The sequence below is a fragment of the Microbulbifer halophilus genome (assembly GCF_026183675.1).
Lineage (GTDB): Bacteria > Pseudomonadota > Gammaproteobacteria > Pseudomonadales > Cellvibrionaceae > Microbulbifer > Microbulbifer halophilus.
Genome location: NZ_JAPIVK010000007.1, coordinates 1 through 57,671, shown reverse-complemented (window position 1 = coordinate 57,671; position 57,671 = coordinate 1). Strand labels below are relative to the sequence as shown.

The following is a 57,671-nucleotide window of genomic DNA, read 5'->3' as shown; positions in this document are numbered from 1 at the left end:
AGTTAACGATCCGCCATCAGGATCACACTCGATGCCTTGAAAAAGGCACAGGCAGTGTCGCCCTCCCGGAGCTCCAGCTCGTCGACACTGCCGCTGGTCACCATGGCGGAAATGGATTTGCCGTCGCCCAGGCCCAGGGTGACATCGCTGTTGACCGCGCCCGGCGCAATGCGAAGCACACGGCCGACCAGTTTGTTGCGGGCGCTGGATTTCAGCTCGATATCCTTGCTCAACAGCACCCAGCTCGCCTTGATCAACGCAATGGCCGAGCCGCCCGCTTCGAATCCCAGTTCGTCCAGGCTGTCGTTGGTGATGATCGCGGTCAGGGTGTGGCTGTCGCCCAGGCGGAGGGAGACTTCGGCGTTGACCGCACCGGGCGTCACTGCGGTGATGCGGCCGCGAAACTGGTTGCGTGCGCTGGTTTTCAAGCTTCCACTTCTCACAAAGTTGGCAATATCGGCAATCGAATGCAGCCGTTTGCCTAGCTGTTCGACAAAGGCCCGGTGCTCCTCCTGCAGGGCCAGGAAGCCCCGGACGATCTGCCGGCCCAGTTCCGTGATCCGGGTACCGCCGCCGCGGGCGCCGCCCGCCGAGCGAACCACCAGCGGTTGCTCGGACAGATTGTTCATGGCGTTGACGCGATCCCAGGCAGTCTTGTAACTGATACCCATCTGCTTCGCTGCGGCGGAGATGGAGCCGCATTCATCGATGGCGAGCAGCAACCGTATCTGCGATGCGGTAAAAGTTTCCCGGTCGTCGAGAAAAAACAGATTGCCCTGCAGGGAGGGTCGGTCGTTGCCCGCCATGTCGTCCGTCAGAGCTTGAAGTCGGCCCACACGGGCGCGTGGTCGGACGGGCGCTCCATACCGCGAATTTCATAGTCTACGCCGGTACCCACGCACTTGTCGGCCAGCGGCTGGCTGGCGAGGATCAGGTCGATGCGCAGGCCGCGTTTGGGATCGCGGGAGAAGCCGCGGCTGCGGTAGTCGAACCAACTGAACACATCGTCGGTGTCCGGGTGCTGGGCGCGGAAGGTATCCACCAGGCCCCAGTCCTGGATTTTTTCCAGCCATTCGCGCTCTTCCGGCAGGAAGCTGCACTTGCCGTCGCGCAGCCAGCGCTTGCGGTTGGTTTCGCCGATACCGATATCCCGGTCGGTGGCGGAGATGTTCATATCGCCGATTACCAGTACCGGCGCATCCGGTTTGCAGGTGGTCTGCAGGTAGTCGTCCAGGTCGGCGTAGTACTTGCGCTTGGCCGGGAATTTGACCGGGTGCTCGCGGTTCTCCCCCTGGGGGAAATAGCCGTTGATCACCGTCAGTGGCTCACTGCCGCCGATATCGAATTTTCCCATCACCATGCGCCGCTGCGCATCCTCGTCCTCCTTGGGAAAACCGTATTCGCGGTCGATGAACGGAAAACGGGAGAGCAGGGCGACGCCGTAGTGGGTTTTCTGGCCGAAATAGATGACTTCGTAGCCCAGGTCGCGCACTGCGTCCACCGGGAAGTCCCGATCGGTGCACTTGGTTTCCTGCAGGCCGATGATGTCCGGTGCGTGGGATTCTGTCAGCGCCTCCAACTGGTGCAGGCGCGCGCGGATACTGTTGACGTTAAAGGAAACGACTTTCATTTTTCCCCCTGAAAAAAAGACGGAGGCCGAGCCTCCGTTGGTGTTTCTTACTTATGGCCGTAGGTAGGGTGCGCACCGCGCACCCTACAGCACTGCTGTTGTGGTTACTCGGAGTCGGCCACCTGGGGCGTCTCGTTGGCCTTGTCGGCCAGCCTGATGAAGTCGGCCATGATATAGCCGGCTTCGTTCAGGATCGGGTCGTCCTCCAACTCAATTTCCACCGGGCCGCCGACCATCGGTGTCTCTTCCGATTCGCTCTCTTCCAGCGCCTCGAAGTTCTCGTAGGTCTCCAGGCCCTTGGACTCGCGGCGGCGGTTCTCCATCACCAGCATCTCCCGGTTGAGCTCCTCGCGCTTCTGCTTGCGGGTGTTTTCATTCAGGGAAACGAACTTCCGGTCGGCGCGTTCACTCTCAAACTCAAACTGATCGCGCAGGTAGATGAAGTCCGGATCCGTGGAAGTGCGCTGTGTGTGCTTGGCTACCAGTTTCGGCAGCAATTCCTCCAGATTGAAGTAGGTGGCGTGCGGTACGGCGTGGATACGATCCCAGGGCAGGGCGGTATCGTAGGCGCTTTCACCCACCTGATCGGCGTCGATCAGCTTCGGCATCGAGATATCCGGGGTTACCCCGGCATGTTGGGTGCTGTCGCCGGACACGCGGTAGAACTTGGACTGGGTGATCTTCAATTGGCCCTCTTTCAGCGGCGCCATGGTCTGTACGGTACCCTTGCCGAAAGACTGGTTGCCCACCACCAGGCCGCGGTTGTAGTCCTGGATGGCGCCGGCAAAAATCTCGGAGGCGGACGCGGACAGGCGGTTGATCAGCACCACCAGCGGGCCGCGGTACATGGCCCGCGAGCGCGAGCGGTTGTGCCGCGAGATCTTCTCGTTGGCGTGACGGATCTGCACCACCGGCCCCTGGTCGATAAACAGATCGGTGAGCATGGTGGCTTCCTGCAGGGAGCCGCCACCATTGTTGCGCAGGTCGAGAATGATTCCGTCAACGTTTTCCTTTTTCAACTCCTCGAGCAGTTTGGCCACGTCGCGGGTGGTGCTCTTGTAGTTCGGGTCGCGGCGGCGATAGGCCTCGAAGTCGATATAAAAGGTGGGCAGGTTGATGACCCCAACCTTGTGAGTCTTCTCGCCGTCGGAGAACTCGAAGATGGCCTTTTTCGCGGCCTGGTCTTCCAGTTTTACCTTGCTGCGCTTGATCAGGATGGTCTTGTGGCTGCCGTCGCCGCCGGTGGGAATCGTCTCCAGGCGCACGAAGGAGCCGGCGGGGCCGCGGATCAGGTCCACCACGTCGTCCAGGCGCCAGCCTACCACGTCGACCATCTCGCCTTCCTTGTCCTGGCCCACTGCAACAATCTTGTCGGCGGGTTTCAGTTTGCCGGTGCGGTCGGCGGGGCCGCCGGCCACCAGGCGCGCGATTTTGGTGTACTCGTCTTCCATCTGCAGCACGGCGCCGATGCCCTCGAGGGACAGCGACATGCTCATATTGAAGTTTTCCAGCGAGCGCGGCGACAGGTAGTTGCTGTGCGGATCGTAGAGGCGCGTCAGGGAGTTCATGTAGAGCTCGAAGACGTCGTCGCTGCTCTGCTGCTTGATACGCTTCAGCTGGCCCTTGTAGCGGCGCTCGAGCAGATCGCGGATCTCCTCGTCTTCCTTGCCGGTGAGGCGCAGGTTCAGCACGCTGCTCTTCAGGCGCTTGCGCCAGAGTTCGTCGGCAGCGCTGATGGAGGCGGGCCACTGGCTCTCCTCGCGGTCCATCTCCAGGCTCTCGTCTTTGTCGAAGTCGAAATCGGGCATGCCCTTGTCGAGTTGCGAGAGGATGTTCTCCAGGCGGTCGGACACGCGCAGGCGGTATCGGTTGTAGATGGCAAAGCCGTGATCCACCTTGCCGCTGCGCAACTCGTCGTCGAGCTGGTCGCGCCACTCGCGGAATTCATTGATATCCGAGGTGAGGAAATAACTGCGTGTGGGATCCAGCGCATCGATGTACTCCTCCCACAGATCTTCCGAGATCTCGTCACCCAGTTCCAGCTTGTTGTAGTGCAGCATCTCCAGCTTGCCGACGATCTCGCGTGCAGTGCTGCCCTGGCCCTCTTCGGGTTGCAGGGCATCCACCTCGGCCAGCGCGGTCGGCGACAGCAGGGTCAGGGTAAGGAAGAAGAAGCCGGTCCGGGTGGCTGTCCTCAGGGCGGCGATCCGATTGGTAAGCATAGGGAGTCTCTTTATACGTCCTACTTCACAGGCCGTCGGCACCTTCGAGGGTGCCGGCGAACTATAGCTTAGGACAAGTATAAAGGCTGAAAGCTCCAAAAGGCATGAATTGCCTCTAATCCGAGGCAGTTGGTGCCCTGAAAGGCTAAATCGAGAGAAATTATTGCGCAATTGGGGCGAATTCGAACCCGATATACTCAACCCACCCGACATTTCCCCGCCCGCGGCGAGAAAATTGATCGCTATATGTACAAATCAGCATTGTGACTGTTTGGTCAACCTACAATCTATCTCTCTCCAGGAGGAGGGCGCCGAAAGCGGGCACACCGTCGGAAATCATCCAGCCGACAACTTTCCCCCAATCCCCTTGTCAGAGCCTGGGCAGGATACCGCGCCTCCCGCCGGAGAAATTGGTAACCTGCACCGAACGGTCACAGCCACGGATATCGACCATGCTGATAAAAACCACAAAGCCCGGTGATCTCCCGGAGAGTGCCGCCACACCGGAAACCGCCTACCTGAAACGCCGCACCCTGCTGAAGGGGCTGGGTCTCGGCGGCCTGCTGATGGCGAATTCCACGCGGGCCGGTGTGCTCGACCTGTTTTCCCCCGGCGAGGAAAAGCAATCGGACAGCGGGCGAAAGCCGCTGCAGTTCGACAGCGACCAGACCACCGCAGGCCTGACGCGGACTCCGGAAAAGAAAATCACCAACCACAACAATTTCTACGAATTCGGCACCGACAAGACCGACCCGGCGCGCAAGAGCCAGTCCCTGAAAACCGAGCCCTGGACCCTGGCCGTAGAGGGCGAGGTGGAAAAGCCGGGCAGGGTGGATGTCTGGCAACTGATGGCGGGCACCGCGCTGGAGGAACGCATCTACCGCATGCGGTGTGTCGAGGCCTGGTCGATGGTGATTCCCTGGGTGGGGTTCGAACTGGGAAAATTCCTGCGGAGGTTCCAACCCACCAGCCGCGCCAAATACGTCGCCTTCGAGACCCTGTACGACCCGGAGCAGATGCCGGGGCAGAAGAATCGCTACCTGGGCGGCGGTATCGATTACCCCTACGTGGAAGGCCTGCGCATGGACGAGGCCATGCACCCACTGACGATCCTGTCGGTGGGGCTCTATGGCAGGACGCTACCCACCCAGAACGGCGCGCCCATCCGGCTGGTGGTGCCGTGGAAATATGGCTTCAAGGGCATCAAGTCCATCGTCAAAATACGCCTGGTGGAGAAAATGCCCCCCACTAGCTGGAACAAACTGGCCCCCGACGAGTACGGCTTTTACGCCAACGTAAACCCGGCGGTGGATCACCCGCGCTGGTCCCAGGCCACCGAGCGTTTTATCGGCCCCGGCGGCCCCTTTTCGGTCAAACGCCAGGAGACGCTGCCGTTCAACGGCTACGGCGAGCGCGTAGCCTCTCTCTATTCCGGTGTGGATCTGAAGAAGTACTACTGATGGCGACGATCGAGAGAACCGGTGGCTCCCGGCCGCTGCAGTGGCGCAAAGGTGTCGCGATAACCCTGCAGATAGCGGTACATCTCGGCGCGCTGGCGCCGCTGCTGTGGCTGTTTCTCGCCATCCGGCAGGGCGCCCTGGGTGGAGACCCGGTAAAGGAACTGATCCATTTTCTGGGCCTGGGCGCGCTGCGGCTGTTGATGCTGACACTGCTGGTCTCACCCCTGGCCCGCGGCCTGTCCCTTGGCCAGCTCAACCGCCTGCGCCGGCCGCTGGGCCTCTGGTGTTTCGCCTGGGCGCTGCTGCACTTCAGTGCCTGGCTGGGGCTGGAACTGGTGTTCGACTGGTCGCTGATTGCCAGCGAACTGGTGGAGCGCACCTATATTCTGGTGGGATTTGCGGCTCTGTTGCTGTTGCTGGCACTGGCCGCCACCTCGCTGCCGGCGCTGATGCGGCGCATGGGGCGCAACTGGAAAAAACTGCACGGCTTTATCTACCCGCTGGCGTTGCTGGCCTGCTGGCATTTCTGGTGGTCGGTGAAAAGTGGCTGGATAGAGCCGGCGGCCTATCTGGCTATTGCTTTGGGATTGCTCGCGTTGAGGCGCAACGGTATTGCGCGCTGGTTACGAAGCGTGACGCCCGCCGTGGCAAAGTAATTCGATAGACTCGTTGAGACGGGATGTCCGCTTTGCTAAAGTCATCAGTGGGCTGGAATGATTTTTTCAGCAGCCTGTTAATCCATTATCACCGAGAGTGATACTTGCCATGAATGCTGTTCGGACTGTCTATCTGCTGATTGCGCTGGTACTGTTCCAGACCGCAATGGCTTTCTACGATAGCCACGAACAGCTGCAGGATATCGCCACCCATGTGCCGCCGCACCACCTGGACGGGGAGCAGACTGTCGAGTTCCCGCCGGAGCCGACCGATTTCGATACCGCCGGTTCGGACCATCCGGGCGGCCCGGATTTCTGCCACCACTGCTGCCACTGCCACGGCACCGGTGTTGTCGGCATAACCGGCCAGCTATCCGGCTTTTTCGATCCGGGTGCCCGCGTTTTGCGGGATATCGGCGATCTTTCGTTTACCTCCGATTATTTCTCCGCGCTTTTCCGCCCGCCCATAGCCTGAGTTACGTCCGCAATCCCTGAATGGCGCGCCCGCAACCTGCGCGCGCTTCTGACGACGTAACCCGGGAGTAAACCATGTTGTCTTGTTTTGCACGCACTGTTGGCGTGCTGTACTGGTGTGCCCGCTTTCTGCTGGTAGCGCCGTTGATGTTCGGGGGCGCCCAGGTACCGGCGCAGCCGCCGGACGCCGGTAACCCCCTCACCCTGACGGAAGCCATCGACCGGACCCTGGCGCAGAATCCGGAACTGGCGGTGTTCCGCTTCCGCGATGCGGCCCTGGCGGGCAGGGCGCAGACCGCCGACCTGCGCCCGCCGCTGATCCTCGGTGGCGAACTGGAAAATGTCGGCGGCGACGGTGGCAGCGACGCCGCCGAGCTGACCGTGTCCCTGTCCTCGGTAATCGAACTGGGCGGCCAGCGTGCCGCTCGGGTGGATGTCGTCTCCGCCCGGCGCAGCCTGCTGGCGGCGGAGGAGCAGGCGGCGGCCCTGGATCTGTTGGGCGAGGTGATCCGGCGCTACGTGGATGTACTGGCGGCGCGGGAGCGGCTCGCGCTGGCAAGCGATTCGGCCGCACTCGCGGACGATACCCTGCTCGCGGTGGAACAGCGGGTGCAGGCCGCGGCTTCGCCGCGGTCGGAAGCGCTGCGTGCCCGCGCGGCCAGGAGCCGGGCGAGCCTGGCGGTGCAGTCGCGGCAGCGGCAATTGGCTGCCCGCAAGCTGGCGCTGGTCTCCCTGTGGGCCGGCGATAGTACCGCTTTCAGCGTGGATCCCGCCGGGCTTTACCGACTCCCCCCATCCGCCGGCTTCGCCGAACTCTATGCCCGCGCGCAGCGGAATCCCGCCATTGCCCGCTTCGCCTCCGAAGAGCGGCTGCGGGCAGCGGAACTGCGCTTGGCGGAGACGGAATCCAGCCTGGACATCGGTTGGTCCGCCGGCATCCGCCATTCCCGCGAAATTGACGAAACCACGCTGGTGGCCGGTGTTGAGTTGCCGCTTTTTCCCGGGCGCCGCAATGCCGGCGCCGTCGCCTCCGCACTGGCGGAGCGACAACAGGTGGCCGCCGAGCGCGAGGCCGCACTGCTGCGCCTGAAGAGCCGCCTGTACCGCGCCGTCAGCGGTCGGGAGCAGGCATTGGCGGCGGTGGAAATGCTGCGCAACGACGTGGTGCCGATCCTGAGCGAGGCATTGGCGGAAGTGGAGCGCGCCTATCGCCGCGGCCGCTACTCCTATCTGGAATGGGTGGCCGCCCGGGAAGAATTGATCGGCGCCCGCCGCGCAAAAATCGAAGCCGCTGCCGCAGCACTGCGCTACGGCGCCGAGATAGAACAGATGACGGCCGCACCGCTGTTGCCAGCGGGTGCGGAGCCGAAGAAATGAAAAGAGATACCGATTTGATGATGAATACAGAAAAACAGCCTGGGTTTCGTGGGGTGCGCCTGTCGGCGCGGCTCATGGCTGCCCGCAGTAGTCTCGCACTGTTGCTTGTGTGCTTTATCGCCGCCTTGTCGAACCCGGCATTCGCCTCCGGCGATCACGCCGGCCGCGGCGAGAACCACGTCAATATCGATAGCGCCATGGCCGACAGGGCCGGCATCGAAACCGCCGTCGCCGGCCCGGGGGAAATACGCCGCACGATCACCCTGTACGGCAAGACTGCGCTGGCCCACGGCAATCTCAGCCATGTGCACGCGCGTTTTCCCGGCTCCATCGTGTCCGTCGCGGTGGAAATCGGCGATCGGGTGCGCAAGGGACAGACGCTGGCGAAGATCGAATCCAACGACAGCCTGCAGGTCTACGCGATCACCGCGCCCATCGCCGGCCAGGTGATCGACAAGCGGGCCAGTCGCGGCGAATACAGTGGCGAGCGTGAACTTTTCACCATTGCCAACTACGACCGCCTCTGGGTGGAATTGCGGGTCTTTCCCGGCCAGCAGCCGCAGATAGAGCGCGGCCAGCAGGTGACGCTGAGCAATGGCGACCGGCAGTTGCAAGCGGAAATCGGCAACCTGGTACCGGCCTCCGGCGGGCAGCCGTTCAAGCTGGCGCGCGCATCCATCGACAACCGCGAGCTGGGCTGGCCCGCGGACCTGATGCTGGAGGGCCGGGTACTGGTGGAGCGGGTGAAAGTACCGCTGGTAGTGGAGAACCGCGCGCTGCAGCCGCGGGGCGGGCGACAGGTGGTGTTTGTGCAGAAGGACGACAGCTACCAGGCGCGCCCGCTGAAACTGGGCCGCTCGGATGGCCGCGTCACCGAAGTGCTCGGCGGCCTCAAGGCCGGCGAGCGCTATGTCACCGCCAACAGCTACCTGATCAAGGCCCATCTCGAAAAATCCGGCGCATCCCACGCTCACTGATGGAGACTGGCAATGATTGAAGCGATTCTGCGCCTCTCCATAGAGCGGCGCACCCTGATGCTGTCCCTGGTGCTGGTGCTGATCGGCGCGGGGCTCTGGAGTTACCAGCGGCTGCCCATCGACGCGGTGCCGGATATCACCAATGTACAGGTGCAGATCAATACCGAAGCCCCGGGCTACTCGCCGCTGGAGGCCGAGCAGCGCATCACCTATCCCGTGGAGACGGCGCTCGCGGGCCTGCCCGATCTCGCCTACACGCGCTCGCTGTCCCGCTACGGCCTGTCTCAGGTGACGGCGGTCTTCGAGGAGGGCACCGATATCTATTTCGCCCGCAACCTGATCGACGCGCGGCTGGGCGCCATCAAGAGTGCACTGCCACCGGGCTTGCAGCCGGAAATGGGGCCCATCGCCACCGGTCTGGGCGAAATCTACATGTATACGGTGGAGGCCTTGCCGGATGCGACGCAGCCGGACGGTAGCCCCTTTGATGCCACCGCGCTGCGGGAAATCCAGGACTGGATCATCAAACCGCAGTTGGCGCTGGTGCCGGGCGTGATCGAGGTCAACACCATCGGCGGCTACGACAAGCAGTACCACGTGACGCCGGACCCGCGCCAAATGCTGGCCTTCGGTCTTTCCATGAAAGACGTGAGCGAGGCCCTGCGGCGCAACAACGACAATCGGGGTGCCGGTTTTGTCGAGACCAACGGCCGCCGCCTGCTGGTGCGTTCGCCCGGCCAACTGCAGGGCATTGCCGATATCGAAAATGTGGTGGTGGCCAACCGCGACGGCGCGCCGGTAAAAATTGCCGATATCGCCGGTGTCGCCATCGGAAAACAACTGCGCACCGGCGCCGCCACCCGCGACGGCCGCGAAACCGTGCTCGGCACCGCGATGATGCTGGTGGGGGAAAATTCCCGCGCGGTGGCCCGGGATGTGGCCGCCGCGCTGGAAAAAATAAAACCCTCACTGCCGGAAGGCGTGCGCCTGGAAGCGGTCTACGACCGCACAACGCTGGTGGACAAGGCGATAGTCACGGTGCAGAAAAACCTGGTAGAGGGCGCGCTGCTGGTGATCGCCGTGCTCTTCCTGCTGCTGGGCAACTTCCGCGCGGCGCTGATCACCGCGGCAGTGATTCCTCTATCGATGCTGGCGACCATTACCGGCATGGTGCAGACCGGCGTGTCCGCCAACCTGATGAGTCTCGGCGCGCTGGATTTCGGCCTGATCGTAGACGGTGCGGTGATTATCGTCGAGAACGCCATCCGGCGCCTGGCGGAGGCCCAGCGTCGCGCCGGCGGCACATTGCCGTTGCGGGAGCGACTGGAGCTGGTGTTCCATGCCACCAACGAAGTGATTCGCCCCAGCCTGTTCGGGGTGCTGATCATTACCGTGGTCTATATCCCGCTGTTTTCGCTCACCGGCGTGGAGGGGCGGATGTTCCACCCCATGGCGGCGACGGTGGTGATGGCGCTGCTGTCGGCGCTGGTCATGTCGCTGACGCTGGTACCGGCGGCGGTGGCGGTATTCCTCACCGGCAGAATCAGCGAGCGGGAAAACCGGCTGATAGTCGCGGTGAAATCCGTCTACCGGCCGCTGCTGCTGGCGGCGATGAAGGTGCGCTGGCTGGTACTGTCGGCGGCGCTGGCGCTGGTGCTGGTCTGCGGTTGGCTGGCCAGCACCCTGGGTTCCGAATTTATTCCGCAACTGAACGAGGGGGATATCGCCCTGCACGCGCTGCGGATTCCCGGTACCGGGCTGGATCAGTCGGTGGCAATGCAGGAAACCCTGGAAAAGCGGATAAAAGAGTTTCCCCAGGTGGACAAGGTGTTCGCCAAAATCGGCACCCCGGAAGTGGCCACCGATCCGATGCCGCCGAACGTGGCCGACAATTTCGTGATCCTGAAACCGCGCGACCAGTGGCCGGACCCGGACCTGTCGCGGCAGGAGTTGATCGACGAAATCGAGTCGGCGGTGCGCGAACTGCCCGGCAACAACTACGAATTTACCCAGCCGATCGAGATGCGCTTCAACGAATTGATTTCCGGCGTGCGCGCGGATCTGGGGATCAAGGTGTTCGGCGACGACCTGGACCAGTTGGTGATCTCGGCGAAAGAGATTCTCGCTGAGATCCGGCAGATCGACGGCGCCGCGGATGCGCGCATCGAACAGGTTGAAGGCCTGCCGGTACTCTCGGTGGTACCCAAGCGGATCCAGCTCGCCCGCTACGGCCTGGATCTGCGGACGCTGCAGGACCTGGTGGCCACCGCCATCGGCGGTGAGCGCGCCGGGCTGATCTACGAGGGCGATCGGCGTTTCCAGTTGGTGGTGCGTCTGCCGGAAAATATCCGCCGCGACCGGGACCGGCTCGGCGACCTGCCGGTGCCCCTGCCCGATGGCGGCTTCGTGCCGCTGTCGGAAGTGGCCAGCCTGGAAATGGCGCCGTCGCCGAACCGGGTCAGCCGCGAAAACGGCAAGCGGCGGGTGGTGGTGACCGCCAATGTGCGCGAGCGGGACCTGGGTTCCTTCGTCGACGAAGCCAGGGCGCGCATCGCCGAGAAAGTGACCCTGCCGCCGGGCTACTGGCTGGACTACGGCGGCACTTTCGAGCAGCTGGAATCCGCCAGCCGGCGCCTGTCGCTGGTGGTGCCGGTGACCCTCGGTGTGATCCTGATGTTGCTGGTCACCGCCTTCGGTTCACTGCGCGATGCCCTGATCATTTTCACCGGCGTGCCGCTGGCGCTCACCGGCGGCGTGCTGGCGCTGTGGCTGCGCGGCATGCCGCTGTCGATCTCCGCCGGCGTGGGCTTTATCGCCCTGTCCGGCGTGGCGGTGCTGAACGGCCTGGTGATGCTGTCGTTTATCCGCGAACTGCGCCGCGAGCGCGGGGACCTGCTCTCCGCGATCGTCGACGGCGCGCTGATCCGCGTGCGTCCGGTCCTGATGACCGCACTGGTGGCCAGCCTCGGCTTCGTGCCTATGGCTCTGAATACCGGCACCGGCGCCGAGGTGCAGCGGCCGCTGGCCACGGTGGTGATCGGCGGGATCATCTCCTCGACGCTGCTGACGCTACTGGTGTTGCCGCTGTTGTACCGGATTGTGCACGGCGACAGGGTAGGGCGTGAGGCCAATGATGTCGGCAATCCATAGAGTCCAGCAGTTCCCGTTTCCTTACTGCGATTCACCGTTTTTGTAAGATGGGCAAAACCGGAGCCTGCCCATCAAAGGGCCGAAAGATGGGGGCGTCGCTTCGCCCCTTGGCCGAGTCTAGTGGTTCATGCGGTAAGTTCGGTGACTCTAGCTCACAGCCACAGGTTCCAGGGCAAGGCGAAAAAGCGCAGGACTAGCAGCGCTGATTCAAGCTTTTTTAACGCAGCACTGGGGCCTGTGGCGAAGAGATAGTGTTACAGAATTTACCGCATGGACCACTAGTGTGCCGTGCGGGAAGTTCGCGAACAAAGGAGCACAGCCAAAGCGCTCAGATCAAGGCGAGAAAGCGCTGGAATAGCAGCGTTATTTCAAGCTTTCTCAACGCAGAGCTGGGCGTTTTGGCGCAGCGAACTGTTTGCGAACTTCCCGTACGGCACACTAGGGGCTACCTCTTTGCCAGGTTCAGGCATCCTTCTCTTCGAACGCTTCGAGCTGCCCCTTGCCGCTGGGCGAAGTGGGGGACGGCGTCTCCTCACAAGTGCCTTCAGGCACGTATTTCCAGGCATCGCCCTGGTAATCCCTGGTGGAGGTACCCGCGCAACTGGTGCCGGGGCCGGCCGCGCAGTCGTTCTGTCCCTTCAGGGCAATGCCGTAGCATTTTTCCATGTTCTCCTTGTCTTTCATGTCTTTTGCCATCTCTTTCTCGCCCTCGTCGCGGGCGCAGGACGATACGGCGGCAATCGCTACCGCGCTGCTCAGGGCGAGGGCCAGAGAGGTGGATGTCGTGTTTCTGTTCATGATGGCATTCCTATTCAGTTTGACGGGAAATCATTGGGGACCACTCAGTCGAGCTGCTCAGATTACTTCGCTGCAGCTGGGGCCCGGATACATCTAATAGTGTAGATACTGAGGCGGCTCTGTAGATTCATCGCCGCTATCGAGCGGAAAGCCGATTGACGCGCCGCGGGTCGGGAACATTCAGCTTTTTCCCGACGCCTCGTGCCACTCAATCCGGTGAAAATCGAAACCACTCTCCAGGGTGGGCTTGATCACCGCGAAGTACGGCGAAACATCGAAGTCCCGCGGCGTGAACAGGCTGTGGTGGCGGATATGGAACAGCTCGCGGATGTTTTCATCTTGTGTCGGCAACTGTTCCACTTCCGGAAGAATGGGGTAGCGAATCGACTGGAACGCCTGGGCGATCAGCGTGGAGCAGATGGCCCGCGACGGATCGCCGCTGCCGAGCGCGATCATGCGCCGCCGGTAGCGCGAGGGCACCGGCGGTGTCGGCAGCAGGTAGCGCGCCAGGTCGAAAATATTGCGCATATCGTACTGGTGGCTGATGCGTTTTCTAGCGTAATCGATCACCTGCCGCCGCTCCTCCGCGCTGAGGCGGAAGGGCCGACAGATACGCGTGTGCATGTCGGCAAAGTTCTGCAGGCCGACACTGCGTACGCCGTCCACGGTATCCACCTCCACAAAACACGCCCGCTCGTCGCCGCCCACATAGAGGGCGGCGTGGGACCAGGTGGACTGGGTCAGGTACTTGATCGCGGTGCTGAAGCGGGTGTTGCCCTCTACCAGCAGCACATCAGCCGGCTGCAGGCAGGCGCGCAATTGTTCGATGGGCGTGGCCGTTGCGGCGGTGGGGGCGCGGTGGGGCTTTTCGAGATAGCGCGCCAGCCATTTGCCGAGAACACTTAGAACGCGATTCAACAGTTACCTTCCCGCGCCTTCGCTCGAGCGCCGCTTGAACCAGGCATCCAGGGAAATGCGCCCCGGCCCCATGGCCATCAACATCAGAAGTACCGCCGCCCAGGTGCCGTGGGTGGGCCAGGCGCCGGGGTAGACGAAGATCTGGATCACGGCCGTCATCACCAGCAGCGCCAGTGCCGCAAAGCGCGTGCCCAGGCCGAACAGCAGCATCAGCGGGAACAGGTGTTCGGCGGTGGCGGCCAGTATTGCGCCCAGTTCCGGAGAGATCAGCGGCAACTGGTACTCCTCCTCAAACAGCATCACCGCCGAGCCGGACAGTTGCGGCCAGCCCAACTGGAAAGTGCCCTCGAAAAGGTCGACAGCCAGGCCCTCCACCTTTGTCTGCCCGGATTTCCAGAAAACGCCGGCAATGGCGAGGCGGCCCAGCAGGGCAGTCAGACTGTAGGGGATGCGGCTCAGCCGGCCGTTGACGCCTTCGGCGAATCGACACAGGGATTGGAAAACGGTCATGGATCGGGTTCCTCGGGTTATTGTTCGACGGCGGTGATCATCTGCTCGCGCAGCAGCACGGCCAGGCAGGCGGAGAGATCGAATTCCGGGTCCGATTGCAGGGCCCGCTCCGCGGCTTCGGCAAAGGTGGCACGGCGCTGCAGGGCATCGGCGAAGTGGCAGTCGCCGGCGCGCATTCTGAGCACCGCCACCTGCAGGCCGCTGCGGAGTATCCAGGTGTTTTCCGCGCGGGCCACGTCCACGCCATCCAGATCGCCGGCGTTCTGATAGGTCGCCCATAGGGAGGCGACGGCCCAGGGAGATTGCAGTGTATGCAGTGACGGGTGCAGAGAGAAGCGGCTGGCCGGCAGGGCATCGGTGTCCTCCAGCAATGCCTGTATTTTCTCCGGGGCCACCGGTTCCGCGTCTGTCGCGTGGTAGGCGCGGGTACAGGCCAGCTCCAGCCGCGCGGTATCCGCCAGCCACGGTTGTGCCTCCGCCGGAGGGAAATCTGCCAGGAACGCCGGAAAATCAGCGCCGTATTCCGCCAGCAGCGGGCTGCGCGGCGGTGCGGCGCGGACAAATTCGCGCGCCATGCCGCGAAAGAGCGCCTCGCCCGCCAGTTGCTGTGTGACCGGGAATGCGGACGCGAGTGCCTCTATCAGCGACACGGTGACGTTGTTGCGGTAGACCGCGAAGCGATGCGCCGGATCGGAGCCGTTCCAGGCTCTCAGCCCGGCGGGAGTGGGCTGGTCCGGGTCCAGCAGCGCGGTGGTCCATTCGGCCCACCCGGTTTCAGCTTTCATTGGATGGCTCCGGCAGTGATTGAAGCAGCGCTTCCGCGCGCTGCGCCTCGGCGAGCAGGGTGTCCAGCCCGGGCACGTCGTTGTCCCACTCGATCAGCGTGGGCAGGCGGCCGGTCCGTTCCAGCAACTCGGCATAAAGCTGCCATACCGCCCGGTCCACCCGGCTGCCGTGGTTGTCGATCAGCAATGGTGCGCCGGCGGCGTCGCGGTCGCGGGAAAAGCCGGCCAGGTGGATTTCACCCACCGAATCCAGCGGCAGGGCCGCCATGTAGGAGCGGGCATCCCGGTGGTGGTTGATACAGGAGACGTAGACATTGTTCACGTCCAGCAGCAGGCCGCAGCCGCTGCGCCGCACCAGCTCGCCGATAAAGTCCGTCTCGCAGTAGTCGGACTGCTCGAACTCCACATAGGTGGCGGGGTTTTCCAGCAGCATGCGGCGGCCGAGGAAGTCCTGCACCTGTTCGATATGTTCACACACGCGGGTGAGCGCGGCTCCGGTGTACACCAGTGGCAGCAGATCGTTGACAAAGGTGCCGCCGTGGCCGGACCAGGCCAGGTGTTCGGAAAAGGAATGCGGCTGGTAGCGATCCAGCAGTGTGCGCAGTGCCTTCAGGTGCGCCGGGTCCGGCGGTTCCTTGCCACCGAGGGACAGGCCCACACCGTGAACGGACAGCGGATAGTCTTCCCGGATACGGCCCAGATAGTGGTGAAAGGGGCCGCCGGCGACGAAATAGTTCTCCGCGTGTATCTCGAAGAAACCGATATCCGGCGCCGATTCCACGATACCGGTGAAGTGTTGTGGCTTCAGCCCCACGCCGGCGCGGGACGGCAACCGAGTGCCGGCCGCGCCGGGGGGAGCGCCACGGGAATCATCCGCTGTCATTGTATGGCGCTCCCGCCCGACTCAGGCGCTTTTTTCCTTGAAGGGTTTCAGTTGGCCCTTGCCGGTGGGGGAGGTGAGTTTGCGATTCATGATGGAACTCCTGTTCAATGTAGGAGGGATGGATCGCTAACCGATCCGGTTGGCGTATCGGCCGCTTACGGTGGTTTCGTTGCCGCAAAGGTGCGATCTGTTACACCCCAAGTGTAGATAGTGAGATCGCCTTACCTCCCGGCGCTGAACCGATCAATCCAACTGACAGGCTATTGCCGCCGGAATCAAAAGCTCTATTGGCATTCGCACCCCGGCAACGGTGACTGATCCGTGCGCCTGGCGGGTATTCCCATCTTCAGGCGAAGGAGTCTCTCTCGCCCCGGTTAGTGGTAGTGGCATCGAAAAGCATTCCGGGTTCGGAAACTTGAGTCACGAATATTTCCAGCCGGAAACCATGATCGCCATTCCGCATAGCGCCACGGCCGCACCGACCCAGTCGTGCGTGGACAGCTCCACACCTTCCACATAGCGCAGCCAGAAAAGCGCGGTTGCCACATAGACACCGCCATAGGCCGCGTAGACCCGCCCGCTGGCGGCGGGGTGCAGGCTCAGCAGCCACACGAATGCGACCAGGCTCAGGGCGCCCGGCAGCAGCAGCCAGGCGGAGCCGTTCTTGCGCAGCCACAGGTAGGGCAGGAAACAGCCGAGGATTTCCGCTACGGCGGTAATGATAAAAAGCGCGGTGGTTTTGATGATCAGCATGTTTACCTATTTACCTGTCCGGTTTGAATTTGCGGTGGCGGAGCGGTCGGTATTTTCCCAGCAATTTCCCCGTGGCGCACACCCGTTGACCGGCGGCTGGTGCGGGATGGGCGGTGCCAAACCCGCCCATCGGCTGTGCGCGAGAATTCAGCGACGCTCTTTCCAGAGCACATAGAGTGCCGGCATCGCCAGCAACACAAATACCAGTGCACTCAGGGTGCCGCCGACCATGGGCGCGGCGATGCGTTTCATCACATCGCTGCCGGTACCGCCGCCCAGCATCACCGGCACCAGCGAAATCAGCAGCGTGAGGCTGGTCATCAGCATCGGGCGGATACGGCCCGCCGCTGCCTGTGCCACGGCTTGCGGAAAATCCTTCCGCCGCGGGTCTGATGCCGACAGGTAGTGCAGCATCAACAGTCCCATCTCCGCTGCCAGCCCGGCCATGGCGATCATCCCCACCCATACGGCAACACTGAGCTTGTAGTCCAGCAGGTACAGCAGCCAGAAGGCGCCGATCAGCGCCATGGGTATGGCGGAGAGTACGAACAGGGTGTCCGCCAGCCGTCCCCGGTGCAGGTAGAGCAGCAGGCATACGGCCAGTAAGGTCAGCGGCACCAGCCACTGCAGGCGCGCCTTGGCGCGCTCCAGGTACTGGTACTGGCCGGCCCAGGCGATGCGCTGGCCGGGCACCAGTTCCACCTGCTCGGCCACCACCTCTTTGGCGCGCGCCACGTAATCGGCCACCCCCAGTTCGCCCTTCAGGTCCACAAACACCAGCCCGACAAGTTGCCCGCCCTCGTTGCGGATCATGGGCGCGCCGGTGCGGTATTCCAGTGTCGCCAACTGGCTCAGGGGCACCTGGGTGCCGTCGGCGGCGGGAACCAGAATCTGTCGCAACTGTTCCGAGGTATCGCGGTAGTCGCGGGCGTAACGCAACAGCACATCGTAGCGCTCGCGGCCCTCTACCGTCTGCGTGGCGGCCAGGCCGCCGGCGGCGGCCGCGATCACATCCTCGACATCCTGGATATTGAGGCCGTAGCGGGCGGCGCGCGCGCGATCGATATCGAAATCCAGGAAATAGCCGCCGGTCAGGCGCTCGGCGAAGGCGCTGCGGGTTTCCCCGGCGGTGCGCCGATCGGCCTGCAGCGCCTGTTCGATGGCCACGGCGGTCTGCTCGATATCATCCAGGCTGTCGCCGAATACTTTGATACCCAACTGGCTGCGGATACCGGTGGCGAGCATTTCCGTGCGTGTCTGGATCGGCATCCACCAGATATTGGGCATACCGGGATAGCGCAGTTTTTCATCCATCTCCGCCAGCAGGTCGTCCCAGCTCACCCCCGGGCGCCATTCGCTTTCCGGCTTCAGGGTGACCACGGTTTCCACCATGGACAGCGGCGCCGGGTCGGTGGCGCTGGTGGAGCGGCCGATCTTGCCGAACACGCGCTCCACCTCGGGGAAGCTTTTCAGCTCTGCGTCCATCTGTTGCAGCACCTTGCCGGCCTCGGTGATGGACATACCGGGTGGCGCCGTGGGCATGTAGAGGATGCTGCCCTCATTCAGCGGCGGCATAAATTCCGAGCCCAACTGCCGCGTCGGGAAGACGACAAGGATCAGGAACAACAGCGATGTTGCCGCGACTGCCTTGCGGTAATGGATGCAGAAGCGGATGGCCGGTAGCAGTACGCCTGTCAGCGCGCGCACAAACGGGTTTTCCCCGGCGCGGATGCGGCCGCGGATCAACAGCACCGCCAGCGCCGGAATCAGCGTGATGGCCAACAGCGCTGCGAAGGCCATGCTGTAGGTCTTGGTCCACGCCAGCGGTTTGAACAGCCGGCCCTCGGTGGCTTCCAGGGCGAACACTGGCAGGAAGGAGACGGTGATGATCACCAGCGAGAAGAAAATACTGGGGCCGACTTCCTGCATCGCCTCCACGATCAGTTGCCGCCGCTCGCGCCCGCCCGCGGCCGGTTTTTTGTGAGCGCCTGCGGCGAGCTTTTTATGAATGTTGTCCACCATCACCACCGCCGCGTCCACCATGGCCCCGATCGCCACTGCGATACCGCCGAGGGACATGATGTTCGCGGTCAGCCCCTGCAGTGACAGCGGGATAAAGGCCAGCAGTACCGCGACCGGCAGGGTGATCACCGCCACCAGCGCCGAGCGCGCGTGCAACAGGAAGAGCGCGATCACCGCCGCCACCACGAGCATCTCCTCGATCAGCGTTTGCCTGAGATTGTCGATGGCGCGGCCGATCAGGTCGGAGCGGTCGTAGGTCGTCACCAGTTCCACACCTTCCGGCAGGCCGGCCTTCACTTCGTCGATACGCCGCTTGACCCGCTCGATCACCTTGAGGGCATTTTCGCCGTAGCGCATCACCACGATGCCGCCCACTGTCTGCCCCTCGCCATCCAGTTCCGCGAGGCCGCGCTGCATGGCCGGGCCCAACTGGATCTCCGCCACCTGCGACAGGGTCACCGGCACCCGCTCCGCGTCGGTGCCGATCACCACCTGCTCCAGGTCGGCGGTGCTCTGGATATAACCGCGGCCGCGCACCATGTGTTCGTGGCCGGCAATTTCCAGCAGCCGCCCGCCGGTGTCGTCATTGCTGCGGCGGATGGCCTCGACCACTTTGGCGAGGGGAATATCGAAAGCGGCCAGCCGGTGCGGGTCTATCTGCACCTGGTATTCCTTCTCGAAGCCGCCGATGGAAGCCACTTCGGCGACGCCTTCCACCGCAGTCAGCCAGTAGCGCAGCTTGAAGTCCTGCAGCGCGCGCAGTTCCGCCAGGTCGTGCTCGCCGCTGCGGTCCACCAGCGCGTACTGGAAAACCCAGCCGACCCCGGTGGCGTCCGGACCCAGGGTCGGCTGTACGCCTTCGGGCAACTGCGAGGCCGCCTGATTCAGGTATTCCAGTACGCGGGACCTGGCCCAGTAGAGATCGGTGCCGTCTTCAAAAATGGCGTAGACAAAACTGAGGCCGAAGAAACTCTGCCCGCGCACCGACTTGACCTTCGGCAGGCCCAGCAGGGCGGTGCTGAGTGGATAGGTGATCTGGTCTTCCACCAGGTCCGGGCTGCGCCCGGGCCAGTCGGTCAGTACGATCACCTGGGCGTCGGACAGATCGGGAATCGCGTCCAGCGGCACACTGAGCAGCGCGCGGTAACCGGCCAGCGCGGCAATGGCCACCAGCAGCAGGGTGAGCCCGGGCTTGCCCGCACAGAGGCCGATAAGGCGGGCGATGACGCCTTTGGGGGGAGTCTCTACCATTGTTGTACCCCCGACTTCAGGCGGCTCTCGGCGGCGATCAGGAAAACGCCGGAAGCGATAATGCGATCGCCTTCGGCGAGGCCGGCGCGGATCACGATGTTGTCGTTGTCGCCATAGCCGGTGCGCACCTCGATCGGTTGCAGGCGGCCGCGGCCCAGGTCGCGGAAGACGATGCGTTTGTCGCCGGAGAAGAGCACCGCATCCCGCGGTACCAGCAACTGTTTGCCCAGTGGTGCGCGCAGTTGGATATCCGCAAACAGGCCCGGGCGCAGGCGGCCGTCGGGGTTGGGCAGTGCCAGGCGCAGGCGGGCGCTGCGGCTGTCCCGGTTCAGGAAAGGATCTATCTGTGCGAGTGTCGCCAGCATGGGGCGGCCGGACAGGTTGGTCAGGCGCACCTGTGCAGACATGCCTTGTTCCAGCAGCGGCAACTGGTTTTCATAGGCGTAGGCCTCGACCCACACCCGGCTCAGGTCGGCGAGACGCAGCAGCTTCTGGCCCTTCTCGAAGGCGGAGCCGGCGACGATATTTTTCTCGATAACGGTGCCGGACGCGGGCGCGAAGATGGGCATGTAGTCCCGCGCTTTTTCCTGTTCGCCCAGCCACTCGACCTGGCGCTGCGACAGGCCCCACCGGCGCAGCCGCCGGCGCGCCGCTTTCTCCGTTGCGCCGCCGCGCCGGCGGGACTGCAGGTATTCATCCTGCAGCGCCAGTAACTCGGGGCTGTAGACGGTAAACAGGACATCGCCGCGTGCAATGCGCTTGCCCTCGAAGTCCGCTTCCAGGTCGCCGATCCAGCCGCTGAAGCGCAGGCTGATATCCCGCAGGCGGGTTTCGTCGTAGGTGACCTGGCCCTGCAGGCGCAGCGGCAGCGAGAAGTTTTCCTTTTTCACCCTGCCGGTGTCGATACCGATCGCCTGGCGCCGGCCCGCGTCCACGACGATGGTGCCGCTCTCCAGTTCCTCGCGGCTGACCGCTTGCAGGTCCATGCCGCAGATGGGACAGGTGCCCGGCTCGGCGGATTCCACCGAGGGGTGCATGGAGCAGGTGTAGTAGGCGGTGTCGCCGGCTCCCGGTGCGGACTTCAGGCGCAGGCCGGCGCGGCTGGTGGTCATATCGAATACCAGGTCTACGTGCTTGTCGGGGGCGGTGGATACATCCACCGCCAGCGGCCAGGCGCCGTCCATGGACAGTTCGAATTCCCCCTCGTAGACACCGGGCGCCGTTTCCGCGATTTCCGCCGGCGCCCGCATCGCGGGCATGGCGCCCATGGCCGGCATCTCGGCGACGGCGCGGACCTGGGCGTTTTCAATTGGCCTGTCTTCGCGATCGCGGACTTCTATGCGGATACTGTTGTCGCCGGCCCGCGGTTTTCGCGGGTCTATGGAGACGGCGATGCGGAAGGGGCCGGCCTCTATAAATTCCGCGGCGGTTTCCGTTGCCTGTTCGCTTTTCAAGGTCCACCAGGAGATGAGCAGGGCGGCGAGCAACAGCAGGCCGCCGAGCAGATATTTGTTAGCAGTTGTCGATTTCACAATTGTTTTCCCGTTTTTGCAGGGATTGCCCGGTGTGATTGGCGGGGCTTCGGCCCGCTGGCGGAGCTGGAGCTCCGCGCACCCAGGGAATTCCAGTCCTCCAGCAATACCAGTCCCGCGGCGGCGGTGATCCGGGCGGTGGCAGTGAAGCGGTCGCGCTTGGCGGTTTCAAAATCCTGTTGCACCTTGAGCAGGTTGCGCTCCGCCACCAGCAGGTCGAGAAAATTGCCACTGCCCGCGGCGAAGTCGTCGCGCGCGGTGGCCAGGCTCTCCTCCGCCAGCGGCAGCATTTCGTCGCGGTAGAGCTGCAGGGTTTCGCGGGCCTGGCGCAGGCGGCTGTCGGCTCGGCGCAATGTGTCCCGCAGGGCCAGGGCGGCGTCTTCGCGCTGCCATTCGAGGGCCAGTTTCTCCGCCGCCAGGCTGCGCTCGCGGGCGCTGCGCTTGCCGCCGATATCCAGCGGCAGATTGAATCCCACGCCCACAAACAGGCGCTGGTCCGGGTTCATCCAGATATTGTTGTGGCGGGCCAGCAACTGGAATTCCGGGTAGCGGTCTTTTTCCGACAGTGCCAGTTCGCGGGATTTGCGCGTTTCCTCCGCGGCCAGGCGCTGTAGCCGCGGCTGCTTGCCGAGGCTGTCGAGCGCCAGGGCCAGCGCCTGCGGCGCCGGTTCGCGGCGGGGCAGCGGGGCGCTGGCCGGCAGTTGGCCGGGATCCAGGTCCAGCAGGCGCGCCAGCCGGCTCCTGTCGCGCTCCAGCGCGCGCGACAGGGCGATCTCTTCGATCTGCAACTGGTGCCTCTCGTGTTGTGCCTTGAGCAGGGCGGATTTGCCGCCGCTGCCGGCGGCGTAGCGGGCCCGGCTGCTGGCTACGAAGGATTGCCACAGCTTCTGGTGGCGCCGGTTGATCGCCAGCAGTTGTTCGCGATAGCGCCAGTCTGCGTAGGCGGTCCTGAGGGCGTGGGCCAACTCCACCGCGCGCTGGTCGTACTCGAAGGCGCGGGCGCGGGTGCCGGCCTCCTCCAGGGCGCGTCGCAGCGCCAGCACACCCGGCCAGGGCACGGACTGGCTGATTTCCGCCAGGGTGCCGTCGGGCAGTTGTTCATTGCCGAAGGTTTCGGGGGCGGCGCCCAGCATCAGCCTCGGGTCGTCGATATGGCCGCTGGCGGTGGCGCTGGCCGCCTGGGCCTCGACCCGCGCACCCAGTGACCGCTGCGCGGGGTTGCAGCGCAGGGCCAGCTTCACCAGGGATTCGCTGTCCGCGGCGGCGGGCGGCTCGCAGTTGGCCCGCGCCAGGGGGGCGAGCAGCAGGGCAGCCGCCGCCAGTACCGCCGGTAGTCTGTTGAAAAGCAAGGTTCACTCCTCGAACGCTCGCGGCGCACAGGGGCGCCGGAAACACGGATAGTCGGTGTTGTGGAATCAGTGTGCGGTTCGGGGAATCAGATGCGCAGGCGCAGCGTGGACAGCCAGGTGAGCCTGCCCGGGCGGGCGGCTGCAGGGGAGGGGATTGCGGGATGGGCGCCCGATGGCGGCCCCAGTATGCGGGGCCAGCGGTAGTCCGGCGATCCGTGCAGGTGCGGCTGCTCGAGGGAATAGCGATCGGTGGGCAGTGGCACTCCGCCGCCGCTGTCGGGATCCGCTTTCAGCGACAGCTCGGTCTCGACTGTGCAGCAGTCGCAGTCCGGCACCTGGCCATCGAGCATCTCTCCGCAACAGCACTCGGAGACGGGGCCCGAGTGCTCCATCATTTCGCAGGCAAAAACCGACTGGACCTGCAGCAACAACAGCAGGATGGCAGCCAGCGAGATCGGCCTTGCGAATTGTGGAAGCGGGGATCGGTTCATCGGGGAAATAGTATCAGAATCTGCCGGCTTGTCAGCTCGATTTGCGGGAGCGGTGGGCGTTCCCGAGCTCCGCGATCCCGGGTGACTCTTTCAGCGCCGCGGCAGCGCAACCTCCACGCGCAGGCCGCTTCCGGAATTTTCCAGCAACAGTTCGCCGCCGTGGGCCTGTACCGTATTGGTGGCGATGGACAGGCCGAGACCTATGCCGCCGGTTCCGCTGTTGCGGGATTTTTCCAGGCGGTAGAAGGGGCGCAGCACCGCCGCCAGTTCCGCCGCGGGAATACCGGGGCCTCGGTCCTCCGCCGCGATGCGGATACTGTCACTGTCACCGGCGATCGAAACCCGCACTTCGCCGCCGTACTTGACACCGTTGTCGATAATGTTCTGCAGGGCGCGGCGCAGGGCCACCGGGCGGCAGTCGAGTACAAGGTTATCACCGCCGGCAAATGTTACCGGGTAGCCTTCCTCGCCCAGGTCTTCGCAGAGACTTTCCACCAGTGCCTTGAGGTCGGTCTTTTGCGGCATTTCGCCGGGCTTCACACCCCTGACAAAATCCAGCACCGACTGGATCATGGTCTTCATGTCCCCGACCACTCGCAGCAGCCCCTCGCGCTCGCGCCGGTCCCGCAACAGCTCCGCCCGCAACTGCAGGCGCGTGGCGGCGGTGCGCAGGTCGTGGGAGACGGCGGCGAGCATTTCCGTCTGGCCGTGTACCAGCCGCGCCAGGCGACCCTGCATGCGGTTAAAGGCGCGGGCGGCGGTGGCGACTTCGGCGGGGCCGCTTTCCGGCAGCGGCGGCGCATCGATATTGGTGCCGATACTGTCGGCGGCCCCGGCCAGCCGCTCCAGGGGTGCGACGATCTTGCGGATCAGGTAGCCCGCCAGCAGCAGGCCCACCAGCCCCGAGAACAGCAGGTAAACCAGCATGGCGTCGTGAATCAGGGATTTTCCCTCCGGCAGTACCGCGTGGAAGACGGCGCGCTCGTCGTCGGGAAAGCTCACCGCGACGAGTACATCGAAGCCGTGCAGCGGTTCGCGCCGGGGCAGCAGCGGCGCGGATTTCAGGGGCCGCAGGCAGACGCGGGCAGTGAGGCCGGGCACGCCGGCGAATGCACTGTCCAGGGAACGGCGCAGGCGATGGGAAAAATCGTTGTCCCGGCAGCGTTCGTTATCCAGGTTGCCGGGCTCGGGAAACATGGTGACAAACTGGGTCTCCGCAGCGGCGAGAATCCGCTGCCGGTCCCGGGTGGGAAAGCCGCGCGCCAGCTCGACCACGCCGGTGATACGGTCCGCCAGGTCCCGGGCCTCTGTGAGCAGGATGGTCTTGTCGCGGTTGATTTCGTAGATTGCCAGGCTGATGGCGTGCGACAACACAAACGAGCAGAAGAGGACCAGGGTGGTCTGCGAGCGGAGGGTGCTCGGCAGCCAGTGTTTCACTCTGCCTCAACCGGGTAGGTAAAGATGTAGCCGGTGCCCCAGGCGGTCTTGATGATCTCCGGTTTCCTGGCGTTGTCGCCCAGCTTGCGCCGCAGTCGGCTGACATGGGAATCGATGCTGCGGTCGAAGGGAAAGCTCTCGCGGCCCTTGGTCAGGTCCAGCAGCCGGTCGCGGGACAGGGGGATCTGGGGGTGCTGCACAAAGGCCAGGAGTAGTTCTGTCTCGCTGGTGGAGAGGGGGATCGCGGTAGCGTTGGTATCCAGCAGTTCCATCTGCGCCGGGTAGAAGCGCCAGCCGGAAAAGCGGAACAGGTCGCGCCTGCCTCCGGTGGCGGGCTGGCGGGCGCGGCGCAATACCGCCTTGAGTCGCGCCAGCAGCTCGCGACCACTGAAGGGCTTGACGATATAGTCGTCGGCGCCGAGCTCCAGGCCCACCACCCGATCTATCTCGTCGTCCTTGGCGGTAACCATGATCACCGGGGGCATTCCGGCGTCGCTGCGCAACTGGCGGCAGAGCTCGAAGCCGTCGGCGCCCGGCAGCATCACGTCGAGCAGGATCAGGTCCGGGGAGCGCTGGTCCATCAGCGCGAACATCTCCTCGCCGTCCCGTGCAGTTTCGACCGTATAGCCTTCCCTGGTCAGAAGTTGCGACAGCAGCTCGCGGATGTCGTTGTCGTCATCGACTACCAGTACACACCCTTTGGACATGGCCATTGCGTTCATTTCTATTTGTTATCAACTGTTGCAAAACATGGAAAAGTGCGCGGTGCGGCTTCCAGTGCCACGCTGGCGCGCTGAGCCTCGACTTTAGCAGAGCCCCCGTATGGCGCCAAATCGCAGCTTTCTCGGTACACCGGGGATGGCATCGTCCACCGTGTCACACATACTTAGACATACTTTTTCACAAAATAGACAATATTCAGCACATCAAAAGTGCCAAAGTGGCCGCCTGCCAGAGCACAGAATTGCATAAATATAAGGCAACTATGGCGAGAATAACGCGACTACTGATCCGTGCCGGCGCGCCGCTTGCGCTGGCGTTCAGCCAGCCGCTCGCCGCGTTGGAATCGATGAGTGCGGCGGAGCTGGTGTCTGCCTGTAAAGCCCACCTGGAGGACCGCCAGTCCGCGGCTGCCTCCGGTTGCCGGGCCTTTATCCAGGGTTATCTGGCGGCGAGCCCCGAGATTGTCGCCGTGGAGGATCGCCCGTCCGGATTTGTCGCCCGCGCCATGCGTACCCGCGGCAGCCGCTTCTCCGATGCCGCGGAACAGCGCCTGAACAGCCGTTTCTGCCTGCCGGAAGGGGAAAGCCTGGAGCAACTGGTGGCCAGGGTCGCCGCGCAAACTGACGGGTTTGAAGCGGACGCAGGGGCATCGGCAGTGATGCGCCGGGTATTCGAAAAGCACTATCTGTGTGACGCGGTGGACTGATGTCGCCGCAGCATCTGTTTTGACGGTTTAGTTCACGAGTTGACCATGCGTTACACCCTCTCTCTTGTCGCCGTGCTGGCCTTTATCTGGCTGGCCAATTCCGGGCACTATACGCCGCTGTTGCTGACGTTCGGGCTGTTGTCGATCGCCCTGGTGGTTTTTCTGGCCCGGCGGATGGGTTTGGTCGACCGGGAATCCCAGCCCCTGCATCTGTCGATGTCGCTGCCCGGTTACTACTGGTGGTTGTTTTGCAAGATCGTACAGAGCAACCTCGAGGTGGCGAGCTGTGTCTGGCGGGGCAGGCAGTCGATCCATCCCGCCAGTGCGCGCCTAGAAACGAAGCTGCAGACGGACCTGGGCAGAGTCCTCTACGCCAATTCGATCACCCTGACACCGGGTACCGTGGCGGTGGAGCTCGAGGGTGATGAAATCCTGGTGCACGCATTGAATGCAGGCGGGTTGGAAGAGCTGCGCCGGGGCGAGATGGAAAATCGGGTGAGGGCACTGGAAGAGTGATGCTGACTGCGACGATGATTGCGCTGCTGGTGGTGATGGCACTGGCGCTGGTACGGGCACTGCTGGGCCCGAGTGTTTACGATCGCGTTCTCGCCGCGAATGTCTTTGGCACCAAGACGGTGCTGTTGATCGCGGTGATCTGTTTCACCCTGGGCAGGCCGGAATATCTCGATATCGCGCTGGTGTACGCGCTGATCAATTTTGTCAGCGTGATCGGCGTGCTGCGCTATTTCGAGTTTCGTTCCGCACAGGGCGGGGAGGCGCTCAATGATTGACCCGGTTCTGGCGGTACTGAGCGGACTCGCGTTGGCGCTGGGCTGCTTCTTCATGCTTTCCGGCGCCGTGGGCCTGTTGCGCTTTCCCGATTTCTACACGCGCATGCACGCCGCCGGCGTGACCGATACCCTGGCGACCTTCCTGATTGTCGGCGGCCTGATGCTGCTCGCCGGCTGGAGCCTGGCGCTGCTCAAGCTGGGCCTGATCCTGCTGTTCATTTTCTTCACCAGCCCCACTGCGAGCCACGCGCTGGCCCGGGCTGCCCAGCACAGCGAGCTGCGCCTGCCGGAAGCGGACAGGCAGCGCGAACGCGAGGCGGAACCTGTGGTTGAATCGGAACCCGAGAGGATAGCGGAAGCCGACGCCCTCAATGCGGACCGGGTCTGAGCAGTGGAGAGGCAATACTGATGGAACTGTTACTGGATATTTCACTGCTCGCGCTGTTGCTGGTAACAGCGGTGGCGATTGCCTGGACGCGGGACCTGTTTGCGGCGGCGATGTTCGCCGGCATCTACGGCCTCCTGTCGGCGAGCTTCTTCATGACCATGGGCGCGGTGGATGTGGCCTTTACCGAGGCCGCGGTGGGCGCCGGTATATCGCCGCTGCTGATTATCCTGACCCTGGCCCTGTGCGGCCGCCGACAGCGTCCGGACCCATCCCACGCGGTGCTGGCACTGGGCCTGGTGGCGAGCGTGGGTGCACTGCTGATCGCCGCCACCCTGGATATGCCCGCCTTCGGCGCCGTGGATGCGCCGGCGCAACTGCATGTGGCGCCGCGCTATATCAACGATTCCATGGCGGAGATCGGTATTCCCAATATCGTTACTTCCGTGCTGGCCAGCTACCGCGCCTTCGATACGTTCGGGGAGGTGGTGGTGATCTTTACCGCCGGGCTCGGTGTGCTGGCGTTGCTGATGGGCGGCGATGAACAGCGAATTGAAAACCGGCTGCCGGCGTCGCCCGGCGGCGGGTCGCGGGACCTGATTCTGCGGGTCATCGCCAAGATCCTGATTGCGCCGATCATGCTGTATGCACTCTATGTACAGTTCCACGGCGAGTATGGCCCCGGCGGCGGTTTCCAGGCCGGGGTGATCTTTGCGGTGGGCTTTATTCTCTATGGACTGGTGTTTGGGCTGGACGCGGTGCGCCGCGTCGCCGGTACGGCAGTGGTGCAGTTGCTGGCGGCAGTGGGGGTGCTGGTCTATGGCTGCGTCGGTCTATTGAGTCTGCTGGCCGGTAAAAATTATCTCGATTACAGCGCACTGGCCGGGGACCCGGTCAGCGGTCAGCATATCGGCATTATCGCCATAGAGCTGGGGGTCGGTATTACCGTGGCCTCGGTGATGATTCTGGTTTTCTATCTCTTTTCCGGGCGGTTGCTGGAACGCCGCTCTGTAACGGGGAATGAGTCGATTGCAGGGAGGGCCGGTTAAGATGTTGCTGGCATCGCTTTACAACTACTGGATCGTGATTGCGCTGATGATGATCGGCCTGTATATGGTTATCGTCCAGGGAAACCTGATCAAGAAAATCATCGGCCTGAATATTTTCCAGACGTCTGTATTTATTTTTTATATCAGCGTGGGCAAGGTGGACGGCGGCAGTGCGCCGATTCTGAGTGCAGGGGAAAGCCTCTACTCGAACCCGCTGCCCCATGTACTGATCCTGACGGCGATTGTGGTGGGGATCGCCACTACGTCGCTGGCGCTGGCACTGGTGATCCGTATTGAGCGCGCCTACGGCTCGGTGGAAGAGCGCGATATCCAGGCGGCGGAGGGCGAGCAGTCGTGTTGACGCATCTCCCGATACTGCAGGTGATCCTGCCGCTGGTGGCGGCGCCTTCCTGCCTGATCATTCGCCGCGCCAGCCTGGTATGGCTGTTTACGCTGGCGGTCAGTGTCGCGGCACTGGCGGTCAGTGTGTTAATGCTGCAGCAGGTTTATACGGCCGGTCCCATCAGCTATACGCTCGGCGGCTGGCAGGCGCCCTGGGGCATCGAGTACCGCATCGACCTGCTCAACGCCTGGGTGCTGCTGATCGTCTCCGGTCTCAGCAGTGTGGTGCTGGCGGCGGCGCACACCAGCGTGGCGCGGGAAGTCGATAGCAATCGGCAGACCCTTTTTTACACCCTCTACCTGCTGTGCCTCGCCGGCCTGCTGGGTATTGTGGCCACCGGCGACGTATTCAATGTTTTCGTGTTCCTGGAGATCTCGTCGCTGTCCACCTATGCGCTGATTGCGCTGGGGCGGGACCGCCGCGCGCTCTGGGCGGCATTCCAGTACCTGATCATGGGGACCATCGGCGCCACCTTTATCCTGATCGGCATCGGCTTCCTGTATATGATGACCGGCACCCTGAACATGGCGGATCTGGCCGTGCGGTTGCCGGCGCTGGGGAATTCGGCCACGGTGCTCGCGGCCTTTGCGTTTATCTTCGTCGGCATCTGCCTGAAGCTGGCGCTCTTCCCACTGCACCAGTGGCTGCCCAACGCCTACAGTTATGCGCCGTCGATCGTCACTGCATTCCTCGCCGCCACCGCCACCAAGGTGGCTCTCTACCTGCTGCTGCGCTTCACCGTTACCGTGTTCGGGGTGGAACTCTCCCTGGCCAGCCTGCCGCTGGAAAGCCTGTTGATCGGGCTGGGGCTGGTAGGTGTATTCGCGGCCTCCGCGGTGGCCATCTACCAGGTGGATATCAAGCGCATGTTCGCCTATTCGAGCGTGGCGCAGATCGGTTACATGGTGGTCGGTATCGGCATCGGCACCGCCACCGCCCTGCAGGCGACGCTGCTGCATCTTTTCAATCACGCGCTGATGAAGGGCGGTCTCTTCCTGGCACTGGCGGGGCTGGTCTACCGGGTCGGCGCCTGCCGTATCGAGCATTTCCGCGGCCTCGGCGGCGCCATGCCCTGGACCATGGCGGCGATCGTCGTCGGCGGTATCAGCCTGATCGGCGTGCCGCTGACGGTCGGTTTTGTCAGCAAGTGGTACCTGATCGCCGCGGCCGTCGACAGTGGGCTCTGGTGGGTCGCGGTGCTGGTGGTGCTGGGGTCGCTGCTGGCGGTGGCCTATATCTGGCGGCTCGTGGAGGCGGCCTATTTCCAGCCTCCGGCGGACGCTACACGCGGCGAGGCGCCCATTGGACTGCTGGCACCTACCTGGCTGCTGATCGGCGCCAACCTGTATTTCGGCATTGATACCCGCCTGCCGGTGGAGGTGACGGCCGCCGCAGCGCAGTTCCTGTTGGGAGGCGCACAATGACCGAATCGACCCTGCTGCAACTGGCGCTGCTGATTGCACCGCTGGCGCTGGTCGGCATTCAATTGACCGGCCGCTGGCAGAACCTGCGCGAGGTGGTGTCGCTGGTGGCGGCGACGACCCTGTTCGCCGTGGTGGTCTCGCTCTACCAGCCGGTGCTGGACGGGCGGGAAATCGCCGCCCACTGGCTGGATATCCTGCCGGGCCTGGCGCTGGCCTTCCGCATCGAGCCGCTGGGGCTGCTGTTTGCACTGGTGGCGAGCTTTCTCTGGATTGTGACCACCGTCTACGCGATCGGCTACATGCGCGGCCACGGCGAGGAAAACCAGACACGTTTTTTCGGCCTGTTCGCACTGTCCATCGGCGCGGTGATGGGTATCGCCTTCGCGGAAAACCTGTTTACGCTGTTCATCTTCTACGAGGTGCTGACGCTGTGCACCTACCCGCTGGTCACCCACGCCGGCACCGACAAGGCGCGACAGGGGGGCAGGGTCTACCTGAGTGTATTGATTGGCACTTCGGTGGGTTTCTTCCTGCTGGCGATTGTCGCCACCTGGTTGCTGACCGGCACCCTGACATTCCGGGCCGGCGGTATCTTCGCCGCGGATACGGATCCGGCGCTGCTGTCGATCCTGCTGGTACTGTTTGTGTTCGGGGTTGGCAAGGCGGCCATCATGCCGTTCCATCGCTGGCTGCCGGCGGCGATGGTGGCGCCGACACCGGTCAGTGCGCTGCTGCACGCGGTGGCGGTGGTCAAGGCCGGGGTCTTTGTGCTACTGAAAGTCTGCCTGCTGATTTTCGGGCTGGAGACGCTGAAAAGCATTCCCGCCACCGAGTGGCTGTTGTACCTGGCCGGCGCATCGATCCTGCTCGCGTCCATCGTCGCGCTGCGCCAGCAGAACCTGAAAAAACGCCTCGCGTACTCCACCGTCAGCCAGCTCGGCTATATCACCCTGGGCGCGCTGCTGGCCACCAGTGCCGGCATGACCGGCAGCGCGCTGCATATCGTCATGCACGCGTTTGGCAAGATCACGCTGTTTTTCTGTGCGGGCGCGATTCTGGTGGCCGCGCATAAAACCGAAATCGACGAGCTGCGCGGTATCGGCCGGCAGATGCCGGTCACCATGACGGCCTTCCTGGTGGCCAGCCTGTGCATTATTGGTATCCCGCCCACCGGCGGTACCTGGAGCAAGTGGTACCTGATGCTGGGCACCTTCGAGACGCAGCAGTGGCTGCTGATGGGGCTGCTGATGCTCAGTTCCCTGCTCAGTATTGCCTATCTGCTGCCGATTCCGCTGCGGGCATTCCTGAGCGGGGAGGGCGGCGAAAAGCCGCTGGTGGATGGCGCCGGGGAGGCGTCCGCTATCCGGGAGGCGCCCCTGCCGTCGGTGATTGCATTGACGGTTACTGCGGTGGGCTGTGTCTGCCTGTTGCTGTTTCCCGATACGTTTTATCAGCTGATCAAGTCCGGAATCTAGAGCGCATATGAGTGGCGAAAAACAATATTTCTTCGACAAGCCGGACAATATCCGCCTACTGCTGCGCATTTTCTACGCTATCTGCGCGCTGCTGGTGGCGCTGGATTTTGTTGTGCACCGCCATACCGAATTCCGCTGGGAGGGACTGCCGGCCTTCTACCCGATCTACGGCTTTGTCGGCTGCGTGATGCTGGTGTTTGTCGCCAGGTGGATGCGCAGTTTCCTGATGCGCCCGGAGGACTACTACGACCGGGTGGAGCTCAAAGACAGAGAGGACAGAAAGGGCGGCGAGGCTCAGGGAGGCCACGGCGATGTTTGAGGTGGCGCCCTTTGTTCCGTTCTTTGTCGTCGCCGCGCTGGCACTGTTTCTGCGCGGCTGGCCCCGCGCCCTGGTGATGATTGCGCTTCCCCTGCTGGGGCTGGCCAACCTGTGGATGCTGGGGGAGGGCCAGTTCGGCACCTGGTCGGTGCTGGATTTCCAATTGCAACTATTTCGCGCCGACAAGCTGAGCCTGCTGTTCGGTTACCTGTTTCATATCGCCGCGCTGATTGCCATCATCTATTCGCTACATGTGCGCGATACACTACAGCAGGTGGCGAGCCTGCTGTACGCCGGCAGCGCACTGGGGGTGGTTTTTGCCGGCGACCTGTTGACGCTGTTCATTTTCTGGGAATTGCTGGCGCTGACTTCCGTCTTCCTGATCTGGGCGCGGCGCAGTGGTCCTGCCTACCTCGCCGGGCTGCGCTACTTTATCCTACATATTCTCTCCGGGATGCTGTTGCTGGGCGGCATTATTTTTTATGGGCAGGCACAGGGGTCACTGGAATTCGGCTATATCGGGTTGGAGCAGGCCGGCGGCTGGATGATATTTCTGGCCTTCGGTATCAAGTGCGCCTTCCCGTTTTTCCACAACTGGCTGACCGACGCCTATCCGCAAGCAACGCCCACGGGCACGGTATTCCTGAGTGCCTTTACCACCAAGGTCGCCGTCTATGCGCTGGCGCGGGGCTATCCCGGCACCGAGCTGCTGATCTACATCGGCGCGGTCATGGCCTGTTTTCCGATCTTCTACGCGGTGATCGAGAACGATCTGCGCCGGGTGCTGGCCTACAGCCTGATCAACCAACTGGGCTATATGGTGGTGGGTATCGGTATCGGCACGGCACTGGCACTCAATGGCACCGTTTCCCACGCCTTCGCCCATGTGATTTACAAGGGGCTGCTGTTCATGTCCATGGGCGCGGTATTGCAGATGACCGGGCGTATCAATGGCTCGGAGCTAGGCGGCCTCTACAAGACCATGCCCAAAACCACTGTGCTGTGCATTATTGGCGCGGCGTCGATTTCCGCCTTCCCGTTGTTCAGCGGCTTTGTCAGCAAGTCCATGGTCATGAGTGCGGCGATCAAGAATGGCTACGACTGGGTGTGGCTGGTCCTGTTGTTCGCCGCAGCCGGGGTCTTCCACCACGCCGGTATCAAGATTCCCTACTTCGCGTTTTTCGCCCACGATTCCGGCCTGCGTGCCAAGGAGGCACCGGTCAACATGCTGGTGGCCATGAGTATCGCCGCGGCCCTGTGCCTGGGTGTGGGGATCTACCCGCAGGCGCTCTACAGCCTGCTGCCCCACGAGATAGCCTATACGCCCTACGACATGAGCCATGTGTTGACACAACTGCAACTGCTGTTCTTCTCCGCACTGGCATTCGTGTGGCTGAACCTGCGCCGGCTTTACCCGCCGGAGCTGCCGTCGGTCAACCTGGATGTAGAGTGGCTCTACCGGCGCCTGTTGCCGGATGCCGCGCGGGGTTTCGCGAATGGCGTTTTCCGCCTGGATCAGCGGCTGCGTAATGCGGCGCTCGCAGCCGTCGGGGGAGTGATGGCATTTGTCACCAGTTACCACGGACCGGATGGCGCCCTGGCGCGGAGCTGGTTGACGGGAAGTATGGTGGCTGGGGTGGTGCTTTTGCTGGGGATCTATTTGGCGTTCGGCCTGGTCAACTGAATTGTCGGACAGCAATTCCGGGCTGGCGCGGTACAGCTGAAACCGGCATAATTTCAGATCTGGTCTCCAGGGAATGAGCCTGGGGGTTATAGGGGAAGTATGTATTCAAGGAACGAACATGCCCGACGATCTTCCCAGAGTCATTCAGATCGGCTTCCACAAATGCGGCACACGCAGCCTGGAAGCGCTTTTCCGGCAGGCCGGGCATCGCGTACTGAAATACAAGCTCAGAAGACCCCTGCGTCGCAGTCGCAATGCCGGATACCTGATGCGTGAAAACCTCAACGCCGGTCGCAAGATCTTTGCCGGCCTGGAAAACTACACCCTCTATGCCGACCTGATCTATCAAACCGAGAGTGACAGTTTCGAGCCCATACGTCACTTTCGGGAGATGATGCGCGATTATCCGGATAGCTTCCTGTTGCTCAACCTGCGCCACCGGGAGGACTGGATCCGCTCGCGACTGGCGCATGGTCACGGCGAGTTTGTACAAAGAGTCATGCGCCAGCGGGGGATCGACTCGAAGGATGAGATCGCTGAAATCTGGCGCGGCGAGTGGGACACGCACCTGGCTGAGGTGCGCGCCTTTATGACCGACAGGCCGGAACAATTGGTCGAGTTCAATATCGACACCGATCCCGTGACCGGGCTGGTGGAACGTTTCAGTGACTATGGCCTGGATGCAGGGGCCTGGAGGGATATCGGCCGCACTCGCGGCATCCGTCGCCATCCACTGGTCGCGACCCTCAAACGGCGCTGGGCGCACATACGATGGCGGTTACCGGGCTGATGGCCCGGTCCGCACACTTCCCCCGGCAACGACGGCGCCCATGAAAATCTCACTGGTCATGATCTCGACTGGTCTCGGCGGGGTGCAGCAGTCCCTGGTGCCCTATGCGCTGGCCCTGAAGAAGCGGGGCCACCAACTCCAGATCCTGGTTTCCGGGCGGGCCCGGTCGATGGTTGATTTGCTCGTTGAACGCGGTTTGGGCGGCCAGGTGGAGAAGCTCGAAGGAATCTGGAAGCTGCACCGCTATCTCCCGCACGCCGGTTTGCGTGAGCGCGTTCGGGGTTTTGCGCCGGACCTGGTACTGGGCTTTGCGCAGATGGGTTTTATCGAAGCGCATCGCGCCCTGCGCGGCAGTGGCATTCCCGTGCTCACCCGCGTTGGCACCATGAAGAGCAAGCGCATGGGGCGTTTCCGCAACGCGGACGGCTGGCTGGCAACGACCGCGGAAATGAAAACCGCGCTGAAGGCGCGGGGCTTCGATGAGGAGCGTATTTTCATCGTGCCGAACTTCCTGGCTGAAAACAGCCCTGAGCCGGAGGAAAATAGCTCTCAGCCCGGGGAGCGGGACTTGCGGCATCCGCCGCGGGTTGGCTCCCTGGGGCGGTTTGTCGCCCGCAAGGGGTTTGGTGTCCTGATCGACGCGGTGGATCTGTTGCGCGAGCGGGGTGTCGAGCTCGAGTGCACAATCGCCGGTGACGGCAAGGATCTCGACACCATGAAAGCCCGTATCGATGAGCGCGGGCTGTCGCGGATTGTTCACCTGCCGGGTTGGCTTGGACACGGCGATAAAGCGGAGTTCCTGCAGGGCCTGGACCTGTTCGTATGCTCTTCGCTCGACGAACCCTTCGGTTTTGTCTATCTGGACGCCATGCGCTTTGGCCTGCCCGTGGTGACCACACCCACGGTGGGAGCGCGCTTTATTTTCTCCGACACTGATACCGCGTGCTGGACACCGTTCGAAGATCCGGCCTCGCTGGCGGACGCGATTCAACGGCTGCTGTCGGATGAAAGCCGCCGCGCCGCTCTCGGGCGCCAGTCCCGCCAACTTTACGCCACCGCTTTCAGCCTGGAAGCGGGCTCGCGCAATCTGGATCTGGCGCTGGGGCAAATGCGCGGGCTGGGAAAACGCTGACAAAGTCGGGACGCCCGATAGCGCCCCCCCTGGAGGAACTTAAAAAGAATAGCCAAACAGTTCAATTTCTTTTTCGAAAATCCGGGCAATCTCGTCTCTTTGCGCTTCCGTTAGTATTTCCTGGTAATGGCGTTTGTCCTTTCTTGTGTCGCCCTTCGCCTTGGGGAGGGGTAGGGGCTCGGGGATTCCCAGGTGAAGGCGGACTTCTTCAAGTTCCTGATCGAGTTGCTCGAAACGACATACCCGGTCTACAGCAATTCCATCATTGATGAGGTAGATGCTGCTGTTGTCATGCTTCTTGCGTAAATAACTGCTGGCGATGAAGGCGTCGAGGTCCTGTTGTGATTTGCTCCTTCTGTTGCGCCAGAAGTAGCTGGAAATTGCGCGATCCCAGGGATTCCTCACGACGCAGAACTTGTAGTAGCTGTTCCATGTTTCGTCGCCTACAAGCTCCTTCACCTGCGCTGCCGGCTGATGCTTGCTAAAGCGCTTCTTGCGTTTCCCGCAGGTTAGCTTGAGAAAGTCTATCGGCCCATATTCGGATAGATGCGCGTGATAGTTTCGGGGCGTGAAATAACCGAGTGAGCGCCTGAGATCTTCATCTTCCTTTCTCATCGGTGTGATGACGTCGTTGGGGCCGCAGAACCTGGAGAGGGCTATCTCGATGCTTGTTCCAGCTGTTTTCCTGGTCTTGATGAAGATGAATTTATACTTGTGAGAAATGATCATGGTTTAGTTATGCTACTTGCAAGGTGTCTTCCAGATGCCGGGGCGGTCGTGCGTGAGCCGGGTCACTGCGAGAATAGCGGCGCATCCCTCCGCGCTGCAACCGGGCCGGCTGCGCGACTCTGCCAGTGTCGGTACCCGGAGCGGTGACGCAGTTACCGCCCATAAGTATACTATGGCCTTTTCCCTGCTCCCGGCACCCGAGGAATCGAAGCGATGAGAGCGAATATCTGGCTCGGCGCGGCCCTGCGCTACGGCGGCCTGGGGCGGCATCCCCTGCTGCGTGATACGGCCAGCCCCGCGGTGCGCCGGATGATTGTGAGCCACATCGCCTGGTCCCGGGCGCACAATTTCTGCTATTTCCGCATTCCCAAAGCGGCCAACTCCACCGCGATGCGGACACTGGCGCACCACTGCGGCTACGATATCCGCAATGATCCCGGTGGCAACGCGGCCAAGGGCCGCTTCAAGGCCCTGCCGACTCCGGGGTCGCTCGCGGGGGCATGTACATTTACCGTTGTACGCAACCCCTATAGCCGCATTGTTTCCGCCTGGCGCAGCAAGACAGCGGTTCCCCGGATGGTGAGAAAATACCGCCTGCACCCGGCGGGCAAACCGCAACGCGTGTACACATTGCTCGAGTTCCTGCAGCGCCTGGAGGACGACCTGCTTATGGCCAATGCCCATTGGGTGCCGCAGCACGAACTGATCCCGCTACCGGTCGAATCCCTGAGCCATGTCGGCAAAGTCGAGACGCTGGAGGCCGATCTGGGCCGCATCGTGAACGATATTTTCGGCTGTCCGCTCGAGCTGCATACGCGGCAATCGGATCGCCAGCGAGCGGACGACTATGTGCGCAGCCAACTCGCGCCGGCCGAGCGTCAGCTGATCCAGCGGCTATACGCCCGCGACTTCGAACTCTTTTATCCGGACGCCGGCTGATCCGGCCCGGCGGAATTTCATATCGGGGTACGCAGATGATGCCGAAGACCTTCTGTATCGGTCTGAGCAGAACGGGCACTACCACATTCAATGCCGTAATGACCGGGCTGGGCTTTCTGAGCCGCCAGGGGCCGGGGAGTCTGGGGCTCAAGTTGTATGAGCTCGGCCGCTTTGACGACATCTGTGCCATCGTCGACCACTATGATTGCCTTTGCGACCTGCCTTACCCGCTATTGTACGAGCGCCTGGCCGAGCGCTATCCCGACAGCCGCTTCGTTCTCACGACCCGCCGTTCCGAAGATCAATGGCTGCAGAGTCTGCGCAAGCTCAATTTGCGCAATGGCCCGACCGAGGCGTTCCGGATCGCCTATGGCTGCTACGACGTAGATGGGAACGAAAACCGTCTGCGCGATTTCTACCTCCGGCACAACGAGGCTGCGCGGGAGTTTTTCCGCGACTCCGGACGTTTTGCCGAAGTGTGCTGGGAGCAGGGCGATGGACTGAACGAGCTCGGCGAACTGCTGGGCGTGAACATCTCCGGGGCCAGTGTGCCGGTGGCCAACGCCTCGGCCGACAAGGACTCGCGCAAGATCCTTGAGCGGCACTGCCGCAAGGGCCGGCTGGGCGCGGCCGTGCGCTACGCCCGCAGCGTAGAGGGTACGGACGAGCTGCTGGCGCTGGTCAACCGACGGCTGGACCGGGAACTGGGACGGTTTCTCGCAGTGGCCAGGCCCAAGGCCGCTTTGCGGCGCCTCAGGCTGCGTGGCAGGCAGTTGCGATAATTCGGAGTGCGGTGCGGGGATTTGCTGGCCCGCTGAGCCGTTCAGTGCAGGGCAACCTCGCTTCCCTGCCGGCGCAGGGTGGGGGAGAAGCGCACCATATCGATCATGGCATCGATATAGCGCTCACCCAGTTCACCGAGATCGCCAATTTCAGGCTGTAACAGCCAGTCTTCCAGCACGCCGATCAACGATCCGTGCAGCATCGGTACCGCAACGTCGATATCCAGGTCTGCGGGTAACTGTCCCTGTGCGACTGCGGCGGTGACCAGCTTGTGAATGATCGTCGTGCCCTCGGTGTGTCCCTGAATCAGGCGCTGGTGGATTTCGCCACTCTCGGTAACCAGCTCACAGCGGTGGAACACAATCTCCAGGATCAACTGCCACTGCCGGTTGCAGGCAATCTCCTGGAACAGCCACAGCCAGCGGGTGCGGAGTACGCCCAGCGGGTCCCGGTTGATTTCTTCACCGCCCGCCTCACACAGTTTTTCTCCCGGAAACTGCACCCGTTCTGTGAGTGCGGCGAAGAGGTCGCTCTTGTTGCGAAAATGGCCGTAGACGGCGCCGCGGGTGACCCCCGCCAGCTCGGCAATTTCGGTAAGGGAGGGGCGCGCCACACCGCGTTTGTGGAATACGGTGATCGCGGCATCCAGGATCTTCTCCCGCGTTTCCAGGGCATCTTCTTTTCTGCGTTTGGCCATCTAGTCTGTTCTCTGGCTGCTGCATCGGACTGCAGCACGTCATTCGTTCGGGCCCGGATACTGCGCGTCTGATCGCACGGTGATTGAAGTCGGTCGAATCAGCGGCGTAAATAGCGACTACTCGAATCATGGCCATTTATCGCCGTCTAGTGGGCAAAGCCCTAACAGTAGGCAGGGATATTTACCAGGCTGTGTGCATTCTAATTCATATTCATGCATGAATGAACACTTGATATTTATTCGTGCATGAATATAAAATGCAAACATTCTATACGATCGTTTGTGACTGTCCTGACCGACAGTTTCCTATAGTGCGACACTGTGCGATCCACCCGGATGGTGGGTCACTATCGAGGTTTTCAATGTTTAAGAAGAAGTTGCTCGTCGGTCTGCTCGCCACCTCCGCGCTGTTGAGCGCCTGTGGGGAGGAGCAGGCCGCCCCGCCATCGATGGCCCCGGAAGTCACCGCGGTAACCCTCAAGGCCGAGCCGGTTACCCTGACCCGCGAGCTGCCCGGACGGACCAATCCCTTCAAGGTGGCCGAGGTGCGCCCGCAGGTGAACGGTATCGTCGAAGAGCAGCTGTTCCAGGAGGGCGGGCTGGTCGAGGCCGGCCAGTCGCTGTACCAGCTGGACGACGCCACCTACGAGGCCGACTACGAAAGCGCCCGCGCCAACCTGCTGAGCGCAAAAGCGGAGCTGAATGTGGCGCGGCTGAACGCCGAGCGCATGGCCGAACTGGCGGGCACTGGGGCTGTCAGCAAGCAGGAGAACGACAACGCCCAGGCCCAACTGCAGCAGGCGGAAGCGGCGGTGGCCTCTGCCGAGGCCGCGGTCCAGCAGGCGCAGATCCAGATCAGGTTTGCCCGTATCAGTTCGCCGATTTCCGGCCGTATCGGCAAGTCCACCGTGACCCAGGGTGCACTGGTGACGGCGAACCAGACGGCGGCGCTGGCGACCGTGCAGCAACTGGACCCTATCTATGTGGATATCAACCAGTCCACCAGCGAGCTGCTGAGTTTGCGCCGCGCGCTGGCCGCCGGCAAGGTGGAAGAGGCCAATGACCTGCCGGTGAAAATCGTGTTGGAAGACGGTACTGCCTACCCCCACCCGGGCAAGTTGCAGTTCGCCGAGGCGAGCGTGGATCCGTCCACTGGCAGCGTGCTGATGCGCGTGGTGGTGCCGAATCCGGATCATATGCTGCTGCCGGGCATGTACGTACGTGCGGAGATCGGCCGCGGTATGCGCCAGCACGGGATACTGGTACCGCAACAGGGCATCGCCCGCGATCCGAAGGGCAATACCTCGGCGATGATCGTCAACGGCGAGGGCATGGTCGAGCAGCGCGCTGTAGAGGTGAGCCAGACCATCGGCAATCGCTGGCTGGTCGAGGGCGGCCTGATGGCGGGCGACCGGGTTATTGTCTCCGGCTTGCAGAAGATCCGCCCGGGCGTTCCGGTGGAGGTCACCGAGGCGGAATCCGAGTCCGCGCCGGCCGGTAATGAGGTGACTGCTGCCGGCGGCGATAAAAGCGAATCCGTTGCAGCACCGACCGCCGACGAGTCGTAAGGAGTAGTCCGGTAATGGCCAGTTTCTTTATCAATCGCCCGATCTTTGCCTGGGTGATTGCGATCATCGTGATGCTCGGTGGCGGCCTGTCTATCGCCCAGTTGGCGGTCGAGCGCTACCCGAGCGTGGCGCCGCCGGCGGTGACCATCGGTGCCAACTATCCGGGCGCCTCGGCGCAGGTGGTGGAGGGCTCGGTGACCCAGGTCATCGAGGAAAACATGAAGGGGCTCGACGGCCTCATCTATATGTCCGCCACCAGCCAGTCCAATGGCTCCGCGTCCATCACCCTGAATTTTGCCAATGGCACGGACCCGGATACCGCCCAGGTACAGGTGCAGAACAAACTGCAACTGGCAATGCCGCTGTTGCCGCAGGAAGTGCAGCGCCAGGGGGTCAACGTCAGCAAATCCAGCAGCGGTTTTCTGATGGTGGCCGGTTTTGTGTCGGAGGACGGCAACATGTCCAAGGCGGACATTGCCGACTATGTGTCCTCCAGTCTGGTGGACCCGATCGGCCGCGTGCAGGGCGTGGGCACCACCCAGGTGTTCGGCTCCAAGTACGCCATGCGCATCTGGCTGGACCCGAACAAGCTGAAGACCTACAACCTGACCCCGGCGGACATCTCCACGGCGGTGCAGGCACAGAACGCGCAGGTGGCCGTGGGCAGCCTCGGCGGTACGCCGGCGGTGGAAGGGCAGCAGCTGACCGCCACGGTCAACTCCCAGGGACGCCTGAACACGCCGGAGCAGTTCCGAGATATCGTGGTGCGCTCCAACAGCGACGGCTCGGTGCTGCGCCTGGGCGATGTGGCCCGCGTGGAGCTGGGTGCCGAGAGCTATACCAACCTGACCCGCTACAACCGCCAGCCAGCCACAGGGATGGCTATTTCCCTGGCCACCGGCGCCAACGCGCTGGCGACCGCGGAAGCGGTCAAGGCGAAATTGGACGAGTTGGAGCCGAATTTCCCGCAGGGCCTCACCTATGTAGTGCCCTTCGATACCACGCCGTTCGTCAAGGTCTCCATTGAAGGGGTGATCCACACCCTGATCGAGGCGGTGGTGCTGGTGTTCCTGGTGATGTTCCTGTTCCTGCAGAACTTCCGCGCCACACTGATCCCGACCATCGCCGTGCCGGTGGTACTGCTGGGCACCTTCGGCATACTCGCGGCGCTGGGTTTCTCCATCAATATGCTGACCATGTTCGCCATGGTGTTGGCCATCGGCCTGCTGGTGGACGACGCCATCGTGGTGGTGGAGAACGTCGAGCGGCTGATGTCGGAAGAGGGCTTGTCGCCGAAAGAGGCCACGAAAAAGTCGATGAAGCAGATCACCGGCGCGCTGGTGGGCATCGGTGTGGTGCTGTCGGCGGTGTTCGTGCCCATGGCCTTTATGAGCGGTGCCACCGGGGTTATCTACCGGCAGTTCTCGGCCACCATCGTATCGGCGATGGCGCTGTCGGTGCTGGTGGCCATCGTGCTGACGCCGGCGCTCTGCGCCACCATGCTGAAGCCGCTGAAAAAGGGCGAGCAGCACGGCAGCAAAGGTTTCTTCGGCTGGTTCAACCGCAAATTCGATGCGGGCAGTGCCCGCTATCGGCGCGGCGTCCGCGGAATCCTGGCGCGCAGCGGCCGTTTTATGGCGATCTTTGCCGGCCTTGTGGTGATCATGGGGCTGCTGTTCCTGCGCACACCCAGTTCCTTCCTGCCGCAGGAGGACCAGGGGGTACTCTTCTCCATGGTGCAGGCGCCGGTGGGGTCGACCCAGGAGCGCACCATGGAGTCGATCTACAAGATCGAGGACCACTTCCTGGACAATGAGCCGGAACTGGTGGAGTCCGTGTTCGCGGTACAGGGCTTCAGTTTTGCCGGCAACGGCCAGAACACCGGTATGGCATTCGTGAAACTGAAGGACTGGGACCAGCGCGAGGAGGAATCCGAGAGCGCGGCCGCCGTGGCCATGCGCGGTATGGGTGCGCTGAGCCAGATCAAGGACGCCATCGCCTACGCCTTTTCGCCGCCGGCGATGCCGGATCTGGGGACGTCCAACGGCTTCAACTTCTACCTGAAGGACAACGCCGCCCTGGGGCACGAGGCGCTGCTGGCGGCGCGCAACCAGTTGCTCGGCGCCGCCGGGCAGAGCGAATTGCTGACCAATGTGCGCCCGAACGGCCAGGAGGACACGCCGCAGTTCAAGGTGGATATCGACGTGGCCAAGGCGACCTCGCTGGGTGTGCCGGTCGGCTCCATCAACAATACCCTGGGCGCCGCCTGGGGCAGCCAGTATATCGATGATTTTATCGACCGCGGCCGCGTCAAGCGCGTCTATATGCAGGCGGAGGCCGATTACCGCATGGATCCGGAGGACTTCAACCTCTGGTATGTACGCAACAACGCCGGCGAGATGGTGCCGCTGTCGAGCTTCGCCAGCTACCACTGGGAGTACGGCTCGCCGCGCCTGGAGCGCTACAACGGCGTTCCGGCGATGCAGATCAACGGCGAGGCGGCCCCGGGCGTGAGTTCCGGCGAGGCCATGGCCGAGATCGAGCGGTTGGTGGAGACCCTGCCGCAGGGCATCGGCATCGAGTGGACCGGTCTTTCCTTCCAGGAGCGCGAGGCCGGCGCGCAGACGCCGCTGCTGTACGCATTGTCATTGCTGATGGTGTTCCTGTGTCTGGCGGCACTCTACGAGAGCTGGACCGTACCCACCGCAGTGCTGCTGGTGGCGCCGCTGGGGATTCTCGGCGCGGTGCTGGCGAGCAACCTGCGCGGCATGGAGCGGGATATCTACTTCCAGGTGGCCATGCTCACCACCGTGGGCCTGACCAGCAAGAATGCGATCCTGATCGTGGAGTTCGCCAAGCAGAACCTGGAGAGCGGCATGGAGCTGGTACAGGCCACCATGCAGGCGGTACGCGACCGCCTGCGGCCGATCGTCATGACGTCGCTGGCCTTCGGTCTCGGCGTGCTGCCGCTGGCCATCGCCTCCGGCGCCGGTTCCGGTGCCCAGCAGGCGATCGGCACCGGCGTGCTCGGCGGCATGATCGTGGGCACGTTGCTGGGGATCTTCTTTATCCCGCTGTTCTTCGTCGTGGTACAGCGCCTGCTTGGCGGGCGCAGCCAGGCCGCGGAGGAGGATGCCGACAGGGCACAGGAGGTGCGCAGGCCCGTCGGTGAGGAAGAGGCGGAGATCGTCTGAGAGTGAAAAACGCCGGCAATTTTGCCGGCTTTTTTTTGAGGGGCAGGTACTGCTTTACTCACTGCTTCACTTCCTCCGCAATTTGCCTGTAAACAGGCTCCTTCCGAGCGTTGAATCTTTCCCGAGCGCCGATACCTCACGCGATGATAGCGATATCTTGCACTGAGTGGTCGCCACTTTGTGATATGTGTCTCAATATTTTTGAGGCCTGGAAAGATAAAATGCGCGCCATCTCAGGTGATGGTCCGTTGTTTTTTCGGACAGGGAAGTGGCGTAGTCGATTGATGCGGAAATATTTCAGAGTAGTACCTGTTGTTCTGTTGGCAGGGTTGTCGGTAATCGCAGGGGCCCAGTCCCCGGCCCCCGGGGAGTCTCACGCCCGGGAGTTACAGCGACAGCAGCAGCGCGAGCGCGCCCTGCGCGGACAAAACGAGCCCGAAGCCGACGTCCGCCTTAATCAGCCGGATTCCGTTGCGAAGGCGGAATCCATTCCCACCGAAGAGACGCCCTGTTTCCCCATCCGGGAAATCCTCCTCGAAGGCGAGGAGGCACACCGGTTTCGCTGGGCCCTGAAAGCCGCCGATCCCGCCGAAGACCCGGCCACCGGGCACTGTCTGGGCACTGCCGGAATCAATATCGTCATGGAGCGCGTGCAGAACGCGATTATCGCCAGGGGGTATGTCACCACCCGGGTGCTGGCCGCGCCGCAGGATCTGAACAGCGGCACTCTCACCCTGACTCTGGTGCCCGGCCGCATCAGTGAAATCCGTTTTGCCGACGGAACCGACCCCCGCGCCAATTTCCGGAATGCCCTGCCGGCGGAAACGGGCGAGCTGCTGAACCTGCGCGATATCGAGCAGGGGCTGGAGAATTTCCAGCGGGTTCCCACTGTGGCTGCCGATATTCGCATTGCGCCGGCCGACCGTGCAGCGGGGCCCGGCAAAAGTAATCTGCTGATCGCCTGGGAGCAGCCCTCCCTGGTGCGAACCAGTGTTTCCCTGGATGATTCCGGCAGCGAGTCCACGGGGAAACTACAGGCCGGTGCCACTCTGTCTGTCGACAACGGCTGGATGCTGAACGATCTTTTCTATATCAACCTCGGGCACAGTGTTTTCAACGGCGGGGGGAAAAGTACGGACAACTGGACCGCGCACTACGAGGTTCCGTATGGCTACTGGCTCTGGGGCACCACCGTCAGCAGCTACGACTACCGCCAGACAGTGGTCGGCCCCTACGCTTCCTATACCTACAGCGGTACCAGCCGCAACGCCGAGTTGCGCGCATCGCGGCTGCTGTTTCGAGATGCCGACTCCAAAACCGGCGCTTACGCCCGGGGCTGGTGGCGGAAATCGCACAGCTTTATCGACGATACCAGAATCCTGGCCCAGAGCCGGCGCACCGCTGGCTGGGAGGCGGGCTTTACCCACAAGCAATTTTGGGGCGCGGCGACCCTGAATGCCAGCCTGGCCTATCGGCGCGGCACCGGCGCCCTGGGTGCGCAGCCGGCGCCGGAGGAAAATTTCGGGGAGGGCACATCGCGCATGAAAATGATCACCGCCAGTGCGCGGCTTGATTTGCCCTTCCGGATCGGCCGCCGCCAATTGCGTTACAACGGCTCCTGGCGTGCCCAGTGGAACCGAACGCGCCTGGTTCCCCAGGATCGCTTCGCCATCGGCGGTCGCTATACGGTGCGGGGTTTCGACGGTGAAACCACCCTTACCGCCGAGCGCGGCTGGCTGCTGCGCAACGAACTGAGCCTGGTGCTCGGGGGAGGGCAGCAGGTGTACCTGGGCCTGGATTACGGGCGCATCGCCGGTCCCGCCGCCGATTGGCAACTTGGCAATGAACTGGCCGGCGCTGCCCTCGGCCTGCGGGGCGGTTGGGGCAGGTTTCGCTGGGATACCTTTGCCGGAACCCCGATTGAAAAGCCGCGGGGTTTTCCCGCTTCCGGCATCAGTGCCGGCTTCAGTATGAATGCGTCGTTTTGACACACATATTGTGGCCCTAGTGTGCCGTACGGGAAGTTCGCAAACAGTTCGCTGCGCCAAAGCGCCCAGCTCTGCGTTGAGAAAGCTTGAAATAACGCTGCTATTCCAGCGCTTTCTCGCCTTGATCTGAGCGCTTTAGCTGTGCTCCTTTGTTCGCGAACTTCCCGCACGACGCACTAGGGTGCGCCACGCGCACCAGACTGAGAATCAAAGGAATAATAAGGAAGTCCCATGAACCACGTTTTCCGCACCGTCTACAACTGCGCCCTGGGGGGGATGGCAGGTTGCTTCGGAGCTTGTGACCGTGCCCGGGGGACACAGTGCGGGAGGAGTGGGTTCGGAGAGCGGAGGCGACATTACTGCCACTGTGCGTCCACTAAACTTTGCCCTGTGGCTGGCACTGGGCTGGGTGGGGCTGGCGGTGCCTGCACTGGCGGAGCAGGAACAGCAGGTGGTGGGATTGGCGCAGCAGGGCCGCATCCTGTCGGACCCGGAGGCGCCGGAGGATCAGCGCCCGACGGTGATATCCGCTCCCAACGGCGTGCCCCTGGTCAACATCACCACGCCCAGCGAGGCCGGCGTTTCGCGCAACCTCTACAGCCAGTTCGATGTGGGCGGTGACGGTGCCGTCCTCAACAATTCGCGCGGCGAGACCCGGACCCAGCTCGGTGGTTGGGTACAGGGCAATCCCTGGCTGGCCACCGGCACGGCGAAGGTGATTCTCAACGAAGTCAATTCCGCCGACCCCAGCCGCCTGAACGGTTATATCGAAGTGGCCGGTGATCGCGCCGAAGTGGTAATCGCCAATCCGTCGGGTATTCAGGTGAACGGCGCTGGATTTATCAACACGCCCCGCGTCACCCTCACCACCGGCCGCCCGGTGCTCAGGGGCGGCGCCCTGGACCACTACCGGGTGGAGCGGGGGACCATTCGGGTGGAGGGCGCCGGCCTCGACACCAGCCGGGTGAACTACACCGATATCATGGCCCGTGCCCTGGAAGTCCACGGTGGTATCTGGGCCAATGAACTGCGGACCACCCTGGGTACCAACCACATCGGTGCCGACCATGCCGGGGTGACCGCCACCGACGCGTCCACAGCCAGTGGTGCGGGGCCCGAGTTCGCCCTGGACGTGGGCGCCCTGGGCGGTATGTACGCGAACAAAATCTGGCTGGTGGGTAACGAACAGGGCCTGGGCGCGCGCAACGCCGGCAATATCGGCGCCGGAGCCGGCGGGCTGGTGGTGACAGTGGATGGCCGCCTGGAAAACACCGGCACGCTACAGTCCAAAAGTGACTCGGAGATCCGTGCCGGCGGCGAACTGTCAAACGCCGGCACCCTCAGCGCCGCGCGCGAACTGAACCTCTCCACTGCGGCGGATATCGACAACAGCGGCGGGACCCTCAATGGCCGGCGCCTCGACCTCAGTGCGGAAGCTCTGCGTAACCGTGACGGCGCCATCGAACAGACGGGAACACAGGACCTGGTTCTGGACAGCGGCGCCCTCAGCAACCGGGATGGCGGACGCATCGGCCTGTCGCAACCCTTGACCGGTGATGGCGATGGGGAAGCCGGCGGCGGTACACCGCCGGGAAACGGGCCGGCCCCGGAAGACGGCGCCAACCCCGACAGTGGTGATACCGGTGGCGATACCGCCCCGCCAACGGAGAGCACGCCGCTGGCAGACGGCCTTGTCGAGATCGCCGGCACTCTCGACAACGACGGCGGCCGGATCAGCGCCGGTGGTGCCACGGACGTGAAAGTGGTCGACGGCCTCGACAACAGCGGCGGCCACTTGGGCGCACGCCACCTGGCCCAGGAAGGTGGCGACCTGAGCAACCGCGATGGGGAACTGGTCGTCACCGATAGCGTTCAGATAGAAGCCGCCGAGATTGCCAACGACGGTGGCCGCGTGTCTTTCCAGAGCAGCCTCACCTTCGAGGCCGAATACTTCTCCAACCGCGGCGGCACCCTGGCACACAGCGATGCCGGCGATATTGCCCTGCATATCACCGGCACCTTCGACAACAGCGGCGGCGCCCTGGAGACTAACGCTGCCACCCTGGCCATCGACAGCCAGACCCTGGTCAACGAACAGGGTCGCATCACCCACGCCGGCACAGATGGCCTCACTCTGCAGGCGGACACGTTCAACGGCGCCGACGGCAGAATCGCCACTGCCGGTGAAGTGCAGCTCACCATCGGTGATGCCGACCATCGCGGCGCCGCCCTCGAGGCCTCCGGCATTGCGCTCGACGCCGCCGATTTTGACAACCGGGGCGGCACCCTGATCGCCAGTGGTGAACAGGGCAATACACTTGCGGTTACCGGTACCCTCGACAACGGCACCCACAATGAGCAGGGCGGCCGCATCGTCAGCAACGGCGACCTGCAAATCCGGGCCGGTGCTTTCGGCAATGTGGAGCAGGCCGGCACCGGCAGCCTGAAAATCGATGCCGCCAGTCTCGAAGGTTCCGGCGGCACTATCGTCAGCAACGGCAGCCTTACTGTCACTGGCGATACGATCGACCTCAGCGGTGGAACCACCAGCGCCGAACGTATCGCCATTGATACCGGCAACCTAAGTACCGCCGAAGGCAGCCTGATTGCGACCAGCGAAGAAACCCTGCAATTACAGGTTGTCGGCACGCTGAACAATGACGGTGGCACCATCGCCGGCAACGGCGCCTTCGATCTCAGCGCCGGCGAACTCGGCAACCGGATGGGTACCCTGCAGGCCGCGGGCCCCGAGTCCGGCGAGATTAAGGTCAGGGGCAACTTCGACAACAGCGATGGCATCCTGGCCGCTGCGGGCGATACCTCAATCAGTGCCCGGAACTTCGTCAACACCGGCGGCACCCTGCAAACCGCGGATGAATCCAGCCTCCAGCTCACCGTCGAAGACCTGCTGGACAACAGCGGCGCCGGGCTGATTGCCGCCGGCGGCGAACTGCAACTCGCCGCCGCCACCCTCGACAATCGCGAAGGCACCATCAACATCGGCGATAACCTCGATATCGTCGTGCAGAGCCTGCAGAACAATTCCGGTGCGCTGGTCGGAAAAGGCGACCTTACCCTGCGCGCCCACACCCTCAGCAACCGGGAAGACGGCATCCTGGTCTCTGTCGACAACAGCATCGACCTGAGTATCGCCGGCTATACCGATAATCGCGGTGGCCGCATCCAGGCGACTGAAGGCCTGACCCTTGCCAGCGCCGGCCTCGACAATACGGGCGGCGGCATCCTGGGCGGCAACATTGCCATCGACACCCGGGGCCAAAACCTCGAAAACAGCGGCGGCACCATTGCTACCGACAGCGGTGGCCTGAATATCCATAGCGGTGCCCTGACCAACGACGGCGGCCTGCTGCAATCCGCCGATGATCTGCAACTGGACACCGCCGGGGAGACACTGGTGAACACCAACGCCGGCGATAGCGGCGGCCTGCTAAGCGGCGGCCGCCAGACTCTGGCCATTGGTAACTTGGACAACCGCGCCGGCCTCGTCCATGCCGGCGGCGCCCTCACCGCGCGCAGCGGTGACCTCGACAACCGCAACGGCGGCCAATTCGGCGGCAGTGACAATGTCACCCTGCAAGGGGCGGAACTGCACAACCGCGGCGGTGTACTCCATGCCGGCGGCGACCTGGATGCGCAGCTCACCGGCACCGCCCGCAACAACGCCGGCCTGATCAGCGCCGGCAACACCCTCGATCTCACCGCCGCGGTGATCGACAATCGCAATACCCGGGGGGAAACCCCGCTGGGACTGCAGGGCGACAGCATCGATCTCAGCGCCGGCCGCTCCGAAAACCGCAACGGCCTGATCGCCGCCGACACCCGCATCGATATCACCGGCAGCCAGCTCGACAACAGCAGCGGCGAAGTGTCCTCCGCCGGCATACTTGGTGTCGTCATTGACGCTGTCACCAATACCGGCGGTACCCTGTACTCCGGTGAAGCGCAAACCATCAATACGGACAGTCTCAGCGGCGACGGAAGCCTTCTCTCCCAGGGCGACCTCACTCTCACCCTGGCACAGGGCTTCACCCTCACCGGTGAAATCACCGCCAACCAGACGGCTGATATCACCATCAATGGCTGGTTCACCAACGAAAGCAAAGGCCTCCAGGCTGGCGATCTGACCCTCAATGCCACGTCGATCGACAACACCGCCGGGGCTGAAATCAGCGGCGGCCAGGTCCGGCTCAACGCGGACGACACCCTTACCAATCGCGGCTTGATCGATGGCGGCAACACCCGCATTGATGCCGATACTCTCGAAAACCTTGGCAGTGGCCGCATTTACGGCGACCATATCGCCATCGAAGCCGATACATTGCAGAACCTCGAGGAAACCCTCGACGGAGAAACCAAAGCCGCCGTAATCGCCGCCCGCCAGCGGCTGGATATCGCCGCCGGCACCCTGCTCAATCGGGAAGACGCCCTGATCTTCAGCGCCGGGCAGGGCGCCTATGCCCTCAATATCGGCGGTCGCCTGGACGAAAATGGCTACGCCAACGGCAGCGCAGCTTCTGTGCACAACGCCAGCGCCACCATCGAATCCCAGGGCGGTCTCACCATCGATGCCGCGAGCCTGCTCAACAGCAACGAACATTTCGCCACGCGAGAAGCACAGATCGGCGGCCCCACCGACATCATCTATACCCAGATCAAGGGCTACCCCAACAAATACACCGACACCGAACTCTTCGAGCAGGGTTGGACCTTTGAATACTGGAAGGACGGCGTCAGCACCTGGTTCCGCCCGGATGGCGATCGGAGAGAGGACTGGACCGAATACAACGTCACCCGCACCGAATACCGGACCCAGGTGACCGAAAGCGCCCCCGCCGTTATCAGTTCCGGTGGCGATATGACCCTGCGCGGCGGCGAGCTGGTCAACGACAAGAGCCATATCCTCGCCGGCGGCGCCATCCGGGGCGACCTGCAAAACCTGGATAACATTGATGCCAAGGGTGAACACCGGGTGCACGAGGAGGGCACCAGCCGCGAGACCTGGGTCAAGCTTACCGGCTGGGATGACGACCCCAAACGCAAGTGGGGTGACCCGATCCTTTACCTCCCTGGCGATGAAGTCGAAACCATCGACCTGGATGTCGTCAAGAAGGAAGAGAACCAGAATGGCGGTGGCAGCGGCTACGAAATTGAAAGCCGCAACACCGACACCGCCGGCCGCGGCACTCGCCGCGATACCGCAGACAACAGCGCCGAGTCCCGCGAGGTGGAGAGTAAAGTGGTCCGGGTTGCCGAAACCACCGCCCCGCAAGATGAGCAGGGCTTGGACGCCGCGGCTTCTACCGGTCCGGCCCCGGAGGAAGTCCACACTGTCGGCGCCGACACGGCCATCCCCCGGAACAGCCTCTTCCGAGTGCAACCGGAAAATGGCGACTACCTGATCGAAACCGATCCCCGCTTCGCCAACTACCGCGACTGGCTCTCATCGGACTACCTGCTGGATGCGCTGGATCATGACCAGGACCTGATACACAAACGCCTGGGCGACGGCTTCTATGAACAGACACTGGTGCGTGAACAGATAGCCCAGCTCACCGGCCGCCGCTTCCTCGCAGACTACACCAGCGACGAGGACCAGTACCGGGCCCTGCTCGAAGCCGGCGCCACCGTCGCCGAAGCCTGGGACCTGCGCCCCGGCGTGGCGCTCACCGCCGAACAGATGGCGCAACTCACCAGCGATATCGTCTGGCTGGTGGAGGAGACCGTCACTCTCCCGGACGGCAACACCACCACCGCCCTGGTGCCCCAGGTCTATGTCCGCGCCCGCCCCGGCGACCTGGACGGCGAGGGCACCCTGATTTCCGGCGAAAACGTCCACTTCAACCTCGAGCAGGATCTCGCCAACACCGGCGACATCGCCGGTCGCAACGCCGTCCAGATCACCGCAGAAAATCTCCGCAACCTGGACGGCCGCATCACCGGTGATCGTGTATCGCTACACGCCCGCACGGACCTGGACAATATCGGCGGCACCATTGATGCCGAAAACGGCCTCGCCGTCAGTGCCGGCCGCGATATCACCATCGCCACCACTACCCGCAGCGACAACAACCGTGCCGGCCTCAGCGACTACAGCCGCACCAATATCGACCGCGTCGCCGGCCTCTACGTCAGCAAGGGCAACCTGGTGGCCACTGCCGGCCGCGACTTTGTTATCCGGGGTGCCGAAATCGCCAACAGCGGCGACGGCATCACCCAGGTCAGCGCCGAGCGCGACCTCACCCTCGCCACCGTGGAAACCCACAATCAGGAAAATATGGTCGGCGGCGACAACTTCCACCTCAAACAGGGCCACACCGAGGAAGTCGGCAGTAGTATCCAGGGCGGCGGCCAAGTGGTTCTGAACAGCGGCGGGGACACCAGCCTGCGCGGTGCCGAAGTGAACGCCGGTGGCGACATGGGCCTGATCTCCGGCGGCGACCTGCTAATCGAATCCGCCACCAACACCCGCAACTACGATTACTACCACAAAGAGGAAGCCGGCAGCTCCCTCAGCTCGGACAAAACCACTGCCATACAGCACAATACCGAAGACGTAGTCGGCAGCCACATCAGCGCCGGTGGCGACGTCGCCATGGTTGCCGAGGGCGATCTCGCCATCCTCGGCAGCCAGGTCGAAGCCGAACAGGACATCGCCCTCGACGGCCGCGACATCACCATCGCCGCGAGCGAGCAGAAAGAAAGCCATTACCAGACCAGCAGCAAATCCGGGCCCCTCGGCAGCGAGAGTGCCGGCCAGGCCAGCGAACAACTGAGCCTCGCCACCGCGGAACTCAAGAGCGCAGGTGGCGATATAAGCCTCGACGCCGCCCGCAATATCACCATCGCGGCCAGCAACCTGGAAACCGCCAGCGGCGACATCAACCTCACCGCCGTCGACGACTTGCTGATCGCCGCTGGCGAAGTTATGGAGACCACCAGCAACTGGTCCGAAGACAGCGGCTACTTCACCGGTGGCGACTTCTACGCCGCCGAACAGCGCGCCGGCACCACCGAGACCACCCGCGCCCAGGGCAGCAACATCAGCGCCGGTGGCAACCTCAATATCGACAGCGGCCGCGCCAAGGTGGTCGGCTCCGACCTTACAGCCGGCAATGACCTAAACATCGAAACCGATATCGGCGACATCGAAATCCTCGCCGCCCGCGAGACCAGCCACAGCACCCACAGCGAAGAGGAAACGCGGGTCAGCCTCGGCGACGTGGCCAGCAGTCTCTCCAATCCGGACGAACTGGTCCAATCCGAAGACGGCCAGCTCAAGATCAAACTCGCCGACGCCGAGTACCACGCCGTCGACAGCGAAAGCGCCGAAGTCAGCCACCGGGGCAGCAACCTTACCGCCGACAACGATATCAGCCTCGACGCCATCGGCGATCTCACCGTGGAAGGCTCCAACCTTGTTGCCGATAGCGACGACAGCGGCGCCGGCGATATCGTCCTGTCCGGCGAAAACGTCATTATCAAGGAAGCCAAAGACAGTCTGCATACCAGCAGTGAGGAAACCAGCGGCAGCGCCGAACTCAATGTGGTGGTCCAGCACCAGGCCGTGGAAGTGGCCAAGGCGGCCAAGGCCCTGGACGAGGCCGCCGACAACCTCAAACAGGCCAAAGAGGACTACCGCAAATACCAGAAAGACCTGAAAAACCTCAAGGGCACCCTCAGCCAGCTGGAAGCCGACTACGAAAACGGCACCCCCGGCGTCAGCCAGGCGGATATCGTCGAACTCAAACAACTCATCGACGACGCCGAGAGCGACAAAGAGTGGTACCAGGCCGGCATTGCCGCCGCCGCCGCGGACGTGACTTCCAAGACCACCGCTCTGATGCAACAGAGCGCGGCCGCCGCCCAGAGCGCCGGTACCTACGGCTTCAACGCCGGCGTACAACTGGATGTCGACGCCACCCGCACCGGCAGCGAAAGCCACCAGACCAGCTCCCAGGCCAGCAACCTAAGCGGCCAGAACATCTCCATCCAGACTGGCAATGAAGACGGCACCAGCGACGGCAGCACCCAAATCCGCGGCAGCCACCTGCAGGCCGACGACCGCATCGCCATCGACACAGGCGAACTCGATATTGAGGCCAGCCGCGATACCGCCAGCCAGCGCACCCAGACCGAACACGGCAATATCAGCATCCAGCAGACCGTCTACGGTGCCGCCGGCGGCCCCACCGTCAGCGGTAGCCTGGACAGAAGCCAGAGCCGTAACCGGCAAACCACCTACAACAACAGCACCCTGAGCGTCGACCAGATCGCCCTCAACAGCAGCGGCGACACCACCCTGGCCGGCGCCAATGTACATGCGGACAGCCAACTGGATGTCGCCGTGGGCGGCGACCTCACCGTCGAATCCCGGCAGAACCGCGCCAGCGGCAGCAACAACAGCGCCGGTATCAGCGGCGGCTTCGGCACCAGCGGCGGAGATAACAGCGGCCTCACCAGCGTCAACGGTGGCGCCAACAGCGCCAACGGCCGCTACCGGAACAAGGAAACCGTCCTCACCAGCCTCACCTCCGGCGGCGAGGCCAATATCGACGTCGGCGAACACACCCAGATCACCGGCGCCCTGGTCGCCACTGTGAACGACGAGGGCAAGGACCTCGGCAACCTGAATCTGAGCACGGAGACCCTCGACTACGCCGACCTCAGCAATACCGACTACTCCAGCCAACAGAGCGCCGGCATCAGCACCAGCGTCGGCTTCAACGGCGCCAAGCCAGCCGACCCGGCACAGCAGAATGCCACCGATGCCACTGGTGACGACGACCTGCGACTGAACACCTCCAATGTTCAGTACAACAACGAGAGCCATTACAGTAAGGACAAGACCTTGGCCACCGTGGGGCAGGGCAATATCACCGTTCGGGACGAGAGCAGTGACAAGAACGGCGACCTGGCCGGTCTCAACCGGGATGTGGAGAGTACAGAGAAGGAACTGTTCGAGGTTGACCGACAGGAAGGGAATGTTGATGTTGCCGTCGACCATCGACTGCTATCCAAGAAAGGCTGGGAAGAAATCTCGCAAGATGCGGAAGTGCTCGAGGAAGCTGCCGCCGTTGGTGCAGATTATCTGGAGTCCGTTGTAGTCTCTCTGCCAGAGAAGCTTGCCAACCAGACAGGCCCACTAGGTGAAGGGATGCACGACACCCTGATCCGCCAAGGCTACGATCCGGAAGAAGCGCAGGCGCTGCTCTCCGATCCGGCTTTCCAGCAGTATGTAGTGGAAACGGCCAATCAGTTGACTGAAGAAATCGAGTCCGCTGAGCCGCAACTACTGGAGGATCTCGCTAGAGGTAAAGGGTTAAATCTGGCCGCCACAGATGAATACACCCAGGGGCCCGATGGAGAAATCGAGTATGTCGAAGTCACCTCCGTCCGCGACCAACCCCTCCCGGGCAAGCTGAACGACGGTCTGGCAACCGCCAACGACTACCTCAATACCTTGGACCCGGCCACCCGCGACATGGCCATGCTGGCCGCAGGAGCCGCTCTGGGCGGTCCGGTGAAGCAGGTAGCGGGTGTTGTGATCGACGAAATGATCAATGCCGCTGCCGGCGAAGAGATCGAACAGGCGACCAATAAAGTTGCCGAAGGGGTGACCGAGTGGGCGATTGGCGAGCGTCAGGAAGATGGTACACAGGCCGATAATGAAGATTATGACCGGGCGGTTGATGGAACCAAGTTGGGGGTATCCATTGCTACGGGGATTGGGTTGCCTGGACGAAAGACCAGTAATAGACAATCGCACGGCAATGAATCAGGAGGCAATTCTGGAGGTGGTTCAGAAGGCAGCTCCGGAAACAACACCAGAAAAACTGAAGATGCCGATGAAACTCCAGATTGGGATACACAGCAATCTCGGGCTGGTGAGGAGTTTGATACGCCCGAGCAGGAGGTTGTTTCAGGCAGTAATGTAATTAATGGTGACTCCGTTACGCATGTATCTGGTGTAGAGTTATCCAGAAGCCAGTCCCAAATGATTTCTGACTTTGAGGCGAGCGGGTATCCATCTACAGAAGTTGTTTCTCCAACTAGTGGCAAGGTGATAGGAAATCAGTACATCTTACCTGATGGCTCAAGAGTAAGAGTTATGCAACCCGATGGAAGAAACCCAAGGCGTGCGTCCTTTGAAAATGAAAATGGTGGCCCGATTGATCCCGCAACGGGAAAACCACCACAGCCACCAAAAGGACTTTCCCGGGCAGAGAGAAAACAATGGATTCGTGAGAGAACCCATATTGTACAGGAGGATTGATTGAATGAGTGGAACAGTAGAGTTTATTGCTCCTTACCTACCTTTAAAAATTGATAATGTATCGTGGAATGGAGATGTATTATTGCTTTCTTCGACTGAGTGGTCTCTAAGGGTAGATAGTGTATGGCGTATTTTAGCAGGAAAAAAAATGCTATTTGGTTGCTGGGATGATGACGCAAATAAAATCGTTGCTGATTTGGAGGGTCTAAGTGTAACGAGCGTCTTTTGGGTTACCCCAGAGGAACCTATCGATTTGTCACTGGTTTTATCGAACGGAACGAGACTAGAAGTTCTATGCTGTTTGTCGTTTGAACCTTGGGTCGTAAATCTTCCTGATAATTCGGTCTTTGTGGGAAATTCTTAGGAAGTAGGGGCGGTTGTATTCTTTTGCAAGAGTTAAGTCGTTTTGGAAATTGAAGTACGTTCAGCAATCTTGAAAGGAAGCTTTTTAACAAAACGGACTTATAGCCATGTGCGGAGAATAGGATAAATTGGGCACCAACGCCCGAAATTTATGCGGACTAGAGATTGTTCATTATATACTGACATCATGAAAAATATATACAGAAGCCCAGAAAGCGATTTAAATACAGATAAATACCAATCGGCACTGGACCAGATCAGAAGGGAGCAGAGCTATATTCTTAGCGTCCTGTCTGCGGTGGCTGCGACGCTTTCAGGTCTTTTCCTGCTTTCCATTGTACCTGGAATGGCTCCGGTCTTTGTATACTTGTTGCCTGCGCTGCTTTCCAGTATTGCCGTAAAATATATTGGGCGGCCGTTCAGCTTTCTGTGCAGAGTGATATGTGCCATTGTCACAGCACTGATTATATCTTCTGTGCTCGTTCTTTACGGTGTTGGCTTGGGGGCGATTACCGTGGGATTCCTGAGTGTTCTCATATCTCTGTCGCTAAACCGGAGGGTGTTGACTTTTGACCAGGACCGAGCTTTGTACCGGATAAGAAATGGTATTGGTACTATAAAATAGCTAACCGGCCAGGGGCCAGCTGGATGTTTTCTGTAATATTAAGGAGATATCTTCTATCAGGAATATGTATATTTCTGGAGGTATATCAGACAATGAATAAGAATAGGAGCCTGTAAGCTCCATGGTTCAGATGGTTTCCATCTGAATAGAAAGATGTGAAGTTGACCTTAAAAACCAGGAGTAAATGAATGAAAATCGCAAAGTCTGCTTTGAAAATGATCCCCTTCGTGGCTATGTCGACTTTGTCGGCCGGGGCTCTGGCTGAAGGAGGCGATTTCTTTGTTCAGGCAGATATCGGAAGGAGCAATGTCGATTTTAAAGGGAAGGGCGTTTACGACAGTGGGGGAGCGGATATAGATCGGGCTACTGATACTGGTGACAATAAGGATACCTCGAGCAGTTTGAGAGCCGGTTATTGGTTTAGCGAATATTTTGGGGTAGAGGCTTTTTACAGCCGGCTCCATGATGCAAAAATGACTGCTTTGAACGTATATGAGGTAGGAGGCTTTGAGAGTGGGGTCATAGTGGATACGGAAGTTGAAAGTTTCCCGCTTGAAGTTTCAGCGTATGGCGTAGGCCTTGTGGCAAAGAAGAACTTTTCAGGTCTGTTTGTCAGTGGCCGCGCCGGGGCGGCAGTGTCAAAAGTCAAGGTCCCGAGTGTTAGCGATAGCTCTACCGAGGCATATTACGGTGCCTCAATTGGTTACGACTTCAATGATATGTTCAGTTTGAGCCTGAATTATGATGTGCAAGAGGCAGAGTTTGTTATTGATGAGCTTGACTATGGAACACAGATTAACTACGACGCGGATTTTGATATAAAAACGACAAGTCTCGGAGCGCAGTACCGCTTCTGATTGATGAGCCGCCCGGGGGATCCGGGGGGCTCTGCCGTAGATACCATCTGTCCCTACATCCCTCAAGGGGCTATCTGG

The 57,671-nt window shown here is 62.3% G+C and carries 44 protein-coding genes; 27 read left to right on the top strand and 17 right to left on the bottom strand.

Going from position 1 to position 57,671, the window contains the following annotated elements:
- Positions 1-2: 2 nt before the first annotated feature.
- From OQE62_RS05270 to OQE62_RS05260, 3 genes are all read right to left on the bottom strand, one after another.
- Positions 3-836 (bottom strand): TOBE domain-containing protein, encoded by an 834-nt coding sequence (locus OQE62_RS05270; RefSeq protein WP_265720955.1) that lies wholly within the window; start codon positions 834-836, stop codon positions 3-5.
- Positions 815-1,630, bottom strand: a complete 816-nt coding sequence (xthA, locus tag OQE62_RS05265; protein WP_265720954.1) for an exodeoxyribonuclease III — start codon at positions 1,628-1,630, stop codon at positions 815-817. The genes OQE62_RS05270 and xthA overlap by 22 nt, the downstream gene beginning before the upstream one ends.
- A gap of 104 nt (positions 1,631-1,734) precedes the next feature.
- A complete protein-coding gene (locus tag OQE62_RS05260; protein ID WP_265720953.1) occupies positions 1,735-3,852 on the bottom strand; it encodes a carboxy terminal-processing peptidase in 2,118 nt (705 codons plus the stop codon).
- Positions 3,853-4,304: 452 nt separating this feature from the next.
- On the opposite strand from OQE62_RS05260, the gene msrP reads away from it, so the two are divergent.
- The 6 genes from msrP to OQE62_RS05230 all read left to right on the top strand — a co-directional run bounded on the left by msrP (position 4,305) and on the right by OQE62_RS05230 (position 11,946).
- Positions 4,305-5,312 (top strand): protein-methionine-sulfoxide reductase catalytic subunit MsrP, encoded by a 1,008-nt coding sequence (gene msrP / locus OQE62_RS05255; protein ID WP_265720952.1) that lies wholly within the window; start codon positions 4,305-4,307, stop codon positions 5,310-5,312.
- Positions 5,312-5,968 (top strand): protein-methionine-sulfoxide reductase heme-binding subunit MsrQ, encoded by a 657-nt coding sequence (locus OQE62_RS05250; protein ID WP_265720951.1) that lies wholly within the window; start codon positions 5,312-5,314, stop codon positions 5,966-5,968. Before msrP ends, OQE62_RS05250 begins: the two co-directional genes overlap by 1 nt.
- Positions 5,969-6,077: 109 nt before the next feature.
- The gene (locus OQE62_RS05245; RefSeq protein ID WP_265720950.1) at positions 6,078-6,443 is read left to right on the top strand and encodes a hypothetical protein; all 366 of its coding nucleotides are present in this window, start codon (positions 6,078-6,080) and stop codon (positions 6,441-6,443) included.
- Between the two features lie 74 nt (positions 6,444-6,517).
- Positions 6,518-7,819, top strand: coding sequence for a TolC family protein (locus OQE62_RS05240; protein WP_265720949.1), 1,302 nt, complete (start codon positions 6,518-6,520; stop codon positions 7,817-7,819).
- Positions 7,816-8,796, top strand: a complete 981-nt coding sequence (locus tag OQE62_RS05235) for an efflux RND transporter periplasmic adaptor subunit (protein ID WP_265720948.1) — start codon at positions 7,816-7,818, stop codon at positions 8,794-8,796. The genes OQE62_RS05240 and OQE62_RS05235 overlap by 4 nt, the downstream gene beginning before the upstream one ends.
- A gap of 12 nt (positions 8,797-8,808) precedes the next feature.
- Positions 8,809-11,946: an efflux RND transporter permease subunit gene (locus OQE62_RS05230; RefSeq protein WP_265720947.1), complete on the top strand. Its 3,138-nt coding sequence runs from the start codon at positions 8,809-8,811 to the stop codon at positions 11,944-11,946.
- A gap of 462 nt (positions 11,947-12,408) precedes the next feature.
- On the opposite strand, the gene OQE62_RS05225 is transcribed toward OQE62_RS05230, so the two are convergent.
- From OQE62_RS05225 to OQE62_RS05170, 12 genes are all read right to left on the bottom strand, one after another.
- A complete protein-coding gene (locus tag OQE62_RS05225) occupies positions 12,409-12,744 on the bottom strand; it encodes a BufA1 family periplasmic bufferin-type metallophore (protein WP_265720946.1) in 336 nt (111 codons plus the stop codon).
- Positions 12,745-12,924: 180 nt separating this feature from the next.
- Positions 12,925-13,662, bottom strand: coding sequence for a YiiX/YebB-like N1pC/P60 family cysteine hydrolase (locus OQE62_RS05220; protein WP_265720945.1), 738 nt, complete (start codon positions 13,660-13,662; stop codon positions 12,925-12,927).
- Positions 13,663-13,665: 3 nt separating this feature from the next.
- On the bottom strand, positions 13,666-14,172 hold the full coding sequence (locus OQE62_RS05215) for a DoxX family protein (RefSeq protein ID WP_265720944.1): 507 nt from the start codon (positions 14,170-14,172) through the stop codon (positions 13,666-13,668).
- Between the two features lie 17 nt (positions 14,173-14,189).
- The gene (locus tag OQE62_RS05210) at positions 14,190-14,957 is read right to left on the bottom strand and encodes an HvfC/BufC N-terminal domain-containing protein (RefSeq protein ID WP_265720943.1); all 768 of its coding nucleotides are present in this window, start codon (positions 14,955-14,957) and stop codon (positions 14,190-14,192) included.
- Positions 14,947-15,840 (bottom strand): MNIO family bufferin maturase, encoded by an 894-nt coding sequence (bufB, locus tag OQE62_RS05205; protein WP_265720942.1) that lies wholly within the window; start codon positions 15,838-15,840, stop codon positions 14,947-14,949. The genes OQE62_RS05210 and bufB overlap by 11 nt, the downstream gene beginning before the upstream one ends.
- Before the next feature lie 420 nt (positions 15,841-16,260).
- The gene (locus OQE62_RS05200; RefSeq protein WP_265720941.1) at positions 16,261-16,593 is read right to left on the bottom strand and encodes a YnfA family protein; all 333 of its coding nucleotides are present in this window, start codon (positions 16,591-16,593) and stop codon (positions 16,261-16,263) included.
- Between the two features lie 147 nt (positions 16,594-16,740).
- A complete protein-coding gene (locus tag OQE62_RS05195; protein ID WP_265720940.1) occupies positions 16,741-19,866 on the bottom strand; it encodes an efflux RND transporter permease subunit in 3,126 nt (1,041 codons plus the stop codon).
- The gene (locus OQE62_RS05190; protein ID WP_265720939.1) at positions 19,860-21,398 is read right to left on the bottom strand and encodes an efflux RND transporter periplasmic adaptor subunit; all 1,539 of its coding nucleotides are present in this window, start codon (positions 21,396-21,398) and stop codon (positions 19,860-19,862) included. The genes OQE62_RS05195 and OQE62_RS05190 overlap by 7 nt, the downstream gene beginning before the upstream one ends.
- Positions 21,395-22,747, bottom strand: coding sequence for a TolC family protein (locus tag OQE62_RS05185; protein WP_265720938.1), 1,353 nt, complete (start codon positions 22,745-22,747; stop codon positions 21,395-21,397). Before OQE62_RS05185 ends, OQE62_RS05190 begins: the two co-directional genes overlap by 4 nt.
- An 86-nt stretch (positions 22,748-22,833) precedes the next feature.
- Positions 22,834-23,238 carry a hypothetical protein gene (locus OQE62_RS05180; protein WP_265720937.1) on the bottom strand — a complete coding sequence of 135 codons (405 nt, stop codon included), beginning with the start codon at positions 23,236-23,238 and terminating at the stop codon, positions 22,834-22,836.
- Between the two features lie 90 nt (positions 23,239-23,328).
- Complete coding sequence (locus tag OQE62_RS05175; protein WP_265720936.1) at positions 23,329-24,675, bottom strand: ATP-binding protein; 1,347 nt, start codon at positions 24,673-24,675, stop codon at positions 23,329-23,331.
- On the bottom strand, positions 24,672-25,397 hold the full coding sequence (locus tag OQE62_RS05170; protein ID WP_265720935.1) for a response regulator: 726 nt from the start codon (positions 25,395-25,397) through the stop codon (positions 24,672-24,674). Before OQE62_RS05170 ends, OQE62_RS05175 begins: the two co-directional genes overlap by 4 nt.
- 263 nt (positions 25,398-25,660) lie before the next feature.
- Between OQE62_RS05170 and OQE62_RS05165 the strand changes: the two genes are divergently transcribed.
- The 12 genes from OQE62_RS05165 to OQE62_RS05110 all read left to right on the top strand — a co-directional run bounded on the left by OQE62_RS05165 (position 25,661) and on the right by OQE62_RS05110 (position 35,556).
- On the top strand, positions 25,661-26,104 hold the full coding sequence (locus OQE62_RS05165) for a Rap1a/Tai family immunity protein (RefSeq protein WP_265720934.1): 444 nt from the start codon (positions 25,661-25,663) through the stop codon (positions 26,102-26,104).
- A 45-nt stretch (positions 26,105-26,149) separates the two neighbouring features.
- Positions 26,150-26,620: a Na+/H+ antiporter subunit E gene (locus OQE62_RS05160; protein ID WP_265720933.1), complete on the top strand. Its 471-nt coding sequence runs from the start codon at positions 26,150-26,152 to the stop codon at positions 26,618-26,620.
- The gene (locus tag OQE62_RS05155; protein ID WP_265720932.1) at positions 26,620-26,895 is read left to right on the top strand and encodes a monovalent cation/H+ antiporter complex subunit F; all 276 of its coding nucleotides are present in this window, start codon (positions 26,620-26,622) and stop codon (positions 26,893-26,895) included. The genes OQE62_RS05160 and OQE62_RS05155 overlap by 1 nt, the downstream gene beginning before the upstream one ends.
- Entirely contained in the window at positions 26,888-27,283 is a 396-nt protein-coding gene (mnhG, locus tag OQE62_RS05150) for a monovalent cation/H(+) antiporter subunit G (RefSeq protein WP_265720931.1), read from the top strand. Before OQE62_RS05155 ends, mnhG begins: the two co-directional genes overlap by 8 nt.
- 20 nt (positions 27,284-27,303) lie before the next feature.
- Positions 27,304-28,329 (top strand): DUF4040 domain-containing protein, encoded by a 1,026-nt coding sequence (locus OQE62_RS05145; RefSeq protein WP_265720930.1) that lies wholly within the window; start codon positions 27,304-27,306, stop codon positions 28,327-28,329.
- A 1-nt stretch (position 28,330) separates the two neighbouring features.
- Complete coding sequence (locus OQE62_RS05140) at positions 28,331-28,690, top strand: cation:proton antiporter subunit C (RefSeq protein WP_265720929.1); 360 nt, start codon at positions 28,331-28,333, stop codon at positions 28,688-28,690.
- Positions 28,684-30,156, top strand: a complete 1,473-nt coding sequence (locus OQE62_RS05135; RefSeq protein WP_265720928.1) for a monovalent cation/H+ antiporter subunit D family protein — start codon at positions 28,684-28,686, stop codon at positions 30,154-30,156. The genes OQE62_RS05140 and OQE62_RS05135 overlap by 7 nt, the downstream gene beginning before the upstream one ends.
- Positions 30,153-31,631, top strand: coding sequence for a proton-conducting transporter transmembrane domain-containing protein (locus OQE62_RS05130; RefSeq protein WP_265720927.1), 1,479 nt, complete (start codon positions 30,153-30,155; stop codon positions 31,629-31,631). The genes OQE62_RS05135 and OQE62_RS05130 overlap by 4 nt, the downstream gene beginning before the upstream one ends.
- A gap of 7 nt (positions 31,632-31,638) precedes the next feature.
- Entirely contained in the window at positions 31,639-31,950 is a 312-nt protein-coding gene (locus OQE62_RS05125; protein WP_265720926.1) for a hypothetical protein, read from the top strand.
- Complete coding sequence (locus OQE62_RS05120) at positions 31,943-33,634, top strand: Na(+)/H(+) antiporter subunit D (protein WP_265720925.1); 1,692 nt, start codon at positions 31,943-31,945, stop codon at positions 33,632-33,634. The genes OQE62_RS05125 and OQE62_RS05120 overlap by 8 nt, the downstream gene beginning before the upstream one ends.
- A gap of 118 nt (positions 33,635-33,752) precedes the next feature.
- Positions 33,753-34,424 (top strand): sulfotransferase, encoded by a 672-nt coding sequence (locus OQE62_RS05115; RefSeq protein WP_265720924.1) that lies wholly within the window; start codon positions 33,753-33,755, stop codon positions 34,422-34,424.
- Complete coding sequence (locus OQE62_RS05110) at positions 34,306-35,556, top strand: glycosyltransferase family 4 protein (protein WP_322746562.1); 1,251 nt, start codon at positions 34,306-34,308, stop codon at positions 35,554-35,556. The genes OQE62_RS05115 and OQE62_RS05110 overlap by 119 nt, the downstream gene beginning before the upstream one ends.
- 39 nt (positions 35,557-35,595) lie before the next feature.
- On the opposite strand, the gene OQE62_RS05105 is transcribed toward OQE62_RS05110, so the two are convergent.
- Complete coding sequence (locus OQE62_RS05105) at positions 35,596-36,285, bottom strand: sulfotransferase family 2 domain-containing protein (protein ID WP_265720923.1); 690 nt, start codon at positions 36,283-36,285, stop codon at positions 35,596-35,598.
- A gap of 213 nt (positions 36,286-36,498) precedes the next feature.
- On the opposite strand from OQE62_RS05105, the gene OQE62_RS05100 reads away from it, so the two are divergent.
- Together OQE62_RS05100 and OQE62_RS05095 are read left to right on the top strand one after the other, a co-directional pair.
- Positions 36,499-37,224: a sulfotransferase family protein gene (locus tag OQE62_RS05100; protein WP_265720922.1), complete on the top strand. Its 726-nt coding sequence runs from the start codon at positions 36,499-36,501 to the stop codon at positions 37,222-37,224.
- Positions 37,225-37,259: 35 nt separating this feature from the next.
- On the top strand, positions 37,260-38,006 hold the full coding sequence (locus OQE62_RS05095; protein WP_265720921.1) for a sulfotransferase: 747 nt from the start codon (positions 37,260-37,262) through the stop codon (positions 38,004-38,006).
- A 41-nt stretch (positions 38,007-38,047) separates the two neighbouring features.
- Here the strand turns inward: OQE62_RS05095 and OQE62_RS05090 are convergent, their stop codons facing one another.
- A complete protein-coding gene (locus tag OQE62_RS05090) occupies positions 38,048-38,704 on the bottom strand; it encodes a TetR family transcriptional regulator (RefSeq protein WP_265720920.1) in 657 nt (218 codons plus the stop codon).
- 362 nt (positions 38,705-39,066) lie between these two features.
- Here OQE62_RS05090 and OQE62_RS05085 point away from each other — a divergent pair, with 362 nt between their 5' ends.
- The 7 genes from OQE62_RS05085 (at position 39,067) to OQE62_RS05055 (ending at position 57,593) form a co-directional block, all read left to right on the top strand.
- Positions 39,067-40,272, top strand: coding sequence for an efflux RND transporter periplasmic adaptor subunit (locus tag OQE62_RS05085; RefSeq protein WP_265720919.1), 1,206 nt, complete (start codon positions 39,067-39,069; stop codon positions 40,270-40,272).
- Between the two features lie 14 nt (positions 40,273-40,286).
- Positions 40,287-43,466, top strand: a complete 3,180-nt coding sequence (locus OQE62_RS05080) for an efflux RND transporter permease subunit (protein ID WP_265720918.1) — start codon at positions 40,287-40,289, stop codon at positions 43,464-43,466.
- Positions 43,467-43,795: 329 nt separating this feature from the next.
- On the top strand, positions 43,796-45,454 hold the full coding sequence (locus tag OQE62_RS05075) for a ShlB/FhaC/HecB family hemolysin secretion/activation protein (RefSeq protein WP_265720917.1): 1,659 nt from the start codon (positions 43,796-43,798) through the stop codon (positions 45,452-45,454).
- A gap of 367 nt (positions 45,455-45,821) precedes the next feature.
- Complete coding sequence (locus OQE62_RS05070) at positions 45,822-55,748, top strand: two-partner secretion domain-containing protein (RefSeq protein ID WP_265720916.1); 9,927 nt, start codon at positions 45,822-45,824, stop codon at positions 55,746-55,748.
- A 4-nt stretch (positions 55,749-55,752) separates the two neighbouring features.
- Positions 55,753-56,112, top strand: coding sequence for a hypothetical protein (locus OQE62_RS05065; protein ID WP_265720915.1), 360 nt, complete (start codon positions 55,753-55,755; stop codon positions 56,110-56,112).
- Between the two features lie 186 nt (positions 56,113-56,298).
- The gene (locus OQE62_RS05060; RefSeq protein WP_265720914.1) at positions 56,299-56,736 is read left to right on the top strand and encodes a hypothetical protein; all 438 of its coding nucleotides are present in this window, start codon (positions 56,299-56,301) and stop codon (positions 56,734-56,736) included.
- A 188-nt stretch (positions 56,737-56,924) separates the two neighbouring features.
- Positions 56,925-57,593 (top strand): outer membrane beta-barrel protein, encoded by a 669-nt coding sequence (locus OQE62_RS05055; protein ID WP_265720913.1) that lies wholly within the window; start codon positions 56,925-56,927, stop codon positions 57,591-57,593.
- Positions 57,594-57,671: the final 78 nt, after the last annotated feature.

Excerpts from the sequence above, each read along its gene's own strand:
- OQE62_RS05240 (WP_265720949.1), top strand. The coding sequence starts at position 6,518 with ATGTTGTCTTGTTTTGCACGCACTGTTGGCGTGCTGTACTGGTGTGCC.
- mnhG (WP_265720931.1), top strand. The coding sequence starts at position 26,888 with ATGATTGACCCGGTTCTGGCGGTACTGAGCGGACTCGCGTTGGCGCTG.
- OQE62_RS05200 (WP_265720941.1), bottom strand. The coding sequence starts at position 16,593 with ATGCTGATCATCAAAACCACCGCGCTTTTTATCATTACCGCCGTAGCG.
- OQE62_RS05160 (WP_265720933.1), top strand. The coding sequence starts at position 26,150 with ATGCGTTACACCCTCTCTCTTGTCGCCGTGCTGGCCTTTATCTGGCTG.
- OQE62_RS05140 (WP_265720929.1), top strand. The coding sequence starts at position 28,331 with ATGTTGCTGGCATCGCTTTACAACTACTGGATCGTGATTGCGCTGATG.
- OQE62_RS05230 (WP_265720947.1), top strand. The coding sequence starts at position 8,809 with ATGATTGAAGCGATTCTGCGCCTCTCCATAGAGCGGCGCACCCTGATG.
- OQE62_RS05215 (WP_265720944.1), bottom strand. The coding sequence starts at position 14,172 with ATGACCGTTTTCCAATCCCTGTGTCGATTCGCCGAAGGCGTCAACGGC.
- OQE62_RS05155 (WP_265720932.1), top strand. The coding sequence starts at position 26,620 with ATGCTGACTGCGACGATGATTGCGCTGCTGGTGGTGATGGCACTGGCG.
- bufB (WP_265720942.1), bottom strand. The coding sequence starts at position 15,840 with ATGACAGCGGATGATTCCCGTGGCGCTCCCCCCGGCGCGGCCGGCACT.
- OQE62_RS05170 (WP_265720935.1), bottom strand. The coding sequence starts at position 25,397 with ATGAACGCAATGGCCATGTCCAAAGGGTGTGTACTGGTAGTCGATGAC.
- OQE62_RS05180 (WP_265720937.1), bottom strand. The coding sequence starts at position 23,238 with ATGAACCGATCCCCGCTTCCACAATTCGCAAGGCCGATCTCGCTGGCT.
- OQE62_RS05055 (WP_265720913.1), top strand. The coding sequence starts at position 56,925 with ATGAAAATCGCAAAGTCTGCTTTGAAAATGATCCCCTTCGTGGCTATG.
- OQE62_RS05250 (WP_265720951.1), top strand. The coding sequence starts at position 5,312 with ATGGCGACGATCGAGAGAACCGGTGGCTCCCGGCCGCTGCAGTGGCGC.
- OQE62_RS05090 (WP_265720920.1), bottom strand. The coding sequence starts at position 38,704 with ATGGCCAAACGCAGAAAAGAAGATGCCCTGGAAACGCGGGAGAAGATC.
- OQE62_RS05100 (WP_265720922.1), top strand. The coding sequence starts at position 36,499 with ATGAGAGCGAATATCTGGCTCGGCGCGGCCCTGCGCTACGGCGGCCTG.
- OQE62_RS05130 (WP_265720927.1), top strand. The coding sequence starts at position 30,153 with ATGACCGAATCGACCCTGCTGCAACTGGCGCTGCTGATTGCACCGCTG.
- OQE62_RS05225 (WP_265720946.1), bottom strand. The coding sequence starts at position 12,744 with ATGAACAGAAACACGACATCCACCTCTCTGGCCCTCGCCCTGAGCAGC.
- OQE62_RS05095 (WP_265720921.1), top strand. The coding sequence starts at position 37,260 with ATGATGCCGAAGACCTTCTGTATCGGTCTGAGCAGAACGGGCACTACC.
- xthA (WP_265720954.1), bottom strand. The coding sequence starts at position 1,630 with ATGAAAGTCGTTTCCTTTAACGTCAACAGTATCCGCGCGCGCCTGCAC.
- OQE62_RS05235 (WP_265720948.1), top strand. The coding sequence starts at position 7,816 with ATGAAAAGAGATACCGATTTGATGATGAATACAGAAAAACAGCCTGGG.
- OQE62_RS05145 (WP_265720930.1), top strand. The coding sequence starts at position 27,304 with ATGGAACTGTTACTGGATATTTCACTGCTCGCGCTGTTGCTGGTAACA.
- OQE62_RS05260 (WP_265720953.1), bottom strand. The coding sequence starts at position 3,852 with ATGCTTACCAATCGGATCGCCGCCCTGAGGACAGCCACCCGGACCGGC.
- OQE62_RS05120 (WP_265720925.1), top strand. The coding sequence starts at position 31,943 with ATGTTTGAGGTGGCGCCCTTTGTTCCGTTCTTTGTCGTCGCCGCGCTG.
- msrP (WP_265720952.1), top strand. The coding sequence starts at position 4,305 with ATGCTGATAAAAACCACAAAGCCCGGTGATCTCCCGGAGAGTGCCGCC.
- OQE62_RS05085 (WP_265720919.1), top strand. The coding sequence starts at position 39,067 with ATGTTTAAGAAGAAGTTGCTCGTCGGTCTGCTCGCCACCTCCGCGCTG.
- OQE62_RS05165 (WP_265720934.1), top strand. The coding sequence starts at position 25,661 with ATGGCGAGAATAACGCGACTACTGATCCGTGCCGGCGCGCCGCTTGCG.
- OQE62_RS05115 (WP_265720924.1), top strand. The coding sequence starts at position 33,753 with ATGCCCGACGATCTTCCCAGAGTCATTCAGATCGGCTTCCACAAATGC.
- OQE62_RS05245 (WP_265720950.1), top strand. The coding sequence starts at position 6,078 with ATGAATGCTGTTCGGACTGTCTATCTGCTGATTGCGCTGGTACTGTTC.
- OQE62_RS05065 (WP_265720915.1), top strand. The coding sequence starts at position 55,753 with ATGAGTGGAACAGTAGAGTTTATTGCTCCTTACCTACCTTTAAAAATT.
- OQE62_RS05060 (WP_265720914.1), top strand. The coding sequence starts at position 56,299 with ATGAAAAATATATACAGAAGCCCAGAAAGCGATTTAAATACAGATAAA.
- OQE62_RS05105 (WP_265720923.1), bottom strand. The coding sequence starts at position 36,285 with ATGATCATTTCTCACAAGTATAAATTCATCTTCATCAAGACCAGGAAA.
- OQE62_RS05110 (WP_322746562.1), top strand. The coding sequence starts at position 34,306 with ATGGCCTGGATGCAGGGGCCTGGAGGGATATCGGCCGCACTCGCGGCA.
- OQE62_RS05210 (WP_265720943.1), bottom strand. The coding sequence starts at position 14,957 with ATGAAAGCTGAAACCGGGTGGGCCGAATGGACCACCGCGCTGCTGGAC.
- OQE62_RS05080 (WP_265720918.1), top strand. The coding sequence starts at position 40,287 with ATGGCCAGTTTCTTTATCAATCGCCCGATCTTTGCCTGGGTGATTGCG.
- OQE62_RS05125 (WP_265720926.1), top strand. The coding sequence starts at position 31,639 with ATGAGTGGCGAAAAACAATATTTCTTCGACAAGCCGGACAATATCCGC.
- OQE62_RS05195 (WP_265720940.1), bottom strand. The coding sequence starts at position 19,866 with ATGGTAGAGACTCCCCCCAAAGGCGTCATCGCCCGCCTTATCGGCCTC.